Source organism: Nocardia sp. CA-145437 (genome assembly GCF_050956485.1).
In the GTDB taxonomy this organism is placed as follows: domain Bacteria; phylum Actinomycetota; class Actinomycetes; order Mycobacteriales; family Mycobacteriaceae; genus Nocardia.
Window position 1 is genome coordinate 3067878 of sequence record NZ_CP191204.1, and the last position, 56579, is coordinate 3124456.

The following is a 56579-nucleotide window of genomic DNA, read 5'->3' on the forward strand; positions in this document are numbered from 1 at the left end:
TCATCACCCCGGTGCTGCGCGAGGGTCATGTCCTCGTCGACGGCGGCGTCCTCGATCCGCTGCCGGTGGTCGCCACCATGGCGCTGGGATCGGCCGACCTGCTCGTCGGGGTCGACCTGTCCGGTCCGCCCGACCCCGCCTACGACCGGGCGCAACCGCGGACCAACTGGTTCACCCAGTGGTGGCGGGCGTCCGCGCAACGGCTGGGGCGCACCCCGGACGCGACCGTCGAGGAGCAGCCGCCCGCCTTGAGCAGCGTGCGCGCCACCGATGTCGCGCAGCGGGCGATCGATCTGATGCTGGCCTCCATCACCCGCCAGCATCTCGCCGCCCACCCGCCCTACCTGGTGATCTCGGTGCCGCAGAACATCTGCGGCACCATGGATTTCCATCGCGCCGCCCCGATCATCGAGCAGGGCAGGGCGCTGGCCGTCGCGGCCCTGGACGCGCTTGCCGACGCGGGCGCCGGCGCCCTGCCCGACTGAACGATTGCCCGGAGGTCACCGGTACGATCGGCGCGAACCGGACCGCCCGCCAGGGCGGGTCCCCACCCGAGCAAAGGACTCCGTAGCAGCATGAAGTTCGAGAATGTCACCGTCACCAAGCGCGCCAACGTCTACTTCGATGGCAAGTGCGTGAGCCACAACATCGAGCTGGCCGACGGCACCAGCAAGTCGGTCGGTGTCATCCTCCCCGCCACCCTGACCTTCAACACGGGCGCGCCGGAGATCATGGAACTGCTCGAGGGCCAGTGCAACGTCACCCTCGCCGGTGAGACCGAGGCTGTCGCCTACAAGGGCGGCGAGTCCTTCTCCGTCCCGGGCGACTCCAGCTTCGTCATCGAGGTCGTGGAGCCGGTCCACTACGTCTGCCACTTCGGCTGAGCAGCACTTCCCCGCGGCCCGGTCCCTCGAATGGGGCCGGGCCGCAGTCGTTTCCGCCGTCCGCGTGGTAGGCATGGGGGATGACGACGCTGGGAGTGGTGTTCCGGCCGCAGCAACCGCCGGAGCGGCTGCGGGAGGTGGTGCGGGCCGCCGACACGTCGGGGCTCGACGAACTGTGGCTGTGGGAGGACTGCTTCCTCGAAGGCGGGATCGCCACCGCGGCGGCCGCACTGGCCTGGAGTGAGCGCGTGCGCATCGGCGTCGGGGTGTTGCCGGTGCCGCTGCGCAATGTCGCGATCACCGCCATGGAGCTGGCCACACTGGAACGGATGTTCCCCGGGCGCGGGATCTGGGGAGTGGGGCACGGGGTGCAGGACTGGATGGGTCAGGTGGGGGAGCGGGTCGCCTCGCCGATCACGCTGCTGCGCGAATACCTCGAGGCCTTGCGGGCCCTGCTGGCCGGGCAGCGAATCTCGGTGCGGGGCAGGTATGTTCAGCTCGACGGCGTCGCGCTCGACTGGCCCCCGCCCGCCGCGCCGCCGATCCTGGCCGCCGCGACCGGGCCCCGCACCCTCGAACTGGTGGGCGCGGCGGCCGACGGGGTGATCCTCACCAGCTCCACCCCTGCCGCAGGCGTCCGTACGGCTGCCGAGATCGTGCGGGCCGCCCGGCCGGAATCCCCGGCGGCGCAAACGTATCCGATCGTCGTGTACCTACTGGCCGCCACCGGGCCCGGAGCCGCCGACCGGGTGGCGGCGGAACTGCGGGCCGAGAATCGCGACACCATCCCCGGGATCGGGGTCACCGGGGACGCCCGGGCCATCGCCGACGCGGTGATCGCCTGGACCGAGGCCGGGGCCACCGGCGTCGTGCTGCAACCCACCGGCGACGACCCTGACCCGGTCGGCTTCGTCCGCTTCGCCGCCGAGCATGTCAGGCCGCTGGTGCCCTGAATCCGGCCGGACCGCACCGGATTCCGGGCGCCGGCACTCAGCGCAGGTCGCGGAAGAACTCGCGGATGTCGTCGACGAGGATCTCGGGTTCCTCCAGCGCCGCGAAGTGGCCGCCGCGGTCGACGTCGGTCCAGCGGGTGATGGTGTTCGACGGCTCGCAGTAGCGCCGGATGCAGACATCGTGGGCGAAGGCGATGACGCCGGTCGGGACACCGGAATTGGTTGCGGGAGCCCCCCATTCGCCGGTCTGGGCGTAGCCCACATAGGCCGCGGAGCCCGCGGTGCCGGTCAGCCAGTACAGCATCACATTGGTGAGCAGGCGATCCCGGTCGATGATCTTGTCGGGCACGACATTGCGCGGGTGCGTCCACTCGCGGAACTTGTCCATGATCCAGGCCAGCTGCCCGACCGGGGAGTCCACCAGCCCGTAGGCCAGCGCCTGCGGCCGGGTGGACTGGATCGCGATGTAGCCGAACTCCTCGCGCATGAACGCCTGGATGCGCTGGATCCGGTCGCGTTCGAGGTCGGTGAGTTCGTCGAGGTCGTTCACCGCCGACTGCGGAGGCAGATTGGTGCCGCCGTTGACGTGCACGCCGATCACCTTGTCCGGTGCCGACCGCGCCACTTCGGGGCTGACCGAGCCGCCGATGTCGCCGCCCTGTACGCCGTAGCGCTCATAGCCGAGGCGGCGCATGAGCTCGGCCCACAGCCGGCCGATCCGCGCCCGCGTCCACCCGGTGTCGGCGACCGGCCCGGAGAATCCGAACCCGGGCAGCGACGGAATGACCAGGTGGAACGCGTCGGCCGGGTCGCCGCCGTGCGCCGCCGGATCGGTGAGCGGCCCGATGACGTCGAGGAATTCGACCACCGAGCCGGGCCAGCCGTGGGTCAGCAGCAACGGCACCGCGCCCGGTTCGGCCGAGCGGATGTGCAGGAAATGCACCCGCTGCCCCTCGATCTCGGTGTGGAACTGCGGATACCGGTTGAGTTCGGCTTCGGCCGCGCGCCAGTCGTATCCGGTACGCCAGTGCTCCACCAGTTCCCGCAGCCAGTGCACGGGCACGCCGGTGTCCCAGTCGTCGCCCGGCAGCGGGGCGGGCAGCTGGGCGGATTCGAGCCGCCGCCGCAGATCGTCGAGCTGAGTCTGAGGGATGTCGATGCGGAAGGGAGTGACCTGTTCGCTCATGAGAACTACGCTACGAGCCGGTTAGGACAGGTTCTGCCCTAGCTGTCGGGAAGAATCGAAGTCATGCTGGAAACCTCGGCTCGACTGCTGCGACTGCTGTCGTTGTTGCAGACCCCGCGTGAGTGGAGCGGCGCGGATCTGGCCGCCCAGCTCGCGGTGGACGTGCGCACCGTGCGCCGCGATATCGAGAAGTTGCGCGCCCTCGGCTATCCCGTGGACGCCACGCCCGGTTCCGCGGGATACCGCCTGGGCGCGGGCGCGAATGTGCCGCCGCTGCTGCTCGACGACGAGGAGGCCGTCGCGGTCGCCATGGGCCTGCGCACCGCCGCGGGCGGCACCATCGCGGGCATCGAGGAGAGCTCGCTGCGCGCGCTCACCAAACTCGAACAGGTGCTCCCGTCGCGGCTGCGTCACCGGCTCACCGCCCTCCAGGACGCGACCGTGTCGGTCCCCTCCGGCGGCCCCCGCGTCGACCCCGACACCCTCACCACCATCGCCGCCGCCATCCGCGACCAGCACCGTCTGCGTTTCGACTACCGCACCCACGCGGGCGCCGAAACCTCCTACCGCACCACCGAACCCCACCGCCTGGTCCACCACGGCCGCCGCTGGTACCTGACCGGCTGGGATGTCGACCGCGAGGACTGGCGCACCTACCGCGTCGACCGTCTCACCCCGCGCATCCCCACCGGTCCGCGTTTCACCCCGCGCGAGGCCCCCGACCCCGCCGACCAGGTTTCACGCGGGGTCACCTCGGCGCCTTATCGCTACCACGCCCGGATCACCCTGCTGACCTCCGCCGATCGGGCCGCCGACCGCATCTCCCCGACGGTCGGCGTCCTCGAAGCCGTCGACGCGACCACCTGCCTCCTGCACACCGGCGCGAACTCTCTGGACGCGATACTCGTCCATGTCGCGGGCTTCGGCTTCGAATTCCGGGTCATCGAACCACCGGAACTGGTCGACCGCCTGCGCGAACTGTCCACGCTCCTGCACCGCGCGGCCGGGGGCGGCTGAGCGGATCGCGCGCTGATGGATTCAGCCCGCGAGAGCGGTCGTAGTCGCGGAACGGATTGCGGCGGTGACGGTTTCGGGCCGCTCGAGCATGATCAGGTGGCCGCAGTCGGGGAGGGTGATGGCGTGGGCCGGGCGGAGGGTTTCGTTGAGACGGGCGCCCGCGGCGGCGGAGAGGATGCGGTTCTTCTCGCCCCAGACCGTGGTGATGGGCGGGAAAGCGGGGGAGGGGCGGAAGGTGTCGAGGGTGGCCAGCGTGGGGAGGTCGCGCGCGATGGCGGCGGGCGGGTACAGGCGGCGCGGCTCGGACCAGCGGTGACGCAGGGCCGTGAACGATGGGGAGGTCATGGCGCGGCCGCGCGGGCCGAGCTGTTCGCGGACCACCAGGTTGGCGGCGACGCCGGGCAGGCGGATGGCGCTCGCGACGGAGTCGAGGGGGATGCGGGACGCGGCGCGGGCGGTCCAACCGGTGGGCGTCGGCCGCAGCGTGGCGGCGGTGAGCGGGCTGCACAGCACCAGGGCGCGCACGTTCTGCGGGTTGGCGCGGGTGTAGAGCAGCGACAGCGCACTGCCGAAGCAGTTGCCGACCAGCGTCACATTGGTGAGATCGTGGGCGCTGATGAACTCCGACACCAGGCGCACATAGTTGGCGACGGTATAACCGCCGGTGGGGGAGTCGGAGTCGCCGTAGCCGAACAGGTCCAGCGCGTAGACGCTGTGGGTGGCCGCCAGGGCGCGGGTCTGGTTGGCCCAGATGTGGCGGTCGCCGCCGATATTGTGCAGGAACAGGATCGGATCGCCGGATCCGGCGTGGTCGTAGGCGACGGATACGCCGTGATAGTCGAATGCCGGCATCGGGCGCTCTCCTCATTGAGTGCGGTACTGCGCTGTATCCAAGCCATGCTAGCCGGTACCGCGCGTAACACAAGGTTTCGCGGAGAGCGCCCGAACGCTGGTCAGTGGGTGGATCCGGCGATCACCCCCGTGCGATGGATCCAGGATTTCAGTTCGGCCATGCCGGTGTCGCGGTCCATAACGGGCCGGTATCCGAAATCGCGGGCGGCGGCCGAGGTGTCGTAGGTGCCGGTGCGGGTGAGCACCGCGACCGAGTAGCGCGACAGCGGCGGGGTCCAGTGCTCGGCGAGATAGGGGACCCGCCGCAGGTTCTCGATCACCGACACCACCAGCGCCACCAGACGGGGGTCCAGTGTCCGGCCCGGCGGCGGATACCCGAGGTCGGCGGCGACCTCGGCCAGGAACCCCCACACCTCGGTGCGTTCGGCGTCGGCGATGAAATACGCTCTGCCACCGACATTCTCGCTGGCCGCGGCCTTGACCATGGCGTCGACGATATTGTCCACGTGGCACAGCGAGGCGTGGACGCCGCGCCCGCCCGACAGATCCGGCAGCGTCCCCGCCGCCGCCCGTTCCAGGAGCCGCACGATGGGCCCGGACCAATCGCCCGCGCCCCAGATGGCGCGCGGCCGCAGCGCGCAGGTGGTGAAGCCGGGCGCATCGGCCGCCAGCACCAGGCGTTCGGCGGCGGCCTTGGTCTCGCAGTAGTGGTTCAGATAGCGCGACGGATACGGAACCGACTCGTCTATATCGATCTGGTCGCCGCCGTCACGATTCATCAACGCGCTCGGACTCGACACGAACACGAACCGGCGCGCGCCACCGGCGGCGGCCGCGGCCAGCAAACGCGCGGTGGCCGTGGTGTTCTCGGCCCAGAAGCGGGCGCGGGTGCCGCGCTCGTCGACCCGGGCCGCACTGTGGAACACCACGTCCACGCCCGCGACCGCCCGCTCCAGGGACACCGGATCGCTCAGGTCGCCGACGACCCGCTCGACGTGGTCCAGGACCGGGGTCAGGTCGCGCAGATCGCTGGTGGGCCGCACCAGAATCGACACCTCGTGCTCGCCGTCGCCGACCAGGCGGCGGGTCAGCGCGCCGCCGAGGAACCCCGAGGCCCCGGTCACCAGGACCTTCATGACGCCCCCTGCCCGAGCTGCTTGTCCGCCCACACCGTCAGCCGTTCGCGGCCGATCTTGGCGTTGTGGCGGATGTCCACCGGGAAGCGCGGATGGAACAGGAACTCGGTCACCGGCTTGGTGATGTCGAATTCGTCGCGCCGCCCGCGTAATTCGCGCTCGACGGCGTCGCGGTCGGCGCCGGGCGCGAGCTCCACGCACAGCACCGGCACTTGCTCACCGCGCGTGCCCACGCCCACCAGCGCGGTGCGGGCGACGCCCGCGACGGTGTTGAACACCTGCTCGACCTGGACGGTGAACATCGGACCGCGCGCGGTCTCCAGTCGTTGACTCTTGCGGCCGCAGAACCGGATTCGTCCCGCGTCGTCGAGCCAGGCCAGATCGCCGGTGCGATGCCATATCACCTCGTCGTCGGCGATCTTGCCGACCCGGTCCGCGGTCGGCGGCCAGAAGTAGCGGGTGCTGACATTCGGCCCGGAGACCACCAGTTCCCCGATCCCGAGCGGGCCCGCGAGGCCGCCCCGACCCTCGACATCCGACCAGTCGGGCAGCGGATCATCGGTGATGGGGATGATGCGGGCCCGCACGTGCAGCGCGGGCGCGCCCACACAGACCCCGTGCCCGGTGTGAGCCTGTGCCACGAGTTCGCCCAGCAGTTCCCGGGATTCGATGGTGGCCATGGGCAGCGCCTCGGTCGCGCCGTATCCCGAGTACACCCGGGCGTCGGTGGGCAGCACCTCGCGCAGTCCGGCGATGCAGCTGTCCGGCACCGGCGCGCCGCCGGAGTAGACGCTGCGGATGCTCGGCAGCGCGGCCCCGGTGCGGCGGATGTGGTCCAGCAGCGGGATCAGTACGGCGGGGGAGGCGAACATGGTCCGCACCTGGAACCGTTCGACCGCGTCCACCACATGCGCGGGATCGGTTGCCCCGACCTTGGACGGGATCAACGGCGGTAGCACGCACCGGGATCCGAGCAGCAGTTCCAGGATGCCCGCCACCGGCGCGGTGATCAGCGAGGTCTCCGGCGCGACGTGCTCGCGCGCGGCGTCCACCTGATCGATCATGGCGGCGAGATTGCCGTGGGTGAGCACCACCGCCTTCGCGGGTCCGGTGCTGCCGGTGGTGTAGGCGATGAGCAGCGGCTCGTCATCGGGCGCGGGCTCGCGCTCGGGCAGGGCGGAAGCCGGTGTGCGGCCCCAGCTCTCGAGGGTGGGTCCCTGCCACCAGGAGCGGCCCACGGTGACCGCCACCCGCACCTTGCGGAAGTAGGCGCGGAACACGATGCGCAGCGCCTGCGCCTCGGTGACCCCGACGAACGCCTCGGCGTCGGCGGCACGCAGGCAGCGCAGCATCTTGAACAACCCCATGCCGGGGTCGATCACCACCGGCACCGCACCGATCTTGAACAGTCCGTACAGCACCGCGTACAGCTCCGGTCCCGGCCGCACCAGCACGATGGTGCGCACGCCGGGGCCCACCCCGGCCGTGAGGAACCGCTCGGCAATGGTGTCCGACCACGCGTCGAGTTCGGCGTAGGTGAGTTGCCGGTAGTCGGGCAGGCCGGCCCGGGTCCGGCCCTCGGCATGGATCACCGCCGCCCGGCCGGGATGCTCGGAAACGATATCGGTGAATCGATCGAGGGCGCGCCAATAAACAGTGGGCAAGGAATGCGACACACTTCCCCCAGGGAATTGTCGAGGAATGCGAGAAATATGTCGGTGAGGCTACACGGGGCTCACCGTGGCCGCCAGCCGTGCGATTCGAATTCGTTTGATATACAACAGTTTTAGTGTGTCTCGCGGTACCGACACCGGTTACTCCGCACCCCCTATCCCACCCCTACGGGGATTCGAAATACTGTGTACAACAGGCTGATCCGTGATCATCGCCCGACTCTCGTCCACCCCTCCGTACGGTAGCTTTCGACTCGGCATCGGGGCCTACGAAAATCACCCGAGAGAGCAGGGGGCCACATGCGTACACGCTTCGAATCCATTGGCGCGTATACACCCAGCACCATCCGTTCCACCGAAGACGTCATCAATGCCCTGTCGGTACCGCGGGCCTTGGATCTGGAACGAATTACCGGAATCAAGAATCGCCGCGTGCACAATAGCGACCCCGGCGACTACGAATCCTCCTTCGTGCTCGCGCAGCGAGCCATCGAGGATTGCCTGGAACGCTCCGGCTATACGGCCGAGGACCTGGACGTGATCATCTCGGTCTCGATCACCCGCTTCACCGCGCCCGGGCAATACTGCTTCGCCCCGTCGTTCGCCGCCCAGCTGGGCGCCGCCATCGGCGCGGGCAAGGCCCTGCACTTCGACCTGTCCAACGCCTGCGCGGGGATGATCACCGGCGTGCTGGTGCTGGACCGCATGATCAAGGCCGGCGTGGTGCGCCGCGGCCTGGTGGTCAGCGGCGAGCAGATCACCCCCATCGCCGAGACCGCCACCCGCGAGATCTCCAAGCCCTACGACCCGCAGTTCGCGGCGCTCACCGTCGGCGACGCCGCGGTGGCGGTGGTGGTCGACGACCGCGGCGACGATGACGACGAGATCCACTACATCGAACTCATGACCACCTCGGCCGGCGCGGAACACTGCATCGGCATGCCGAGCGACAAGACGACCGGCATCGCCATGTACACCGACAACCGGGCACTGGCCAGCGAATCGCGATTCCTGCAGGGCATTTCCCGCATGGCCGATTTCCTCTTCGAGACCGGCCGCGCCTGGGAGAGCGAGAAATACGACTACTGGATCCACCACCAGTTCAGCGGCCCGGCCATCGAGTACATCAGCTCGCTCACCGAACGCCATTTCGACACCCCCATGCCGCAGGCGCTCAATATCTACGCCGAGTACGGCAATACCGCGTCCACCTCCCACTTCCTGGTGCTGCGCGAACATCTGGCGCAGGGGCGAATTCCGCGCGGTTCCAAGGTGCTGCTGATCCCCGAGGCGTCCGGGGTGGTCTCCGGTCACCTCGCCGCGACGATCTCCCGGCTGGAGGCCTGAATCCATGACCACCGCAATCGTTTCCGCGGCCGTGTGCACCGACGCCGACACCGGCAGCTATTTCGAACTCGCCGCCCGCGCGGGACGGCAGGCGCTGGCGGCCGCCGAGATCTCCGCCGACCGGGTCGGCCTGGTGATCAATGCCGGGGTGTTCCGCGACAGCAATATCGCCGAACCCGCCGTCGCCGCACTGATCCAGAAGCGCCTCGAGGTCGGCCTGGAGTACGAGACCGGCCGCCTGCCCGCCTTCTCCTTCGATCTGCTCAACGGCGGCACCGGGGTGCTGCACGCCCTCATGACCGCGCACTGCTTCACCGGGCTCGGTGATGTCGAGTACGCGCTCATCGTCGCCGGGGACACCCACCCCACCACCGAGCGCGGCCGGGAGGACTTCCCGTACACCGCCAGCGGTGCGGCGATCCTGCTGCACGCCAGCGGCGGCGCGGGCGGTTTCGGCCGCCTCTACACGGCGGGGAACAGCGGCCCGCTCACCCCGACCGCGTGGGCCGACCTCGAAGCCGCCGGAACCGCGGGCCGCGGCGCGCTGACCGTGCGCGCCGCCACCTCCGATCCGCTGGACCTCGTCGAAACCGTGCTGCGGGAGTGCCTTTCCGGCGAGGGCCTGGAGCCCGGCGACTTCGCGACCGGCGCGGCGGTGCTGCTCGCGCCGGCCCCGGTCGCCGGATTCCGCGAGCGCGTGGCCTACCGGGTCGGGGTGCCGTCGGCGGCGGTGGCCGGAATCGATCCCTTCGCGGGCGACCCGTATTCGGCGGGCCCGGTGCACGCCTACCTGAGCGCGGCCGGCCAGGGCATGCTCGACGAGGCCCGGTCCGTGGTGTTCCTCGGCGTGGACGGCGACGCGGCCGCCGCCCTGGTCTACCGTCCGCGAGTGCTCGCCCCCACCTCCTAGGGGAAAGTGAAATACACTGTTTGGCAGTAGATTTCGAAACCCGCTGTGCCCCGGCTGATCCTGGGCGTCCACACGCCCTCGCTGCAATGATGCCGCTCGCGCACACCGAAGCTCGCCGTGCCATGTCCGACAGCCGGGCGCCCGCGATTCGGTGAAGGGACCTCAGATGGCACGGTCGGTCGCACGGGACCGAGGGGGATTACCGGTGGGGGCCGGTGGCGGAACGAGCGGCGCGCCCGCCACCCGCACGACCGCGGGCCGGGTCGGCCCGGCGGCGACGCGAGCGCGGCCGGATGCGTCCGGCGCACACACGGATTCGGGCGAGCCACGGTCCGCCCCCGCGGTTCCGGCCATCGCGCGAGCCGGGCGGGTGAACGCCTCCGTGCCTCGGTCGAACGCGGCCGAGGCCGAGCGGTTGCGGGTGGCGCGGGTTTCGGCGGTGCTGGGCGATCACGCCTCCCTGGGCCGCGTGGCGGCGCTACTCGACCGCGGCGTGGGCGAGATCCGCGCGGTGACGGCGGAATTGGTGCGGGCCGGACTGATCGTGGGGGATTGTCGGCCGCATCCGGACATGGCGACGCTGGTGCTGCGGGAACTGCCGGAGGAGGAGCGGCGCGCGTTGCACGCGGCGGCGGCGGAACTGCTGTGCCGGGAGGGGCTTCCGGCGGCGGTGGTGGCGGCGCACCTGGTCGCGGCGGGGGATACGCGCGGGTCCTGGGCGGCGCAGGTGCTGCTGGAAGTCGCCGACCACGCCTTCGACGCGGACGAATGGGATAGTGCCGGAACCTACTTGGAGCTCGCCTATCGGGCCAGTCGCCGAGCCGACGAGCGGGCGGGGATCGCGACGAAGCTGGTCGCGGTCGAATGGCGGATCAATCCGTCCGGTCGCACCCGCAACTTCGGGCGGCTCAAGGCGGCGCTGCGCACGGGGCGGGTGCCGCGCCCGGAGCTACCCATGACCGTGCTGCAGATGCTGTGGCACGGCCACATACTGCACGCCGACCACGCCCTGCTGCGGCTGCGGCGGGAGGCGGACGCCGCGCTCGGCGATCGGCTCGAGTTCCTCGGCGCGTGGCTGCGCTACACCCACCCGGTCCAAGCCCAGCGGCACTCCTGGCTGCTCGCCGCACCGAGCGTCGGAGCGACGTCGGGCTCCCGGGCACCCGCCATCGCACACCATGACCCGCACTCGGGTGGACGCGCCGATCCCGCGGGCTCGCCGGCCGCGAAACGGTCTCCCGTTCCCCGGAGCACACCCCGCCCCGCGACGTCCGGTCCGCGTGCGCCGCAGCGTGATTCGGCACACCGGCAGGCCGCCGACCTGCTCGACGGCCTGTGGAAACAGCGTCCGCCGGAGGAGACCGCCGCGGCGGCGCAACGCATGCTGGCCCAGCACCGCCTCGCGCCCGACACCGTCGAAGTGCTGGTGGCCGCCGTGGACTGCCTGCTGTACACCGACCGCCTCGACGCCGCCGACGCCTGGTGCGCGTCGCTGCTCGCGGAGGCGACCGCGCGGCGAGCCCCGACCTGGCAGGCGCTGTTCGCCACGGCCCGCGCGGAAACACTGCTGCGCAAAGGCAATCCGGTCGAGGCCGCCGGGCACGCCGCCGCCGCGCTGAACCTGCTGCCCGCCGAACAGCTCGGGGTGTGGCTGGGCCGGGCGGTCGCGGTAATGGTGCGCGCCCTCACCGCGCAGGGGCGTCACGTCGAGGCCGCCGCCCAACTGGACCGCCCGCTGCCGCGCGCGGTGTTCGAAACCCGTTTCGCGCTGGGCTATCTGCGCGCCCGCGGCGAGCACTGCCTGGCCATCGGGCTGCTCGACGAGGCCGAACGCCACTTCCGCCGCTGCGGTCGCCTCATGACCGAGTGGGGCCTGGACTTCGCGTGGCTCGCGCCGTGGCGCAACGACCTGGCCGCGGTCAGCCTGGCGGCGGGGGAGCCGCGGCAGGCCCGCGCCCTCGCCACCCGGCACCTGGACGCGATCGGCGGGGCCGAACGGCATCACAGCGGCGGGGTGTCACTGCGACTGCTGGCCGCCACCGGCGACCCGCTGCGCCGGGTCACCCTGCTGCGCCGCGCAGCCGCCCTGGCCCGCTCCGGCGGCGACGAACTCGAATTGGCCACCGTGCTGGCCGATCTCGGGGCCGCCTACCGCGCGCTGGGGGAGGCGGATCGAGCGCGCCCGCCGCTGCGCGAGGCGGCGCGGCTCGCCGAAACCTCCGGCGCGGAACCGCTCCTGGCCCGGCTGCAGGTCGACTCCGGACCAGGAACGCGAGACACGCTGGGCGGCAGCGGCTTCGAGACCCTGAGTCCGGCGGAGCGGCGCGTCGCCGAACTGGCCGCGAGCGGGAATCGCAATCGCGATATCGCCGAAACCCTCGACATCACCACCAGCACGGTCGAGCAGCACCTCACCCGGGTGTACCGCAAACTGTCCGTCGCCCGCCGCAGCGAACTGCGATTCGCTCTGGCGGCGCGGACCGCGGCGAGCGGAAGAACCGCCACCGGCTGACCCGGATCAAGGTCGGGCATCGATTCGGGTGAACCCCGGCGGCCCCGGACGGGCACTTCTATCGTGAAGCCATCCGGAAGGGGTCGTCATGACGACAACGGACAAGATCCTCATCATCGGCGGACTGTTGACCCTCACCTACGGGACGCTGCTGGGATATCCCCTGGTCGCGCTGCGCCGGCGGGAGGGCAATCCACCGGCTCCCCGCTATCTCAACGTCGCTCACGTCGGGGCCATCCTGCAGGGCGCGCTGGTGCTCGGCCTGGTCTGGGCGGCCCGGCTGTCGGACCTGCCCGACGGCTGGAACATCACGGCCGCGTCGCTGGTGGTGGCCGCGGGCGCATTCATCGCCGCCAAGGACACCATCAACTGGCTGACCGGGGTCGACGACGAATTCGCGGACAAGGCCCGGACCATGCCACTCGGTCTGGCGGGCGCGCTGACCATGACGGTCGGTCTGATCATCTTCATCGTGGGCGACCTGGCTGCCCTCTGAACCCGCGGCTAGTGCAGCGAATCGGCCTTGCTGATCCAGCCGACGATCGCGCGCGTCATGAACGGCGGGGACAACCGCATCGACAGACCGGTCAGTTTGGTTTGTAGTCCGACCAGCACGTGCGGGCCGCGCAGCGGTCCGCGACCGGACGCGGTCCGCCACACCGCGTCCGCCACATCCTGCGGGGTCAGCCGCACCCCGAGGGCGGTCGCCGATTTCGAGCCGCGGCGCACCTCGGTCATCATGTCGGTCGCCACGAACAGGGGCAGCAGGTCGCTGACCGTGATCCCGTACTGCCGCCACTCCAGGTCGAGGGCCTCGGTGAGACTGCGAACGGCCGCCTTGGTCGCGCCGTACACGGCCAGCCCGGGCTGTCCGTAGAGCGCCGACGCCGACGCCAGGTTGATCACCCGGCTGCCCGGCGTCCGGCGCAGATAGGGGAGCGCGGCGTGGCAACCGTTGAGGACGCCCTTCACATTGACGTCCACCACGCGGTGCTGGCGATCCACGTCGATCTCGCCGAACGCCCCCGACACCAGGATGCCCGCGTTGTTGACCAGCAGATCGAGACGGCCGGTCGCCCCGGCGAAGTCCTGCAGCGCCCGATCCCAGCCCGCCGCATCGGTGACGTCGAACGCGCCGGTGATCGTGTGCACGCCGATCTCCGCGGCGGTACGGGCCACGGCGTCGGCGTCGATGTCATAGAGGCCGACCGTCCAGCCCTCCCGCGCGAAGCGGGCGGCGATGGCGCGGCCGATCCCGGCGGCCGCGCCGGTGACCAGGACCGCGGGGCGGGAAGCGCTGTCGGGCTGGGACATCGGAGCCTCTCGGATCGCGGGATCGGGCCGCCGGCGGTGCTCGCGGTCAGGCCGCGCTGCGGCCGAGGCGACCCGGATCGATCATCGCACGATGGAACTCGGCCGCGTCGCGGGCGGCGTCACGGCCGTCGGCGAGCAGATCCGCGCCCAGGTGGATGAGGGTGTGCGGCGCGCTGGGCCGGATCTGCAGGCGCAGCGACACCCCGGCCGCCTCGGCCCGGCGCGCCACCGCGAGCGCGTCGGTCAGCAGCATCTCCCGGGACCCGACCTGCAGGAGAATGGGTGGCAGACCGGTGAAGTCGTGATTCACCACCGACCACGCCGGATCCAGCTCCCCGTCCACCGCGATACCGCGGCGCACCACCATGTCCGGTCCGAGCGCGGGCAACACCGCGTCGTCGCGGCTGTTGGGGTGCGCGAGACGAGCGGTGGAGTCGAAATCGGCCCACGGCGAGGTGACCGACAGCGCCACCGGCAAGGGCAGCTCCCGCTCGCGCAGGGTGAGCGCCAGCCGCAATGCCAGCCCGCCGCCCGCGGAATCGCCGGCCACGATGATCTTCTCCGGCGGGAAGCCCTCGTCGAGCAGATGCCGGTACGCGGTGAGCGCGTCGGCGAGGCTCTCGTTGGGGTGCGCGTCGGGCAGCTGGCGGTAGTCGACGGTCAGCACCGGCAGCTCGCTCAGCGCGGCCAGGCGCGCGGTGTGGCGGCGGTAGCTGTGCAGTCCGCCCGCGATGAACGCGCCGCCGTGCAGGTAGAGGATGGCGGCGTCGCGGTCCACGCGCGGATCGGGAACCGGTGCGCTCCACAGCCATTCGGCCTCGAAGTGCTCGAAGCGCAGGGATTCGCGGCGGGTGCCGCGCGGGGTGCCCATGACCCGGGCGGGCTGCTCGGACAGCCGGGTCACCCGGAAGATCAGGTTGGCCGGACGCGGTCCCAGGTCGGCGACCCAGGCTCCGGCACGCAGGAACTGCTGGAGCGTGGTGCGCAGGACGGGGTGCACGAGCCGGGTCCCGATGCGGGCCGGGGGGATCGTCTCCACGACCACCGAGGATGCGGGGTGCACCGGGGACGCGGGATCCTCGCCCGCGGGCACGGGGTGTGAGGGCTGCGGCGTGGTCGCCACGGGCACTCCTGTCCGCGCCACGGCAGGAGGCGCTGAAGAGACAACGATGTCGGTTCGGCTGAAGGCCGTTGACCATCTTGACCGCTCGGACGCGGATTGTCATGCCCGAGAACGAAATTCCCACGAAATCAGGGGTGCGCTCCGGCGTGCGCGGCGCCCCCGTTGACATATGCAGGTAAATGCCTGCATAATTTGAGCCGTGCAACCCGAACCCGACATGGACACCGTTTTCAAGGCTCTGGCCGACGCAACTCGGCGGCAGCTGCTCGACCGGCTGCGTGAACACAACGGTCAGACGCTGCGGGAACTGTGCGAACGGGTCGCGATGGCCCGGCAATCGGTGACCCAGCACCTCGACATTCTCAAGCGGGCGGGGCTGGTCACCGTGCTACGCCGCGGCCGCGAACGGGTGCACTACATCAATCCGACCCCGATTCACGACATCGAACAGCGTTGGATCTCCGTGTTCGACCGACCCCGGCTGGACGTCCTGCGCGCCATCAAAGACCAGGCAGAGGAGTACGCCATGACCACCACCGTGCCGAACTACGTCTACGTCACCTACATCCGGGCCAGCGCCGAGCAGGTGTGGAAGGCCCTGACCGACGCCGATCTGACCGCCCAATACTGGGGACACGCGAATGTGTCCGACTGGCAGGAGGGTTCGCGCTGGGAGCACCGCCGCGTCGACGGCTCGGACAAGCTCGATGTCGTCGGCAAGGTACTCGAGGCCGACCAGCCCAACCGTCTGGTCGTCACCTTCGAGGACTCCCCGCAGGAGGAGCGCTCGCCCTCGGTGGTGACCTTCTCGATCGAGCCGCATCAGGACATCGTGCGGCTCACCGTCACTCACGAGAACCTGCCGAACCAGGAAATGCTGCAAGGCATTTCGAGCGGCTGGCCCGCGGTGCTGGCCAACCTCAAGTCGCTGCTGGAGACCGGCGCGGTGCTGCCGCAGGCGCCGTGGGAGATGGAGCCGGCGGCCTGCTCCTGATCCGGAACGCGAACGGCACCGGGCGAGCCATAGCTCGCGCCGGTGCCGTTGGCGTGTTCGCGGCGTGCCGGACGCCGCTGCCCGCTGCTTAGCGCGGGGCCATGCGGATCGCGCCGTCGAGGCGGATGACCTCGCCGTTGAGCATCGGGTTCTCCACGATGTGGCGGACCAGCGCGGCGTACTCGGCCGGGTCGCCCAGGCGCGAGGGGTGCGGCACCTGCGCGCCGAGCGCGTCGATGGCCTGCTGCGGCAGGGTCGCGAACAGCGGGGTGTGGAACAGGCCCGGCGCGATGGTCATGACGCGGATCTTGTACGAGGCCAGGTCGCGGGCGACCGGCAGGGTCAGGCCGACGATGCCGCCCTTGGACGCGGAGTAGGCGGCCTGGCCGATCTGGCCGTCGTACGCCGCGACCGAGGCGGTGTTGACGATGACGCCGCGCTCGCCGTCGGCCTCCTCGACCGCGGACATGCGCTCGGCGGCCAGGCGGATCACGTTGAACGTGCCGATCAGGTTAACGTTGATGATCTTGGAGAAGGCCTCCAGCGGGAACGCGCCCTGCTTGCCGACCGTCTTGACGGCATTGCCGATTCCCGCGCAGTTCACCGCGATTCGCAGGGTGCCGAGCGCCTGAGCGGCATCCAGCGCGGCGCTCACGTCCGCCTCGCTGGTGACGTCGCCGGGGGAGAACACCGCGCGCTCACCGAGTTCCTCGGCGAAAGCCTTGCCGTCGGACGAGGGAAGGTCGAGGATAACGACCTTCGCGCCGGCCGAGTGCAGTTCCCGCACGGTGGCCATGCCCAGTCCCGACGCGCCGCCGGTCACAACCGCGACGATATCTGCTGTCTTCACAAAACCTCCAAAATTCTTGGTCTTGTTAATGTAGATTCCGCACGGATCGCAGGGAAGACCGCCCCGTCGGCGTGGCGTTCACGAGACCGTACGAACCCTGCTACTCGCGCGCACGCGCGGATTGAACGGTGTGTCGTCCGGCGCGTCGAGTCGTTGGAATCCTGTTCATGCGAGAGAATTTCCGATCGGGACCGTTCGGACGCGGAGCCGGTGGCGACGTGGTACCGGCGGACTCACCCGGTACCACCGATCACCGACGACAACACACCGTCAGCCACGACCGACCGCCGAGAGGGTCAGACGATGCCGAGCGACGTGCCCGCAGCGGGAATGTTGAAGTCGTACAAAAAACAGTCGCGCTGGTACCCGGCCCTCGACCCGGCCGCCCCCGAACCGCCCGGTCGCGACGCGGCCGCCGAGACGCCCGCCTTCGACGAGAGCGCCGGCCCGGCCCGCTTCCCGCACTACATTCAGGACGCCGAGCCCGAGGTCGAACTGCCGCCGGTCCCCGAATCGGTGCTGCGGCACAATCGCTTCGACGGCGCCTGGTCGGACTGGATGACCGGCACCGGCGAGACCGACTCCTACACGCCGCCGCGCTATCGCGGCAACACCGTGATCGAATTCCCCACGGACAGTGGTGAACCCGCCATCCCGGCCGTCGACACCACCGCGCAGTGGCGCGAGACCTTCGAAATCCCCGAACCCGCACTCGCTCAACGCCTCCCGGATCGGCGGCTGCTCACGCTCGCCTTGCTGATCGTTGCCGTTGTTTTGCTGGCCCTCGTCGGCGCGGTTGCCCTGTATGTGCTGAATTCCCATGGCGGCTCGGCGCAATCCCTCGGCGAACCCGGCGCCGGAGCCGGTTCTCACCCGATCGCGGTCGCGGCGGCGTACAACGAAATGACGGCCCCCGCGATCATCGGCGACCATGGACCCACCGCGGGCGTTCCGGCCGGATAAGAAGAGAGCGGAGACAATGGATCAGGACTGGAGCCGCTGGCTCGACGAGGTGCCCGAAGTGGGCGAATCGTCGGGTCGTGCCGCGCGTTCCAAGACTCCGGTGGTGCGCTTGCGCAAGCGCCGTGGCGATTCCGGCGAAGCCGGACCCGCCCCGCGCCCGATTCTGGTGGTGGGCGGCTGCGGTGGTGCCGGGACGACGACCACCGCGCTCGGCATCGCGGGGGAGCTGGGCGCCGCCGGTGACCGAACCGTGGCCGTGGACGGCACTTTCGCGGGCAGCGACCTAGCGCTGCGGGGCGCTGACGAGCACTTGAGCCCGATCAGCCTGCAGGCCTGGCTCTACGGCCGCGGTGACGACGAGCCCGCGCCGCTCAAGGAGTGCCTCTCGCGGGCGACATCCGGAATCGGGCTGCTGTGGCGCGATCCCGCGCCGCTGCGCCGCCGCGCCACCTACCTGACCGTCGCCCGCGCCCTGGGGGAGTCCGGGTACACCCCGGTTTACGACGGCGGCAATCCGATCGCCAGCCGGCACCTGCGCCCGCTGCTCGAGGACGCCGATATCGCACTGGTGCTGGCGATTCCGGCGCGCGTGGACGCCGCCAACCGGCTGCGCGTCACCCTGGAGTGGCTCGACGATCAGTTCGGCGGGCAGGGCGAGGGCCCCGGCGACGGAATTGTCGGCGACACCACGATCGTCGTCTCACATCAGTTGCCGGGCAGCGATTCTCGAATCGCTGAACATTTGCGCGAGCATCTGGACGGTTGGGTGAACGAGGTCGTCGAGATACCCTATGACGCACACCTCGCGCGGGGGGAGCTGGTGCGGCACAGCGAGCTGGCCGCCGAGACACGCCGCGCGTATCGCCGCCTGCTTGCTGGAGTGGCATCATGACCGCAGCCATGAAGGAACGCCGATCCGCCGACCGGAACATCGATTCAGGGGCCGCTTCCGCGGCCGGTGTGGTGCCACCGCCGGAAGCCCGCCGCGCACCCCTGTGGGACCGACCCGTACCCGGTGGCGGCCGGGCGCCGCTGGTGTGGCTGCTCGGCGTGCACGGCGGCGCGGGCGCGACCACGCTCGCGCATGTGCTTGCGCCGGCGGCGGATTCGTACCGGCGCTGGCCCGGCGTCTTCGAGCGGGAGTCCCCGTTCGTGGTGCTGGTGGCCCGCGAGACCATCGCCGGGCTCACCCGCGCCCACGACCTGCTGCGCCAGCATCACGCCGGACTGGCCGGTCCGTGTGAGGTGCTGGGGCTGATCACCGTGGCCGCGCGCCCGGGCCGGATGCCCGCCGAGATCCGCCGCTACCGCGACGTCGTCGGTTCGCTGGCCGGTCAGGTGTGGCAGCTGCCCTGGCACGAGGAGTGGACGCTGGTCGAAGCCGACCAGTTGCCCATCTGGTCGCCCGGCGACCCGCCGCCGGTGCAGCGCAAGCGCAAACCCGATCCGTTGGAAGAGGTTACGCAGGCTGTGCGGGATCTGGGCGCGGGCATCGTGGCCGCCGCCCAGGACGCGCTCGACTCCCCCCGCGACGTGTTCACGGACCGGTGGGAGTGATCATGAACACCCTTGGATTGCATTGTGCTGGAAAGATTTCCGAAGTAGGCGCCGCCTCCGGTTGGACGGCGGGGCCGGTGATCGGCGAGATTGTTACTAGCAGTTCGCTTTTGGAGAAGGACAGACAATGAGCATGCTCCTCGCCGTACATGACGCGTACGGTCAGATCCTCGCCCAGGTCGGTAACCCGACCCCCGAGGCGCCGCCCGCGTCGGACAAGTTGCTGAAACTGGTTCGGTACTTCACCTGGTTCGTACTTTTGTCGGGAATCCTGGGCATCACCTACGCCGGTGGCCGGTTCGCCTGGGAGAAGTGGACGGGAGGCGGTTTGGAGTCCCCGAAGATGGTGGCCGGCGCGATGATCGGAGGCATCGTCGCGACCAGCGCGGGCACGATCATGAACGCAGTGATCACCTAATGCCCGCCGCGCTGGTGCCGCAGGCCCTGCACGCCGCGCTCTCCACCCGCGCGGACGCGGTGGCCGTACTGGCCTACAAACAGATGCCGGCCGATGTGCTCCGGCCGATGATGCAGCTCATCGACTGGCTGCTGTGGTGCGTCCTGCTGTTCTGCCTGGCCTGGATGATCCTGGCCGCGGGCCGGCTGTGGTACGCGTTCCGCGGCGACCTGGCGGCCAACGAGGCGACGCACGGGGTGGTGATGAGCCTGCTGGGCGCGATCATGGCGACCTCGGCCAGCGGCATCGCGCTGGCCCTGCTGCCGACCTGAGGGGCCGGTCGGCTGAATTGTCCACCCGCACACACGCTCTTGAAAACGACACCGTGGAGGCACTGCGATGAGCGAGAAGGAGTCGCCCGAGCGCGACGGCGTCTCGTTCGGCGTGATCGCCTCGGCCGCCCTGGTGGCGGTCATCCTGATCGCCGGTCTGGTGGTCTACTTCGGGCACGGCGACGCCAAGCCCAGCGCCAAGCCCGAACCCGGCGCGACGCCGGCGACCTCGGACACCGGCGCCACCGGATTCGCCTCCCCCGAGGTGGATCTGTTCGGCCGCCGCATCGACATCCCCAACAACGTGGCGGGCCAGCCCCTGCCGCAGCAATCCGGCAAGCAGCGCAAGGCCACCGACACCGACTGGCTGACCGCGGCCCCGCTGGGCATCACCGATCCGCACGGCTGGCAGCGGGTGTACGGGGCGTCGGTCCCCTTCTCCACGTCCGACGGCCCGGCTCGCCTGGAAAATGGCCTGGCCGTGGGCTATTCGCACACCCCGCAGGGCGCGGCCCTGGCGGCCGCGCAGATCACCTACCGGCTCAACGCCCGGCCCGCGGACCGGGAGCTGTACGTGCGGCAGGTCCGTGTGCCCGCCGAACAGCTCACCGCCTACGACCAGGCGCTGGCCGATCAGCGACTGCCGAAACAGCAGCCCGAGAAGGTGACCCGCTACCTGGTCGCCCCCGACGGCTTCCAGGTCGAGAACTACGCCGACGACATGGCCATCGTGCGGCTGGCCGCGCGCGGGCCCGTCGTCGACAGCCGGCAGTTGTGGGCGGCGGTGCGCCTGATCATGGTCTGGGACGCCGGCGACTGGCGGCTCAAGCCCTCCACGTCCCGGACTTCGCAGACCGAGTACGTGGATTCGCTGGCGGGGTGGACCCGTTGGTGACGACAACAGCTCCACAGGTGACAGAAGAAGATATGGCATCGCGACCCATCGAGAGGTGGACCACATGCTGAGGCGGCTAGTCACGATTCTCGCGGTCGTATTCACCGTCATGATCGCGACCCCGACGGTGGCCTACGGCCAGACCTACGGTTTCGACCAGGCCTGCAACGAATTACACGACTCCCTCGACGGACTGGGCGTGCCCGGCATCTCGCTCGGCGACGCGGCCTCGGCCGCGTGCAAGGCCGGCAATGTCGCCACCCACCCGAACGAGGTGGCCAACACCGTGCGCGACAAGGCGTGGGACTCCACCTTCGGCAAGGTCGTGGACTCGCTGATGAGTGGTCTCGGTGAGGCACTGATCCTGGCGCTCACGTTCTGGATGAAGATCCCGAACGAGAGAGTCAGCGACGCCGGAACACTATTCACCAAGATCAACGACTACACCTATCAAGTCCAGATCCTGTTCCTGATGACCTCGGTGATACTCACCGGCCTGAAACTGGCGCGAGCCAGACGCGGGGCCGCGGTCGACCAGGCCACGGACTCGTTCTGGATGTTCGCCCGCGTGGTGTTCAGCTCCTGGATGCTGGGCGCGGTGATCGTGGCCGCCACCCAGGCCTCGGACAAGTTCTCCGAGTGGGTGATCAACGACTCCACCAACGGCAATGCCAAGAACATGGCCGAGCTGATGGTGAAAACCTCCAAGCTGCAGGCGTTCTCGCCGGGTCTGGTGCTCATCATCGCCATCGTCGGCCTGCTCGGGGCGCTCGCGCAGATCGTGCTGGCCATCGTGCGCCAGGGCATGCTGGTGGTCGCGGCGGGCGTGCTGCCGCTGGCCGCCGCGGGTTCGGGCACCGGCATCGGAATGTCGTCCTACAACAAGCTGATTCGCTGGATCATCGCGTTCATGCTGTACAAGCCGGTCGCCGCGATCGTCTACATGATCGCCTTCACCACCGCGGGCGTCACCGACGACCGCACCGGCACCGCGAACCTGCCCGACGCCGACGAGGCCCAGCGCATGCTGGTCGCCATCGTGTTGCTGGGCACCGTGGCGTTCGTGCTGCCCGCGCTCATGCGCCTGGCGACCGCGGGTGAGGTGGCCATCGTCGGTTCCGGCGGTTCGGGTCTGGCCGCCACCACCGGCACCCTGGTCGGTATCGCGGCGCTCGGCGCGGTCGGCTCGCGCGCGGTGGCCCCGCGCGGGGTCGCCGGTCCGGGCGCGGCCGGATACGTCGGCGGCGGCCGGGGCGGACGGCCCCGGCCCGGTCCCGGCGGCGGCCCGGGTGGCGGCGCGCCGCGCCCGACCCCGCCGCCGCGTCCCGCCGGTGGTGGCGCGGCCGCGAGTCCTGCGGCCCAAGGGGGCGGCGGCGCAGTACCGTCAGGCGCGTCCGCGGTGGCGAGCCGGGTCGCGCAGGCCCGGGCGGCGACCGCCTCGCTGGGCAAGGCCGAATCGGCCGCGGGCGACGTCGCCGGTGACCGCTGGGCCAACCGTGCACCCGACCTCGGCAGGAGCACCATCCCGCGATGACGATGACCGACACCTACGAGCGGCGCTCGTACGGACTGTGGCAGAAGCCCCGCAGCGCCGGCCTTTTCGGCCTGCGCTGGGGCGAGACCGTGGTCGGATTCGCCGTCGTCATCACGGCGCTGCTGACGGCGCTGGTGGCCGGTCCGCAACCGGCCGCCGTGGTGGCGGGCATCGGCACGGTCGTGATGGTTCCACTGGTGTGGCGGACAGGGGGCCGCTCCGGCTACGAGAACGGATTGATGATGTTCCATTGGTTGCGCGGCCGGTCCAAGGGCGAGCACGTGTACCGGGGCGGGCGCTTCTCGCGGATCCCGGGCGGCGTCACCCGGCTGCCCGGGCTGATGGCCCCGTCGCGCCTGTACGAAGGCATCGACGCGGGCGGCTACAGCTTCGGCATGATCCACCTACCGCAGTTCGCCCAGTACACGGTCGTGCTGCGGGCCTGGCCGCAGGGCCACGAGGCCGTCGACCAGCCGGTCATCGACCGCTGGGTCGGCGCGTGGGGCACCTTCCTGGCCTCGCTGGGCCAGACCTCCGACATCGTGGCGGTGGTGCCGGTCATCGACACCGTGCCCGAGACCGGAAACCGTTTGCTCACCGAGGTTTCCGCCATCACCCGGCCCGAGGCCCCCGATCTGGCCCAGCAGGTCATGTACGAGCTGGCCACCGAGCTGCCGCAGGAACGGGTGCAGTTGCTGCCGCGGGTCGCCATCACCTTCAAGGCGACCACCGCGGAGCGGCGCAAGAATCCGGCGGAGGAGGCGGTCGAGATCGGCCGCCGTCTGCCCGGCATCTGCGCGGCGCTGGCCGAGGCGGGCGTGCGCTGCCAGCCCATGGCCGCCGACGACATCATCTCCTTCATCCGCCGCAGCTACGACCCGGCCGCGCAGGCCGACCTCGAGGTGGCCGCGGGCGAACCCGGTGGGCACGGCCTGGATTGGGCCGACGCCGGACCGGTCTCGCACGAGGAGCGCTGGGACCATTTCATCCACGACGGCGGCCGCTCGGTCACCTGGGAGATGGACACCGCTCCCGAGGGCGCGGTCGACGAACGCGTGCTGCAGCGGCTGCTCGCGCCGAATCCGGAGGTGCCGCGCAAGCGCATCACCATCGTCTACCGCCCGCACTCGGCCGGTGACGCCGCCCAGATCGTCGACGACGACTACAAGAACGCCCTCGTCGCACAGCAATCCGAGCGCGGCGTCGTGTCCGCCGCCGCCACCCTGCGGGTCGGAGCCACCCAGCAGGCCCGCGAGGAGCAGGCCCGCGGCCACGGCGTGACCCGCTTCGGCGCGTTGGTCACCATCACCGAACCGCTGCGCGGCGACCTGCCCCGCATCGAGTCCATCACCCGGGACCTGTCCACCCAGGCCCGCTTGAAGATCCGCCGCTGCTACCGCTATCAGGCCGCGGCCTTCGCGGCCTCTCTCGGCTGCGGGGTGATCCTCCCCGAACACGCCACCATCCCGAAAGCACTCGCGGGGTAACCCACCATGTCACGTGACCTCGACCCGCCCGTCCGCGAACGCGACGCCGCGCCGCCTCCTGCGCGCCGCGGCTCGCGACGGGAGCAGGCCCCCGTCGACCCTTACGACGACGCGGAGCCCTACCCGCCCACCGGCTCCCGTGTCATGCGCGACGAGCACCGCCCCCGCCGCGGCACCCTCCCGGACCGTCGCATGCTCCGCCGCGACACCCCGATCGACTACTCGGCGGAGTTCGCGGACACCGCGGCGCAGTCCGGCGCCGACGGAGGCGCCGGCGAGGCGCGTCGCGCCGACACCGGGGCCTGGGACAACGCGGCTCTCGGTGCGAGCCAGGACGATCCGGCCCGGGGCTCGGCGCCGGGAGTGACCGGCCAGGGGCACGGGGATTCGGAGTCCCACTCGACCAGCGGCCGGGCCTCGGCCGATCGTGCCGAATCGGTCATTCCCGCACCCGGTCTCGGCGATCACGCCGGGGAAACGGGCGTGTCGGCCGGCCGCGGTGAGTTCGAGCCGGGCGGCGTGCGCGCGGAAGCGGGTGGGCCGGACCCGGTGGCATCCCGGACGGCAACGGTGACCCGTGGCACGCAGGAGGTTTCCGGAGCGGTCGAACCGACCGGTCGCGATGACATCGCCCTGGAGCGGAGCGGTACGGCGCCGAAGCGGCGGCTGCCGGCTCTGCCCGCCCTCGAACCCGGTGGCGGGAACACCGATTCGAGTGCGGCCCTCGGTGACCGCCGCGCGTCCGAGACGTCCTCGCGTGACACCGCTTCCCGGGGGCGCGAGCTCGCGGTGCGCGACGCGCCGGACCCCGGTGCCGCGGTGCACGGCGGCGCGGGCGCCGGTGACGTGGCCGCGGAGCGCGGTCGGGCGCGCGGGCCGGAACGAACCGAGGGGGATCGCATGGAGCGCAAGCGGACTCGTGAGGTCGAGCCCGGCAGCGACACGGCGCGCCGCGCGGAGACCGGCGAGCGTCCACGTCGCGAACGCCCCGGCGACGACGATCCCCGGCGCACCCGGCGTGCTGCCGAGAGCGGCGACGGGCGTGACCGCCGGAGCGCCGCGGGTGACTCCGCGCGTGGACGGCGGGACGGCGACGGGCACAGCGGCCGTGAACGACGTGAGGGCGAGGGACACTCCGGCCGTGAACGTCGCGGCGTGGAAGGCGAACTCGGGCGTGAACGTCGGCGTGCCGACGGAGATCCCGCACGTGACCGCCGCACGGCAGACGGACACCGCACAGCTGAGGGACACCGCACAGCCGACCCTCACCGCGGCGCCGACGGCCACCGCCGCGGCGAAGGCGACCTCCCACGCGAGCGGCGCGGCACCGGCGACGGGGACGCGCGGCGCGGTGAGGGCGAGCGTGATGCGCGGCGCGGCACCGGCGAGCGTGATGCGCGGCGTGGTGAGGGCGAGCGTGATGCGCGGCGAGGTGACGGCGAGCGGGACGCGCGGCGAGGTGACGGTGAGCGGGATGCGCGGCGCGGCAGCGGCTCCGAAGGACGCGGCCGGGCGACCGACGCGGATCGGGTGCATCTGGGCGGCCGGACCGGAACGCCCGGGCGAACGCGATCGGCGCGGCCCGAGAGCGACGCGGGGGAGCGGCCGGCGCGCAACCGGCCCACGCGCAATGGACGCCCCGAGCGGTCCACCGCGGAGGAGCGCGGGCGCGGCGGACTCCGGAAGGACAAGCGGGACAAGGACCTCGATCAGGCCGAACGGGAGGCGGCGGCCAAGCGGGCCGCGGCGCGCAAGGCGGCGGCCAAGAAGAAGCAGTCCGGACCCAAGCTGCTCGACGACACCCAGCGGGCCAAGCTGGAGGTGACCGCGCGGGAGGGCAACGGCATCAAGGCGGCCTGGGCCACCTTCCGGCTGCACACCGACGACCTGCGGCGGCGCAACTTCGCGGCGCGGGCCGAGCGCATCGAGTACGGCAGCTTCGACGAATTCGACCGGACCACCGCGCAACTCACCGATCGCGGGTACATCGGCGCGGGCGGCGGGCGGATGAACGTGGTCGGCCGTCCCGTCGAGTATCGCGCCACCACCGCGCAGGTCGCGGGCCTGTGGCCGTGGTCGGTCGGCGCGGGCGCGCCGCTCATCGGCACCCCGCTGGGCTCGCACCTGCACACCGGCGCGCCGGTCTGCTTCGACCCGATGAACTGGTTCATGCGCGGCAGCTTCATCACCGCGCCCAGCCTGTTCGTCCTGGGCCTCAACGGTTTCGGCAAGTCCTCGCTGGTGCGCCGGATCGTGCTCGGCGGTGTCGCGCAGGGCATCACGCCGCTGGTGCTGGCCGACGTCAAGCCCGACTACCGCAAGCTGGTGGAGCTGGTCGGCGGCCAGGTCATCGACCTGGGCTACGGGCACGGCAAGCTGAACCCGCTCGCCGCGGGCGTGCTGGGCTCGATCGTGCCGCTGCTCGACGACTTTCCCGAACTCCAGACGCAGGTCATGCAGGAGATGCGGGCCCGCCAGGTCACCCTGGTCGCCGGCTTGGTGGAGCTGGTGCGCGGCGAGCGTGTGCGCGACTTCGAGGAGACCCTCATCTCGACCGGTCTGCGCATCCTCTACCGCGACGGCAGTGCCTTCACCCCCGAGAATCCGCCGATCATGGAGGATCTCCTGGATGTGGTGGTCGCCGGCGGCGACGAACTGCGCCTGGACGCGGGCGCGGACGATATCGAGGAGTACGCGGAGGCCATCAAGGAACTGCGTCGCTCCCTGCGCGCGCTGACCCAGGGCCCGTTCGGCGCGATCTTCAACGGCCAGACCACGACTCCCATCGACACCGCCGCGACCGCGGTCTGCATCGACGTCTCCCACATCCCCACCGGCGACAAGAAGCTCAAGGCCGCGGTCATGCTGGCCTGCTGGGCCGACGGTTTCGCCTCGGTGGAGGCGGCGCACGTGCTGGCCGACGCCGACCTGGGCCCGCAGCGCTACTTCCAGGTCGTGATGGACGAGCTGTGGCAGGTGCTGGGCCTGGGTGACTTCATGGTCGACCGCGTCGACGAGCTCACCCGGCTGCAGCGCGGCATCGCCACCTCCCTGATCATGATCAGTCACACCATCAAGGACCTGCAGGCGCTGGGTTCCGAGGCCGCCATCGCCAAGGCGCTCGGCTTCCTGGAACGCGCCCGCGCCAAGATCTTCGGCGCGCTGCCGGCCGAGGAGATCGCACGGCTGGACTCCACCGTGCCGTTCACCTCCGCCGAGGAGGACATGGTGACCAGCTGGTCCGCGCCGCAGGCGCTCACCGGTGAGGCGCTCAAACCGGGCCAGCAGCGCCCGCCCGCGCCCGGCACCGGCAAGTTCCTGCTCAAGATCGGCGAGGACCGCCGCCCCGGCATCCCGTTCCACATGGAGTTCACCATCTCGGAGCGGGAGAGCGGAATCCACGACACCAACCAGCGTTTCAGCGAATTCACCGAGACCACCGCCACGCGCGGCGCGGGCGCGGAGTCCGGCTCGGACGAGGGGAGCGCCGCATGATGCCGCACCGGTCGTATCGAAGAGTGTCGCCGGAGGTCCGGCAGGCCGCGGTCGAACAGGTCATCGCGCTGACCGGCAAGCTGCGCTCGGAATCCGAGGCGTGCCGGGTGGTGGCCGAACAGATCGGCGTGCACACCAATTCGGTGCGCAACTGGGTGCGTGCCGCCGAGACCCCCGGCCTCGAGCGTATGGACGCGGTCGCGTTGCGCCGCAAGGTGGCTTTGCTGCAACAACAGCTGGCCGCGGCCGCGGAGATGAACCGTTCGCTGGTGGAAACGCTCCACGACGCCAAGCGCGGCACATGAGCCGCTCCCGCGACGAAGACCCGAACGGCCGCAACGGGGCTGGACACGCCGAGCATCGAAACCGGCTGGTATGGCGCGCGCGCCGCACCCGGAGACTAGCCTGGAAGGGTGGTCCGATTGGGGTGGTGATGCTGGTGGTGAGCGTCACGATGCTGGCCACCGCCTGTTCCGGCGGCGGCTCGAACGGCGGCGGCTCGAATCCGCCTGCCGGGCAAGCGCCCACGACCACCACCCGGTTGCTGGAGGTCGCGCCCGCGCCCGACCCCACCACCCCCGACGGGGTCGCGGTGGCGGCGCTGCAGCAGATCTACACCTGGAACCCGGCCACCGAATCCGAGGGCGACGCCCTGCGGCGCGCTCGGAAATGGCTGGGCCCCACCCTGATCCGCACCTTGGACAATCCGTCCACCGCCGTGGACACACCGCGCCCGACGCTGCGGTGGGCCGAATGGGCCAAGGAGAACGCGCACGTCGAGGCGTTCGCGTTCGCCTCCGGCGAGAAGGCGCCCGCGGGCGCCGACCCGAACCGGCAGCAGTACAAGATCGGTATCGAGCAGACGGTCGTCCACCCGGACGGCAAGCGGGAAAAGCTACCCCCGGCCACGGTCGTCGCCACCGTCGTGCGTGGCCCCGGCGGTAGCTGGTTGCTGGACGAATTCCGTTGAGCGGCAACGACTCACAGGTCATCCCAGGAGGATAGAGATGGCGAAGACACCGGTGCAGGACCCGGCCGATCCGGGTCCAGACCGCACCCTGCACCTCGTGTACGCGGGTTTCTATATCTTCGGAACCCTGTGGCTGGCAGTACAACTGGGCAATCTGCTCAGCTCCCCGCGCCAGAACCTGCCGATCAACCCGATCGCCATCGTGGTCAACCTGATCAAAGGCCAGGTGCGCTGGCCGACCGCCGCCACGGTCATCGTGGTGCTGGTGGTCGCCGGGACGGCGGGCTGGGTGTTCTACAAGCGCCACCGCACCGAGACCTCCAAGAAGGGGCGCCTGGCCATCGACGACAAGGCCGACCACATGGGGTCCGGCGGCGCGATCAAGGCGCTCACCCTCGCCGGGGTGCGGGAGAAGGCCGGGAAGATGGGCGTCCCGCTGCACACCCACCTCACCGGCGACAAGGTCATCCCCGGATCGCTCATGCGGCCGGGAGACGCCCTGGTGCCGGGCATTCCGATCGGCATGTCGGTCGCCGACGGCGAGATGATGTACGGCTCCTACGAGGACCTGCAGGTCGACATCTGGGGACCGCGCCAGGGCAAGACCACCTCCCGGGTCATCCCGGCGGTGCTGGCCGCGATCGGCCCGGTGGTCGTCACCTCCAACAAGCGTGACGTGGTCGACGCCACCCGGGATGTGCGCGCGGGCAAGGGTTCCCCGATCTTCGTCTTCGATCCGCAAGGCGTGGCCCCGGATTCGCACGACTGGCAGGCCCAGCAGGAACCCCAGTGGTACTGGGATCCGCTGGCCTGGGTCGACGTGCACCGCGCCGGCGCCGAGGTGCGCGCGGTCAGCCTGGCCGGGCACTTCTCCGACGCCGAGGGCAGCCCCTCGGCGGGCGGCGGCGCCGACTCCTACTTCGACCCCGAAGCCGAGGACCTGCTCGCGGCGCTGTTCCTGGCCGCGGGCCTGGAGGGCAGCAACATCCTGCGCGCGTGGGAATGGGTGAACAACCCACTCGACACCACGCCCGTGGAAATCCTGCGCCGCAGCGCCAAGCACTACATGGCCGAGGGCCTGGCCGGGCAGTACAACCTCGACGTGCGCACCCGCGACGGCATCTTCGGTGGCGCGAAGGCCATGATCCGGTGCCTGAAACTGCCGCACATCCAGCCGTGGATCATCCCCAACGGCGGTCGCGAACCCTTCGACGAGCTCGCCTTCCTGGAGGGCAACGGCACCCTGTACTGCCTGTCCCTGGAAGGCCGGGGCTCGGCCGCGCCGCTGGTGAGCGCGCTGACCGCGGCGGTCATCGAGGTCGCCACCCACAAGGCGTCCCGCTCGCCCGGCGGCCGCCTGCCGGTCCCGCTGCTGGCCGCGCTCGACGAGGCCGCGAACGTGGTGCGCTGGAAGGATCTGCCGAAGCAGTACAGCCACTTCGGATCTCGCGGCATCGTGGTGATGACGGTGCTGCAGTCCTGGGCCCAGGGCGCGCGCTGCTGGGGACCCGACGGCATGGAAGCGCTCTGGGGTGCGGCCAATATCAAGGTGATCGGCAGCGGCATCGACGATATGGCCTTCCTGCAACAGCGCTCCGAGGCCATCGGCGACTACGACTCGATCGCGCAGTCGGTGTCGGAATCCAAGGGCGGCAAGAGCTATTCGCGTTCGTTGAGCTCCTCGCGCACCTTCAACGCGCACGCCCTGGCCACCCTGCCGCGCGGGCGCGCCATCCTGTTCTCCTCCGGCACACCGGCGGTGCTGGTGCGCACCGTCCCGTGGTGGGAGGGCGCTGACGCGGCCGCGGTGGAGCGTTCCATCGAGGCACACGACCCGTCACCGACGAAGAAGACCACCATCGATGATCTGACCAGTCCCGCGCTGATCAAAGAGACAATCCCGGATGTCGCGGCTCCCAAGGAGGTCCGACCGCTGTGAGCGACGAGCAGCACCCCGACAATTTCCCCTTCGACGACTCTCGTGGCCGTCGTCCCGACGAGCCGCAGCGCATGGTCTACCAGAGCGTGGTCGAGTTCGTCGAGAACTACCTGAGTCTGGTGTACCGCCGGCAGGTGACCGACATCAGCGACACCGTGTGGTGTCCGGAATGGTGGAAGCACGCCGAGGCGGTCGCACGACTGGATGCCATGTGGCGGGCGTGGGAACACTTCCGCCACGACGGCAAGACCGGACTGAGCGTGTGGTTCCTCGACCACGCCGACCCGCACATGGCGAAGCTGTTCGACCCCAAGGGCCCGTTCAAGTACTGCAGTGTGCGCAACGGGCACAAGGACATGCTGACGCCGCTGCCGTTGAAGTCGCCGCAGCAGGGCCTGTTCAGCAACCCCACCATGGGCGAGTTCCCGCTCTAGGCCCCGGAAACGGACCGTGGCGGATCGCAAGGCGATCCGCCACGGTACACATCACAACGGCCGAAACGACTGGTACTCAGACTCGTTCGCGGGAGCGGGCGCGTTCGCGCTCCCGCTCGTGGGCTTCCTGCTCGCGGACGCGACGCTGAGCCGCCTCCTGCTCGCGGATCCGCACGGCGTCCTGAGCGGACTGCGCCTGGCCGACTTCCATCAGCATGCGCACCGATTGCAGTTCCGGCGAGATGCCCATGCGCGAAAGATGCTGGGCCAGAGCGGTTCGCCGCTCCACCGAGTCGTACCGGGCGCCACCGCGACCGGCCTGCTGCGCGGCCATGCGGGAGGCCTCGGTCGCCGCCGAGAAGCGATCCTTCTCGAGGGAGACGCCACCGCGTTCGAGCGTGGGGCGCTCCAGGATTCGCGAGAGCTCACGGTTACGCGGATCGCGGGCCTTGGCATCGGCGGCCTCACGCAACCGGCGCTCACGGCCTTCCTTCTGGCGGGCCTCGGTGACCCTGACACGCGCTTCCGCTTCCTTCTGGCCACGTTCCCGGGTGCGCAGCGCGACAAGTGTCGCGAGCTGCAACATTTGCCTCATCATCGCCGCCGTCTCGCGGCCGATGTCGTCGAGTTCCTCGGCCATTGCCTGCTCCCCGATGCTGCAGTTGGATCACTGTGGATGATGGTGCTTCGTCACGGACATCGCTATACGAACGGTGGTTGCGCATAGGTTGTCCCGCCTGCAAACGCGGACACCCGGAGAACATGGGGCGAAGCGGCGGCCCGAGTGGGGATTGCCCGGTGGGCTTTACTTCGCCTTGGTACTCCGTTCTACGAGATTACCAGCGAAAACTCCGAAACCGCCGTACGCGCGCGTCGCGATCCAGCATATATCGCACAATTCCGGCAGGTGAGGGAAAACTCAGGATTTTCTTTGGTTAGGGAAGCCTTACGCGAGAGGTTCAACGGGACCTTCCCGAGACTTTCGCCGGAAAAGCAACGGCCCCGGCGCGATTCGCGCCGGGGCCGAAAGACCATGCTGGTCAGTTGATTTGGACCGATTGGATGTTCACATCCATGGCCGGCTTGCCATCCTGACCGCCGCCCGCGACGCCGCCCTTGGCGATCTTGTCGAGGGTGGCCAGCCCGGCCTCGTCGACCGTGCCGAAGATCGTGTACTGCGGCGGCAGTTGGGAATCGCCGTAGACCAGGAAGAACTGGCTGCCGTTGGTGCCCGGACCGGCATTGGCCATGGCCAGCACGCCGCGCTTGTACTCGACCGGGAACTGCGCGGCCTGATCGGTCTGCGCGTACTGGTCGGTCGGGTACTCGTTGTCGAATTCATAACCGGGACCGCCCATTCCGGTGCCGGACGGGTCGCCGCACTGCAGCACCTGCAGACCCTTCCCGGTGGTCATGCGGTGGCAGCTGGTCGCGTCGAAGTACTTCTGCTTGGCCAGCGACTCGAAACTGTTGACCGTGCAGGGGGATTCGCCCGGATTCAGGGTCATGGAGATCGGGCCCTGATTGGTGTCCATGGTGGCCTTCACCTGACCGGCGGTCGTGATGTTGGCCGTCCCCGGCGCGCTCACCGCCTTGTCGGCGGGCTTCTGCGACGGACGGTACTCACAGCTCACCGAGGCCGGCTTGGCCTTCGCGGCCGGCGGGGGAGCGGCGGTCAGCGAGGCGTCGGGCGTCTCGGACGCCTTCGCGCTCGTGCTGTTGTCATCGCCCTTGGTCAGGAAGTAGATGCCGACACCGGCCGCCACGGCGACCACGACGCCCAGCGCCGACGCCGCGATGGTGAGCTGCTTGCGCTTGCGCGCCCGCTGGGCCCGGTTCTCGAGTTGACGCTCCAGCTTCCGCTTCGCCGCAGCGCGTCGCTGTTCATTGCTCGGCACTAACTGTCCCTCCGTGAACGGTCGGTATCTGATGTCTGTACAGACGGGGGCCGTCAGCACAAACGAGCCCGTCAGCCCAGCGGCCGCGGCAGACATTACCTGCATTCGCTGAGAAAAACCTACATATGAGGGCCGGGCCGGGAACCGGTTGGACTTGTCGCGCGGCCGTGGTGGAAACTTGACAATCGTGACCAAGACCAGCAGCTTCAGTGCCCCGAGGGGGGTCCCCGACTATCTGCCCCCCACCTCCGCGGAGTTCGCCGCCGTCCGTGACGGACTGGTGGAGACCGCGCGACTGGCCGGATACGGGCATGTCGAGCTGCCGGTTTTCGAGGAGACCGCCCTGTTCGCGCGCGGCGTGGGGGAGTCGACCGACGTCGTCTCCAAGGAGATGTGGACCTTCGCCGACCGCAATGGAGAGAGCTTCACCCTGCGCCCGGAGGGCACCGCGGGCGTCATGCGCGCGGTCATCCAGCACGGCCTCGACCGCGGCCCGCTGCCGGTCAAACTCTGCTACGCCGGACCGTTCTTCCGCTACGAGCGCCCGCAGAAGGGCCGCTACCGGCAGCTGCAGCAGGTCGGCGTGGAAGCCATCGGCATCGACGACCCGGCCCTGGACGCCGAGGTGATCGCCATCGCCGACGCCGGGTTCCGCACCCTCGGCCTCGACGGCTTCCGGCTCGAGATCACCTCCCTCGGCGACGAGACCTGCCGCCCGCAGTACCGCGAACTGCTGCAGGAATTCCTCATGAAGCTCCCGCTCGACGAGGAGACCCGCCGCCGCGCGCTGATCAACCCGCTGCGGGTGCTCGACGACAAGCGTCCCGAGGTCAAGGAGATGACCGCGAACGCGCCGCTCATGATCGACCACCTGTCGGAGTCCGCCAAGAACCACTTCGAGCAGGTGCTCGGCCACCTCGACGCGCTCGGCGTGCCGTACGTGGTCAACCCGCGCATGGTGCGCGGGCTCGACTACTACACCAAGACCACCTTCGAATTCGTGCACGACGGACTCGGCGCGCAATCCGGCATCGGCGGCGGCGGCCGCTACGACGGACTGATGGCCGAACTCGGCGGGCAGGCGCTGTCGGGCATCGGCTACGGCATCGGCGTCGACCGCACCGTCCTCGCGCTCGAGGCCGAGGGCAAGACCGCCGTCGACGGGCCGCGCGTGCAGGTCTTCGGCATCCCGCTCGGCGACGTCGCCAAGCAGCGCCTGGTGGTGCTGGCCGCCGACCTGCGCAAGGCCGGAATCCGCACCGACCTCGCCTACGGCGGGCGCGGCATGAAGGGCGCGATGAAGGCCGCCGACAAGTCCGGCGCCCGGCTCGCGCTGGTCCTGGGCGACCGCGAGGTCGCCGACGGCGAGATCGGGCTCAAGGACCTGAGCACGGGCGAACAGCGGCAGATCCCGCTGGACGAGGCCGTCGCCCAGGTCGCGGCCGCCCTTGCGAGCGAACAGGATTGATCGCGTAGGCGGGACCCGGCAGTACCGAGAGGCGCTGGGTCCCGCCACCCGCTCCCGCCACACGACGGCACCTGCTCCACCGCTGCCGCCACGCGACGTGACAACTGCCGCCACGCGACGTGACAACTGCCGCCACGCGACGTGGCAACTGCCGCCACGCGACGTGACAATTGCCGTCACGCGACGGTGACAACTGCCGTCACGCGACGTGACAATTGCCGTCACGCGACGGTGACAACTGCCGTCACGCGACGTGGCAACTGCCGCCACGCGACGGTGACAGCTGCCGCCGCGCCCGCCGTGGCGGGCGTGGCCTGGGCCGCGGCCTCGTCCCACCGCGGCTCCGGCATGCGCGGCGGCGTCAACGGCGGCCGCATCCGCCTGATCGGGTCCATCCGCATGGACAGGTCGGTGGTCAGCATGGTGGGCAGCCACCGCTTGGCCCATGGCCGGTCCGGGACGCGATCAGCGGCTGCGACCCACCACGGATGTCCTCGACCGGCTGGGCTGGCTGCGACGCGACCGCTCCCGGCGGCGCGGCAGTGCCACCGGGCGGCGCGGCATGGTGTTACCTGGCGGTGCGGCATTGTTACGGCCCGGCGAACCTCCGCCGAATCCGCGTACGCGTGCGCGAATCGGGGTATGAGGTAGAGGCCAGCTGACATACCCGCGCACGCCGCACGGGCCGGTGCCCGCCGGCGGACCGCGTGAACCCTACGGACCTGGACGAATGCACCGCTGTGACTCATGAATCGACGCCGGGATCCGGCGAGGTCGGGCTCGACCTGATCGCCCCCGAACTGCTGGCCCCCGCGCTGCGCAAACTCACCCTCGCCGCGCTCGGCATCGGCATCGGGGTCGGCCTGCTGATGGCGCTGTTCGTGCACTGGCCGACCGCGCTGGCGGTGGGTCTGGTCCTGGGCGCACCGACCGCCCTGTACGCCATGGCCGTGCAACGCCGCCGGATCACCGTGTCCGGCAGCGTCATCCACGCCCGCACCTGGCGCGGCGAACGCCACCTGGACCTGGCCGCGGCCACGGCCGTGGAGATCGTCGTCCACCCCGGCAAGATCAGCCGCATCGTGCTGCGCGCCACCGCGGGCCCCGACATCCAGGTCGTGCCGCTGGCGATCTACAGCGACTCCGGCAGCGGCCGCGAACTCCACATCCTGGGCCTGCGCAAACTCGCCGACGCCCTGGCCGGATGCCCGCTCGCCGCCGCCCTGGCCATCTCCGGGATGCTGGTCCAGCAACTGCGCGCCGAGGCCCGCGACGCCAACGCCGAGGAACGCCCGCTCTACCGCGCGGTCCAGCTGGTGCGGGCCCGCGACGAGGCCGGGCCGATCGTCCTCGCCGACGCCGACATCGCCGACCTCGCCCGCTGAGGCGACGCGGACCGGACATCGACCACCGATCTACACCCGCTGCATGACGGCGCACGCTGCCGCGGCCCCCGGGTCTGCGTGGGCGCTGTCGAGGATGGCCGCCGCGGTACACCCGGGCCGTGATGGCGGTCGTCGCGCACTCCGACGTGTCGATCACCGACGACACCCGCGGCACGACGGCGCACGCTGCCGCGGCCCTCGGGTCGGTGTGGGCGCTGTCGCCGATGAACGCCGCGGTACACCCGGCCGTGATTGCCAATCGTCGCGCACTCCGACGCGCGGCCGGGGCCTGGTAGCGGCCGGTGTTCCGTTGCTCACGGCCGGGCGTGATGCGGGGTGAGCGTCGATAGGGTCGAAGAGAGATCAGCCGCTATCGCGAGGAGATCGCCGTGAGCAACGTTGCGCCAGTGACCGTCACCGTGACCGGAGCCGCCGGGCAGATCGCCTACGGCATGCTCTTCCGCATCGCGTCGGGAGCCCTGCTCGGGGAGTCCACGCCGGTGCGCCTGCGGCTGCTCGAGATTCCCGCCGCCGTCGGGTCCCTCGAAGGCGTCGCGATGGAACTCGAGGACGGCGCGTTCCCGCTACTGGCCGGAATCGATATCGCCGACGACCCGTGGCTCGGCTTCGAGGGCGCGAACATCGCCGTTCTGGTGGGGTCGCGGCCGCGCAGCGCGGGAATGGAACGCGCGGACCTGCTCGCTGCCAATGGCCCGATCTTCACCGATCAGGGCGCGGCCATCAATGCCAACGCCGCCGATGACGTCCGGGTGCTGGTGGTCGGGAACCCGGCCAACACCAACGCCTACATCGCCATGAACAATGCCCCCGACGTTCCCGCCGAACGGTTCACCGCCCTCACCCGCCTCGACCACAATCGCGCGATCGCGCAGGTGGCCGGGAAGACCGGGGCCGCGGCCGCCGACATCGCGCGGATCACCGTGTGGGGCAACCACTCCGCGACCCAGTACCCCGACCTGGCGCACGCCACCGTCGGCGGCCGCGACGCGCTCACCGTCATCGACGATCCCGCCTGGGTGACCGGCGACTTCGTGCCCACCGTCCAGCAGCGTGGCACCGCCATCATCGCCGCCCGCGGCGCGTCCTCGGCGGCGAGCGCGGCCAGCGCCGCCATCGACCACATCCACGACTGGGTGCTGGGCACCGCTCCCGGCGACTGGACCTCGATGGCGGTGCCCTCGGACGGCTCCTACGGCGTGCCCGAGGGACTGATCAGCTCGTTCCCGGTGACCTGCGCCGACGGCGAGTACACCATCGTGCCGGACCTGGAGATCGGCGAATTCGCCCGCACCCGAATCGATCACAGCGTCGCGGAACTGGTCGGCGAACGCGACGCCGTGATCGACCTGGGCTTCGCGAAGAAGGCGTGATCAGCCCCGCCGGGCAGGCGTGATCAGCTCAGCTTGGCGATCACGTTGTCGCCGTACCACTTGATCTTGGTGATCTTCTCTTCCAGGGTCTCGGTGTCCTGCTCCTTGGCGTAGGAGTTGCGGAAACCGACGATCAGGTCGGTGATGCCCTTCTCCTCGCAGCGCTTCACCCCGTCGGGGGTGTAGCCGTCGTAAGAGACCGCGTGGATCTCGAAGTCGCCCTTGTGGTCCCGCTCGGCGCGCAGCTCGTTGATCCGGGCCAGGTACTTGTCCAGCTCCTCGGCATTGCCGCCGGCGTGCATCCAGCCGTCGCACAGGCGGACCGCGCGGCGCAGCGCGGCGTCGCTGTGGCCGCCGAGCAGGATCGGCAGCGGCTCGGTGGGGGCGGGGGTGAGCTTGATCTTCGGGATGTCGTAGAACTCGCCGTGGTACTCGAAGTACTCACCGGTCGACAGACCGCGCACGATCTCGATGCACTCGTCGATGCGCTTGCCGCGCTTCTCGAACGGGACGCCCATGATCTGGAAGTCCTCCGGCCACGGGCTGATGCCCACGCCCAGCGCGAAGCGGTTGTTGCTCAGCCGGGCCAGCGAGCTGGCCTGCTTGGCCACCAGCACCGGCGGTCGGATCGGCAGCTTGAGCACGAACGGGGTCTGGCGCAGCGTGGTGGTGGCCGCCGCGATGGCCGCCGACAGCACGAAGGTCTCGATGAACGGCTTCCCGTCGAGGAACTCGCGATTGCCGTCCGCGGTGTAGGGATACTTCGAATCCGACTCGGCCGGGTAGGCGATGCTGTCGGCCACGGTGATGCTGTGGAACCCGGCGGCTTCGGCAGCCTGAGCGAGGGGGATGTAGTAATCCGGGTTGGTCATCGCCTCCGCGTAGGTGAAGCGCATCGATCGTCCTCTCGACAGTGAGCAAGGGCCAAAAACTAGAACCGATTCTAGTTTTGCGATTGATGCTAGCGCCACCCTCGCCAAAAGGCATCAGTTCCGAGGCGATCCGGACAGTCGATCCACCCGCCGGACGCCCCGCCGGCACCGTCCCGGTAGCCGAGATGATCCGCGACCGGGGCTTGCTGGATTGTTCTGCCTCTTGTTCTAATCGCCCCATGACCATCGCCATCACCGGCTCCGGTTCCGGCATCGGCGCGGCCACCGCCGCCGCCCTGCGTGCCGCCGGGCACGACATCATCGGCATCGACCTGCGCAACGCGGACATCACCGTGGACCTCACCGACGCCGACGCCCGCAACGCCGCGGTCGAAGCGGTGCTCGAGCGCTCGGGCGGCAGCCTCGACGGCCTGATCCTCTGCGCCGGCGTCGGCCCCCAGGTGCCCGACCCCAACCTGGTGGTGGAGATCAACTACCGGGCCACCGTCGCCCTGCTCGACGCCCTGCTGCCCGCCCTCACCAAGGGCGAAAACCCTGCGGCCGTGGTGGTTTCGTCGGTCGCCTCCACCCACATCAAGTGGGAGGACAACCCGATCGCCACGGGCGCCGAGGCCGAGGCCTTCGCCCAGGCCGGGGACTACGCGGGTAGCTACGCCTACGCCGCCTCCAAGAACGCCGTCACCGTGGCCGTGCGCGAGCGCGCTGTCGAGTGGGGCGCCGCCGGCGTCCGCCTCAACACCGTCGCCCCCGGCAGCGTCGACACCCCGCTGCTGCAGGCCGGGCTCGACGACCCGCGCTACGGCGACGCCATCCGCAACTTCGTCTCCCCGATCGGCCGCAACGGCCGCGCCGAGGAGATCGCCTCGCTCATCGCCTACCTCATGGGTCCGCAGGCCGGATTCATCCACGGTTCCCAGTTCGTCATCGACGGCGGAGTCGACGCGCAGGCGCGCCCGACCGCGGTGTAACCCACCGCGGCGTGCGCGAGCGCGCCCTGAAACGGTGGCCGAGCCCGCGGGGTGTACATCCGCTTTCGGTCTCCACCGATGCCGCGGTGGTCTGGGTACCCGTCCAGATCACCGTGGCATCACCCTTTTCCGGAGTGATCGGGCTGTCTCAGAGCTGAACTGGCTCGGCAGCATCGGCCGAATCCTCGCCATCGCCGATGACTCCCGGGGTGAAGGCGCCCAGATTGCCGGTGAGTTCGCTGTCGGCCGTGGGACTTCGGTGCGGATGCACCGTCCGGCCGTGCGGTGCGTCGCCCGCAGCCCCTTTGCCCGCCCCCGCGGCGGCGGGAGAACCCAGGAATCCCGAACCGGCCGGTCCGCCCAAACCGGGGACCGCGGCCGCGCCCGCGCCGAACGGATTCGCGGGATTGGTGACCTTGCCGCCCGGAATCGACGAACCCGGTCCGCCGGGAGCCGGCGACAGGCTGCCGTCGAGATCGCCCGCGCCGCCGCCACTTCCGGGGCCGCCACCGGCACCGGCCGCCGACGTGTCCGGCAGCCCGCTGGGGAGATCGAATGTCGACGGATCACTGGGCGCGGAAGTCGCTGCCTGCCAGCCGCTTTCGAGCAATCCCTCGGCTTGCTCCAGAATCGGCCGGCCCACATTCCGCGCGAGGGCCTGGGCGACCTCCGCCGGACTCGGGCCGCCGCCCGGTCCGGCCAGCTGCCCGATCAGCCCCTGCACCCGCGCTGTGCAGACCGACAGCTCGCCGCGTGCGGTGTTCACGACCGTCACGGCCTCCCCGAGATGCCGGGTGGCCGAGGCGAGCAGCGTGGTCTGGCCGAGCGGGGTCAGGATCAGCGGGGCCAGCGCGGTGGCCTCCGTGGCGAAAGCCTGCGCGATGGCGCTGAGCTGCACGTTGCCGCGCCGCACCACCGCCACGGCCTGATTCGTGATCACCGACAGGTCGACACCGCGCTGGGCGGTCTCCTGACCGTGATCCCCGGCCCGCCTGCCCGACTCCTGCGCGCTCCGGGCAGCCTCGCCCTGCCACAGGGATTCGACCGCCGTCAGCGCGCCGCCGCCGACCCGCACCGCGGACTCGATGACCGTGGACCCGGCGCTCAGCAGCGTCGTCGGATTCAGCTGGCCCAGCACGCCGGTGCCGAACGCCTGCAGCAGCTGCAGGAAGGGCGCGAACAGCGCGTCCAGCCCCGGAATCGCGGGCAGTGCCAGGCCCTTCATCAGATCGCCGACCGGATCGGCGGGCAGCGGCGGCAGGGCGGTGGCCGGACTCGCGGCGGCCCGTGCGAACGCGGCCTGCGCGGCATTCAGTGCGGCGGGTACCCCGCCCAGCGCGGCCTGGCCGCCACCGAGCGCGGCCCGGGCCGGGCCGAGGACGTCCTGCGCCGAGCTCAGGGCGGCCAGCGCACCCGTCACCACGCCGTGCGCGCCATCGAGGGCAGGCGCGACCGTGCCGCCGAGAGTTCCCGCCCCGGGCTCGTAGTCTGGGATCGGGCCGGGTGGACCGGCGACCGGCGTGCCGCCCTGGTCGGACTGCTTGCGCGCGAGCACGAACGCGGGCGGTTCGAGCGGCGGCGCATCGGCGGGCAGCACGCCCACCGGCAACTCCGGAATCGGGCCGGACGCGACGCCGTCAGCGCGCTGCGCTCCCATCGCGCCGAGGTCCGAGCTGGTCGCGGCGACTCCGATGACGCCGGATTCGAGCGGGCTCATGCCTTGTCGCCGATCTGCCGGGCGACCGCGCCGAGCCTGCCCGCGAAGTCGGCGTCGGCGCTCTCGTAGGTGGCTGCCGAGCCGCGGGCCGCCTGCCCGAGCTCGGCGAAGCGGCCGGAGAGGGCGTTGATGTCGCGGTCGTGCAGGAGTTCGGCGACGGCGTAGCCGGCCAGGAAGTCCGCGCCGATGAGTCCGAAGACCGGGGTCAGGGCGGCGACGTGGGCGACGGTGTCCAGACCGCCCTGGGCGGCGATGTCAGCGGCCACGCCGTCCTGTGTCGCCGCGAAGGCGCGGACCGCGCCGGTGTCGACCGAGAGATCGGCCATATCAGCTCCCCCCAAGCGTCATGGACATGCGAAGGGTGAATATATCCCGTCGAGAGTCCAGCCCGGCGTGGCGTTCGCGCCCACGCCGAGGGGTGGGGGCTGCCGCGTGGCTCCGGCGGGCGTGTCGGCACTGTGACGCCGTCCGCATCCGACCGTGACGCCGTCCGCATCCGACCGTGACGCCGTCCGCATCCGACCGTGACGCCGTCCGCATCCCGCTCGTGATGTGACCGTTCTTGCAAATTAGAACAAGTTCTATATTCTTCTGACCATGAAGGTCGCAGTCACCGGCGCTGCCGGGTTCCTTGGCACCAATTTGCTTCGCCTGCTTACCGATCGCGGTCACGAGGTCACCGCCATCGACCGGGTCGCCGGTGCCACCCAGCCCGGGGTGACCTGGGTGAACGGTGACGTGCTGGATCCGGTCTCGATGCGGTCCGCGCTCGACGGCGCCGAGGTGGTCTACCACCTGGTCGCGCTGATCACCCTGGCCCACAAGAACGATGTCGCCTGGCGGGTCAACACCGAGGGTGTGCGCGTCGTCGCCGAGGCCGCGCTCGAGGTCGGCGCGCGCCGCATGGTGCACACCAGCTCCATCCACGCGTTCAACCAGTACTCCTGCGGCGGCGTCATCAACGAGCGCTCGCCGCGATCGATCGACCCGGATCTGCCGGTGTACGACCGGTCCAAGTGGCAGGGCGAGATCGAGCTGCGCTCGGTCATCGACAAGGGCCTGGACGCGGTCATCTGCAACCCGACCGGTGTGTACGGTCCGATCGACAACACCGCCTCGCGCATCAACACCACGCTGTGGGACGCCGCGCGCGGCCGGGTGCCGGTCATGATCAGCGGCGGCTTCGACCTGGTCGACGTGCGTGACGTCGCCACCGGCCTGGTCCTGGCCGGCGAGCGCGGCCGCACCGGCGAGAACTACCTGCTCGGTGGCCACTTCACCGACATGTTCCAGGCCACCCGCACCGCCGCCGAGGTCAACGGGAAGATGAAGCCCGCCTTCGCGATCCCGGCCAAGGTGATCAACGCCTGCATGCCGGTCATGGAGCCGGTGGCCAAGGCGTTCGGCAGCGACCGCATCTCCAAGGCGGCCATGGGCGCGCTGCTGGCCGCCCCGATCGTCGAGCACACCAAGGCCACCGAGGAGCTCGGCTACCGTCCGCGGCCCGCCGAGCAGACCATCCGGGACCTGGTCGCCTTCTACAACGGCCGGCCGATCGAGGCCGACACGCAGAAGATTGCTTGACACTCGATAGAACACATGTTCGACTGGGGTGGTGCGTTGGCAAAGGCAAACCCTCGGCGCCGATGACGGCGCGCTCCCCGGGCTCGAACGTGCGGGTTTCGTACGCAGCGTACAGACACCCGAGTTCGAGGGCATCACGTTCCACGAGGTGCTCTGCAAGAGTGCGCTGAACCGGGTGCCCGACAGTGGCACCCTCCCGTTCAGCTGGACCATCAACCCCATGCGCGGATGCTCGCACGCGTGCCGCTACTGCTTCGCCCGCGGCACGCACGAGTACCTCGATCTCGACGCGGGCGCCGATTTCGACTCCCAGATCGTGGTCAAGACCAATGTCGTCCCGATCCTGCGGCGTGAACTGCACAAGCGGTCCTGGCGGCGCGAACACGTCGCGCTGGGCACCAATACCGATCCGTATCAGCGCGCCGAGGGCCGCTACCGGCTGATGCCGGGCATCATCACCGCGCTCGCCGAATCCGGGACCGGATTCTCCATCCTCACCAAGGGCACCCTGCTGCGGCGGGATCTGCCGCTGCTGGTCGAGGCCGCCGGTCAGGTGCCGGTGGAGCTCGCGGTGTCGATCGCCATCCTGGACGAGGAACTGCATCGCGGGCTCGAGCCCGGCACGCCGTCGCCGCGGGCGCGGCTGGAACTGGTGCGCGCCCTGTCGGATGCCGGATTCGCCGTGAATGTCATGGTAGCCCCGGTTATTCCGTATCTGACCGACTCCCAGGCGCATCTGGACGCGCTCTTCGCCGCCATCGCCGAGGCCGGGGCGGCCCGGGTCACGGCGTTCCCCATGCATCTACGCGGTTCCACCCGCGGCTGGTTCCTGGCCTGGCTGGCCGAGGCTCACCCGGCGCTGCTGCGCCGCTACCGGCAACTGTATGGTCGTGGAACTTCGGTGACACCGGAGTATTCTGCGTGGCTACGCGGCCGCATCGAGCCGCTGCTGGAGAAACACCGTTTGAACCGTGATCGACCGGCCGAGCCCGAGGTTCGCGCCGTCGAATCGCACACGCCCGACCCGCAGTTGGCGTTGTTCGCCTGACAGCGGTTCTTTTGATCGAAACCATTGCGCTTCACGGGTGTGTCGCGAATATTGCGGAGTAGTTTGGCGTTGGTACCTCACATCTGACGAGGGAAGTGATGCACGCGCATGGTTTCGCAGCATGACGACGACTCTGTGGTGACCGGAAATGGGGCCGGCACAGGGAAATTGGCGGTCGAGAAACTGGAACGGGTCGTCATCCGCTTCGCGGGCGACTCCGGTGACGGCATGCAGCTCACCGGTGACCGGTTCACGCACGAGGCCGCCGCATTCGGCAATGATCTTGCCACCCAACCGAATTTCCCCGCCGAGATCCGCGCACCCCAGGGCACGCTGCCCGGCGTGTCGTCGTTTCAGATCCAGATCGCGGACTACGACATCCTGACCGCCGGTGACCAGCCCGATGTGCTGGTCGCGATGAATCCCGCTGCGCTGAAGGCGAATCTGGAGGATTTGGCGCGCGGGGCGACGGTGATCGTCAATACGGACGAATTCACCAAACGCGCCCTGGCCAAGGTCGGGTACGCCGGGGATCCGCTCACCGATGACACCTTGACCGATTTCGTGGTGCACCGGGTGCCGATGACATCCTTGACGCTCGGCGCAACCGAACCGACCGGTGTGGGTAAAAAGGATGGGCAGCGCGCGAAGAATATGTTCGCGCTCGGCTTGCTGTCCTGGATGTACGGGCGGCCGATCGGCGGCACCGAACAGTTCATGCGGGAGAAATTCGCCGCCACCCCCGATGTCGCCGAAGCAAATATCCTCGCATTCCGGGCAGGATGGAATTACGGCGAAACCACCGAGGCGTTCGCCACCACCTACGAGGTGGCCCCCGCGACGCTCCCGGCCGGCACCTACCGGCAGATCACCGGCAATACCGCGCTCGCGTACGGCATCGTCACCGCCGGGCAGCTGTCCGGGCTGCCGGTCTTCCTCGGCACCTACCCGATCACCCCGGCCTCGGACATCCTGCACGAACTGAGCAAGCACAAGAACTTCGCCGTGACCACCTTCCAGGCCGAGGACGAGATCGCCGGAATCGGCGCGGCCCTGGGGGCCTCGCTGGGCGGGGCGCTCGGGGTGACCAGTACCTCCGGTCCCGGGCTGGCGCTCAAGAGCGAGACCATCGGCCTGGCCGTCATGACCGAACTGCCGCTGGTGATCATCGACGTGCAGCGCGGCGGCCCGTCCACCGGTCTGCCCACCAAGACCGAACAAGCCGATCTGCTGCAGGCGCTCTACGGGCGCAATGGCGAATCCCCGGTGCCCGTGGTCGCGCCGCGCTCGCCCGCGGACTGCTTCGACGCCGCCGTGGAGGCCGCCCGTATCGCCCTCACCTACCGGACACCGGTGCTGCTGCTGTCGGACGGATCGATCGCCAATGGCTCCGAGCCGTGGGCGATTCCGCGGGTCGAGCAGCTCGCCCCGATCGACCCGGCCTTCGAACCCGCGGGCGCGCAGGACGATTCGTTCCAGCCCTACGCGCGCGATCCCGAGACCCTGGCCCGGCCGCTGGCGGTGCCCGGCACCGCGGGCCGCGCGCACCGCATCGGCGGGCTCGAGAAGGCCGACGGCAGCGGCAATATCTCCTACGAACCGGCCAATCACGAACTCATGGTGCGATTGCGGCAGGCCAAGATCGACGGCATCGCCGTGCCCGACCTGGTGGTCGACGATCCGGGCGGCCGCGCCGAACTGCTGCTCATCGGGTGGGGCAGCTCCTACGGCCCGATCGGCGAGGCCTGCCGGCGGGCGCGGCGGCGCGGGGTGCCGGTGGCGCAGGCGCACCTGCGGCATCTGAATCCCTTCCCGCCCAACCTCGGTGCGGTGCTGCGCCGCTACCGCACCGTGGTCTGCCCGGAGATGAACGGCGGCCAGCTGGCCATGCTGCTGCGCGCCCGCTACCTGGTCGACGTGCAGCCGTGGACCAAGGTGGCCGGCACCGCCTTCCAAGCACAGGAACTGGTCGGCGTCATCGACGCGGCCCTGGACGGCTCCATCGCGGAGATGGAGCAGGACAAGGCCTTCGCCGCACGGGCGCGCGCGACCTACCGCACCCCAGGGAGCAAGTGATGACCATTGTCGAAAACCTGCTCGTGGGAACCGATCTGGGCCTCACCGGACTGTCCGGGGTGCCGCGGGCGGCGGGACCGCAGAAGGTCAAAGACTACACCTCCGATCAGGAGGTGCGCTGGTGCCCGGGCTGCGGCGACTACGTCATCCTCGCCACCGTGCGCGGCTTCCTGGCCGAGCTGGGTCTCGAGCGCGAGAACCTGATGTTCGTCTCCGGGATCGGCTGCTCGAGCCGGTTCCCGTACTACCTGGAGGCGTACGGGATCCACTCCATCCACGGCCGCGCCCCGGCCATCGCCACCGGGATGGCGGTCACCCGGCCCGACCTGTCGGTCTGGGTGGTGACCGGCGACGGTGACGCGCTCTCCATCGGCGGCAATCACCTCATCCACGCGCTGCGGCGCAATGTGAACATGACGATCCTGTTGTTCAACAACCGGATCTACGGCCTCACCAAGGGCCAGTACTCGCCGACCTCGGAGACCGGCAAGGTCACCAAGTCCACCCCGATGGGCTCCATCGACCATCCGTTCAACACGCTGTCGGTGGCGCTGGGCGCGGAAGCCACCTTCGCGGCCCGGGCCCTGGACTCCGACCGGGCCGGGCTCACCGAGGTGCTGCGGGCCGCCGCCGAACACCGCGGCACCGCGTTCGTGGAGATCCTGCAGGACTGCCCGATCTTCAACGACGGCTCCTTCGACGCGCTGCGCCGCGAGAACGCCGAATCACATCTGGTCCGGCTGCGGCACGGGCAGCCCATCCGCTTCGGCGCGGACAATGAATTCGCCGTGGTCCGTGACGGTTTCGGCCTGAAGGTGGCGCGCGCCGACAGCGTCGCCGAATCCGACATCGTGGTGCACGACGCCTACACCGACCAGCCCGAATACGCCTACGCCCTGTCGCGGCTGTCCGACCAGGACCTCACCCACGTGGTGACCGGCGTCTTCCGCAGCGTCACCCGCCCCACCTACGACGACGGCGTCCGCGCCCAGCTCGGCACCGCCGTCGAACGCAAACCGGTGAGCCCGAACTCCTTGCAGGAGTTGCTCACCGGCAACGAAACCTGGACGGTCGGCTGAGTTTCGCCTCCTAGCTCAACCAGTCTGTGGGTGAACACTATCGATCTGTTCGCCCACAGATTGCCGGCCGTTGAGGTCCAGGAGGCGAATGCTTGGCAGGTGACGTTGCTGCCCAATGGTTCGTCTTGACGTCGAGTGCGCCATGGCGTATCCGTACCTGAAGCTTTGAGTTGCAGAAATCAGATCCCAGCCGCGTAAGGCGGGGTCGGTCGGAAGTGCGGCCATGGGAGGGGACCGGTGAACACCGACGAATTGCGCAGTATCGAAGAGAAGCTCCGGGCAGCGATCATCAGGACACCACTTGAGTGGGTGCTGGATGAGGTCGACGCGGCAGTCGTAGCTGGTGTCCAGGAGGAGAAGGTCCTTCGGAGACGGCGGACCCGCAACCGTGACCGGTCGACGCCAGATCTTGAGGCCAACAGCTACGAGGTTGTGGATCGGTCGTCGGTTACCGGCGCTGAATACGCGGCTTCCAGACAACGTGGAACGCTTGTGATCACGACACGCCCGATGACCGACAGCGAACGGGTCGAGCATCTTCTTGAGGCGCTGCGGCGAGTTTTCGTTGAGTTGCCTGCGATTGAGTCCGAAGCACTGACGGTGCTGCAGACCGTGCCGAGTACTGAACCTGGAGTCCGCGGCGAGGTTGACGGAGTTGCCTTTGAGCCGGAAGAGGCGCCGAGGCAGCGACACCGGCGTCGCGACCTTTCGTCGCAGCCGCTCGCTGCATCCCGTCGAGAACGCCTTGATGGGCTCTTCGCGACTGTCACTGGGGAGGTCCGATCTTGACCGCCGTAGATCAGCTGATTGCCGAGATCAAGGCGCTGCTATCCACAGGTGCGATCTCGTACAACTCTGCTTCGGAAGGGTCTGATACATACGAGGGCTATATCTTCGCCTTGATCGTAAGTACTGCCAGCCGGCATGGAGCAACTGTTCGATACGAGGACGTCCATGGTGCAAAAGCCAACAAGTTGGTCTTTCGGACGAGTCCAGGTCAGCTCTACAGCACGACTCAGTCCTACACGCACGCGGTTGTTGAGTTCGATGGTGCGCCTCCACTCGAGGTACACCTCGGTGTCCGCGTGCAGGGTACTTCCGGTGTCCTGCATGAATGTGACGTTCTCGTGCTTTCCGCTGACGAAGCTGCGTTAAGTCGTGTCCAGCGGATGGCCCCACGTGGGACACACTGCATCCTTGTTGTTGAATGCAAGTACTACGCGGCGAGCAGCCTAGAAATTGGGCTTGCGCGCAACTTCGAGGGCCTTCGAGCTGATGTGCGGACGCAGCGGGAGATTTTTGTTTCAAATACGCGTTCCGCCAGCATCGTTCGCTACCTCGACGCACGCAACCGCGAGTTCGAAGGCAATGTTCTGCCGAAATCTCCGCAAGTCGGCTACCTGGAAGCAGAGATTCGGCGCACCTTCAAGAGTTACCTGAGCAAGCACACTCCGTCCGCGATCATCTAGTTCAGGCGTGTGACGGGATTGAGGGGTGCTCACGGCTACGCCGGAGCGAAGGCGTTCAGCAGGCGCTGGAACAGATCGTCGAAGCGCTTGCGGGACGCCTTCTGCTCGTCACTGAGGCCGTCGGCGATCTCCGGCGCGTACACGATCAGATGCAGATCCTGGTCACGGTGCTCGGGCATGTAATCGATGATCGAAGTGCCTTTGTCGGTGGCCTCCGGGGTCCCCATATCGGCGGTGACCAGCGCCTTCATCTCGGTCGCCGCCGCGGTCAGAACATCGGCGGGCACCGTCCCGTTCACCGGCTCCGCGGTGGGATCGGACCGCTTCACCGCGTGCCCGTCCGGCTGTACCTCGAGTGCGGGCCGCAGATCGGTCCGGGTCTGCCAGCCCGCGGGCAGGGCGGTCAGCGTGAACAGCGCCGGGGGAGCAGCCGCCGCCGGCCGCACTCCCGCGAATCCGCCCGCGCCCGTGAGCAACACCGCACACGCCGCCGCGGTCAGCGCGGCCCGCCACCCCCGCCGCCCACCCGCGATTCCCGCCCCGCCGAGTTGTCCCGCCACCCCTGCCGTTCCCATCGCATCCCTCCGAAGTTCCCAGGCGAGCGTGCACCCGCCGCCCGCAGATTGTTGCCCCGCGCCCATCCCGGCGCGGAGCGCCACGCCGACGCCGCACCGGAAGGAGTCACGGCTCGCGGGATTAGCCCGAATTCGCCCGTGGCGAGGTGCCCCCCGGTCGCGTCGGGCCGGTCCATCGAGTGGCCCACCGGCACACCGGCATCGGACGACCGCCATCGAGGGACCGCGACCTGCGGCGACACACCCCGTTCGCTCAGGTCAACGCCAGGGCATACATCCATGATCGACATCGGGAAGGGGGTGTGATCCGGGAGCGGGCATTGACCAGCACGGCCACCCGTCCGAGGTGGAGAACGGCACCCCGGCGCCGGTCGCCCGCCGTGGGTGCCGTCGGTCGAATACCCGGTGGGTGCTCGGCGGGATCGGAGGGATACCAGTTGGGTTCGGCCACCCCGCCGTGGGGTAGCGCCACGGAGGTGGGATCGGACAGGTGTGGAAATGACGAGGTCCCCGGCCGATTCGGACGGGGACCTCGGGTCGGGATGGGTCAGCGCAGGGCGGGCGGGTTGCCGAGATCCTGGGCGGAGTAGGTGTCGCAGGCCTTGACCTGGCCGGTCTTGTAGCCGGTGAGGAACCACTTCTGGCGTTCCACCGAGGAACCGTGGGTCCAGGCTTCGGGGTTGACGCGGCCGGTGGAGGCCTTCTGGATGCGGTCGTCGCCGACGGCGGAGGCGGCGGAGAGCGCGTCGCGAATGTCGTTGTCGGTCAGCGGCTTCAGGAAGGGCTGGCCGCCGCCGGGGGCGGGCAGCTTGTCGGCGTACGCGGCCCAGACGCCGGCGTAGCAGTCGGCCTGCAGCTCGGTGCGGACCGCGCCGGAGGTCGGGCCCTTGGGGTCGCGCTGGGCCTTGTTGATGTCGCCGAGCTGGTTCTGGATGTGGTGGCCGAACTCGTGGGCGACCACGTACTCCTGGGCCAGGGGGCCGCCGCTGGAGCCGAAGCGGTCGACCAGTTCCTGGAAGAAGCTGGTGTCGAAGTAGGCGGTCTGATCGGCGGGGCAGTAGAACGGGCCCACCGCCGAGGACGCGCGCCCGCAGGCGGTGTTCACCGCGCCGGAGAACAGCGTCACCTTCGGGGCGACGTATTTGCGGCCGGTCTGCTTGGGTAGCTCGGTGCCCCACACATTGTCCAGGCTCTGGACGGTGGCGATGACACGGCAGTCCACGTACTTGTTCGCGTCCGCGCCGGTCTTGCAGTGATCAGGGGTTGTGGCCGCGCCCGACTTGGCGTTCGAGTCCGCGCCGGTGAATTGGCCCAGAATGCTGCCCGGATCGCCGCCGAGCAGCAGGGACGCGATCAGGGCGATGATGCCCAGCGCGCCACCGCCGAGAGCCAGGCCGCCGCCCAGATCGGGTCCTCCGCCGCCGCTCACCCGGTTCGGGTCGATTTGCAGGCCCTCGTTGAAGGTCATGCGTATCACTCTGACACGGGCGAGCGGATATCGGTTTCCACTCGCCCCACGTGTCTCTCTACGATGGGTCTGCACCTGGTCACCCGCACCGGTGCTTCGAGTCCCGTCGAAAGGAATCCCGTGCTGCGCACCCACTTGGCTGGTTCGCTGCGAAGCGAGCACGCCGGTCAGACCGTCACCCTCACCGGCTGGGTGGCCCGGCGGCGAGACCACGGTGGCGTGATCTTCATCGATCTGCGTGATGCTTCGGGTGTGGCCCAGGCCGTCTTCCGTGAAGGCGAGCCCGCGGAGGCCGCCCACAAGCTGCGCAACGAGTTCGTCGTGAAGATCACCGGCGTGGTCGAGAACCGTCCCGAAGGCAGCGAGAACCCGAACCTGCCGACGGGCGCGATCGAGGTCAACGTGACCGCGCTCGAGGTGCTCAACGAGGCCGCGCCGCTGCCGTTCCAGCTCGACGACGAGCCGGGTGAGGAAGCCCGCCTCAAGTACCGCTACCTGGACCTGCGTCGCGAGGGTCCGGCGCACGCGATCCGCCTGCGCTCCAAGGTGAACTCCGCCGCCCGCGAGGTGCTGGCCAAGCACGCCTTCATCGAGGTCGAGACCCCGACCATGACCCGCTCCACCCCGGAGGGCGCGCGCGACTTCCTGGTTCCGGCCCGCCTGGCGCCCGGCAAGTTCTACGCCCTGCCGCAGTCGCCGCAGCTGTTCAAGCAGCTGCTCATGGTCGGCGGCATCGAGCGCTACTTCCAGATCGCGCGCTGCTACCGCGACGAGGACTTCCGCGCCGACCGTCAGCCGGAGTTCACCCAGCTCGACATCGAGATGAGCTTCGTCGAGCAGGAGGACGTCATCCTCCTCGCCGAGGACATCCTGACCGCGCTGTGGAAGCTGGTCGGCTACGAGATCCCGACCCCGATCCCGCACATGACCTACGCCGAGGCCATGCGCCGCTACGGCTCGGACAAGCCCGACCTGCGCTTCGAGGTCGAGATCACCGAGATGATGGAGTACTTCGAGGACACGTCCTTCCGCGTGTTCCAGGCTCCCTACGTCGGCGCGGTGGTCATGCCGGGCGGCGCCTCGCAGCCGCGTCGCCAGTTCGACGCCTGGCAGGAATGGGCCAAGCAGCGTGGCGCCAAGGGCCTGGCCTACATCACCTTCAACGAGGACGGCACCCTCGGCGGCCCGGTCGCCAAGAACCTGACCGACGCCGAGCGCGAGGGCCTGGCCAAGCAGGTCGGCGCCGAGCCGGGCGACTGTGTCTTCTTCGCCGCCGGTGAGCAGAAGTCGAGCCGGGCGCTGCTGGGCGCGGCGCGCGGCGAGATCGCCCGCAAGTGCGGTCTCATCGACGAGAACGCCTGGGCCTTCGTCTGGATCGTGGACGCCCCGATGTTCGAGCCGACCGCCGACGCCACCGCGAGCGGCGATGTGGCCCTGGGCTATTCGGCCTGGACCGCGGTGCACCACGCGTTCACCTCGCCCAAGCCCGAACACATGGCCACCTTCGACACCGATCCGGCGTCGGCGCTGGCCTACGCCTACGACATCGTCTGCAACGGCAACGAGATCGGCGGCGGCTCGGTCCGTATCCACCGCCGCGACGTGCAGGAGCGGGTGTTCCAGGTGATGGGCATCGGGGAGGAGGAGGCGCAGGAGAAGTTCGGCTTCCTGCTCGACGCCTTCTCCTACGGCGCCCCGCCCATGGGCGGCATCGCCTTCGGCTGGGACCGCATCACCGCGCTGCTGGCCGGGGTGGACTCGATCCGTGAGGTCATCGCGTTCCCGAAGTCGGGCGGCGGCGTCGACCCGCTGACCGACGCGCCGACCCCGATCACGCCGCAGCAGCGTCAGGAAGCGGGCCTCAACGCCAAGCTGGACGCGAACGGCAACCCGGTCAAGGACGAGGGCAAGTAGCCTCGACACGGAAATACGACGACGCCGCGCTGCCCGGGCAGCGCGGCGTCGTCGTTTGCCGACTCGGTCGGGCGGCGGTCAGTACACGACCAGCCGCCCGGTGAGGGTCCGGTAGGCGTAGGTGGTGGCGATCGCGGTCACCGGCCCGGCGATCAGCAGGCCCAGCCCGCAGAACAGCGTGCCGACCACCGTCATCAGCAGCACCGCCAGCGCCAGCAGCGACACGTGCAGGGCATTCGCGATCACCAGCCGCGCACTCGACTGGATCGCGGCGATCGGATTCTGGTCCTGATCGATCACGAAATGCAGCGCGAACATGCACAGCACCCCTACGATCACCGCCGGGAACAGGCACAGGATCGAGGCCAGGAAGCACGCCGCGAACACGATGAGGGCGGTGATGAGCACATTGCCGGCGTTCACGAATCCGAAGAAGGCCGGGAAATCGGGTGGGGTGCCGTCGGTCTCGTAGAGCGCGCCGCGGATCATGGCCGCCTGCAACAGCCACACCACCAGCGACGCCACCGCGAACAGCAGCACCACCGCCGACAGCGACTGGACGTCAATGATTCTCACCAGCAGGGTGACCAGCAGCCAGGCGATCAGGCCGATCAGCACCATGCCCACCCACGGAACGGGATTGAGCCGGAACCGATCCCACCCGTAGGTGAGGGCGCCGCCCACATCGAGGCGCTCGCGCGGCGGACTGTAGGACTGCTGCGGCACGGGCTCGGTGTCGGGGCCCGCGGCGGGCGGCGGTGTCGAGCCCGGCGGGAAGCCGCCCGGGGGAGGCGGATTGCCCGGCGCCATCGCGCCCGGCGGCAACTGCTGCGGCACGCCGCCGCCGACGCCGGGAGGCCCTTGGGGCGCGCCCGGCTGCGGGGCCAGGGCCGGCGGGGGCTCCACGGGCTCGCTGCCGTAGTGCGCCGCGCCGGGTCCGTCGAACTGCGGGTACCCGGCGAGACCGGGCAGCTGGTGGCGGGCGGGCCCGGGGCCAGGTTCGGCGGCGCCGGAAACCGGTGCGGGATCGGGGTTTTGGTGGTGTCCGGAGTGCGGTGGGTACTGTTCGCCGCCCCGGGCGACGGGACGGTCGCCGGAGGGGTCGTACGGTGCTGAGGGCGGCGTGCCAGTCATGGTCGCAAGCCTTTCACATTTCCCGGTTTACGGTGTGGCGCACAGCAGTTGATCCAAGAGACAACTAGACCCCGCTGGTTGTGTCAAGCAACCAGCGCCGCGTGGGCAAACCCTTCACAAAGACACGCCGTCCGACGCGCGAAAGGTTGTGCAACCGCTCGCTGAAAGTGACCTGGCGGGAGTACCTTGGGTTCCGATGACCGCACTATTGGCCGAACGCGCCGCCGAAGTCGTGTCCGCGGCACAACAGTTGCTCACAAAGCGAATGGGTGCTGCGGTAAAGCTGAGTGACCCCATGGAGCTCAGCGGCAGTGGTAGGACGACGGTCCTACGTGTCCGCGTAGCGGAGAACGCCTTCTCGCTCCCTCGCACACTCATTGTGAAGCAGGTAGCGGGTCCGGCGTCGGAGCGACGTACCGGCGGCATGGCGCCGGGTGTCGCCAGCATCGATTCCGCGTTCCTCCGCGAGGCGGTGTCGTACCAATTCACCACCGCCCTCGGTCGCGACCATCGCCCCGGCGCCTACCTATTGGGCTACAGCCTGCCCGGCCGCCTGCTCATTCTCAGCGACCTCGGCGAGAACCTGTCGCTCACCGCGGTCCTGCGGTCCGGCGTCGAACCCAACAAGCGCAACGCGCTCATGGCGTTCGCGCAGGCGCTGGGCCGCATGCACGCCGCGACCGTCGGCCGCGAAGCCGACTTCGTCGCCCTGCTCCGCCGCGTCGATGTGGTGCATCGGGTGGACGGCATCGCCCAGCAGGCCGAGTCCGCGGTCGCCGAGGTGCCGGTCATGCTGCAGCGCGAACTCGGCATCGAGGTGCCCGGCGAGATCGCCGAACGCATCGTGCGCGGCAACCGCCTGTTCTCGGCCGGACGCTACCGCGCGTTCAGCCCCTCGGACCTGTGCCCGGACAATGTCATCCTCAATGACGAGGGCGCCCGCTTCCTCGACTACGAGTGGGGCGGGTTCCGCGACGCCACCCTCGACATCGCCTACGCGCTGGTCTCGTTCCCGGGCTGCCTGTGCGATGTCGAGCTCTCCCGCGAACGCGCCCGCCAGATGGTGGAGGCGTGGCGGTCGGAAGTGGTGGCGGTCTGGCCGGCACTGGCCGACGACGCAGTGCTCGCCGAACGCATCCTCGAGGCCCGGCTCATCTGGGTGTGGCTGTCCACCTACTGGTTCCTGCCCGCCGACCACGCCCGCATCGCCGCCGCCCGCGAGCACGGCCTGTCGATTCCGCGGTCTGCCGCGCTGATCAACCGCTGGGCCGCCCTCGCCGAGGACGCACGCTGCACCGGCGACGACACCCTCGGCGACTTCGCCGAGCACGTCTCGGCCACCCTCGAGGAGCGCTGGGAGGAGTAGTCCTCCGCCTCGCACGACGAGGACCGATCCTCCCGTTCTTCCGGACCCCGTCCGCGCGGGTGCCGTGGGCGGGGGATTGTGTCGGAGCCGGTCGGTAGGGTCGTGCGGGTGAGTGATGGGCTCTTCGATGCGCCGGGCGCGCAGGCCGTGGCCGACGACTTCGACGCGAGCGCGGCGCGCATTCCCAGTGGCGACGACCGGTTCGCGCCGCTGGCCGTGCGCATGCGTCCGCGCACCCTCGACGAGGTGGTGGGTCAGCAGCATCTGCTCGGTCCCGGCTCGCCGCTGCGCCGGTTGATCGAGGGGTCGGGTGCGGCGTCGGTGCTGCTGTACGGTCCGCCCGGCACCGGCAAGACCACCCTCGCCTCGCTGCTCTCGCAGGCCACCGGCCGCCGGTTCGAGGCGTTGTCGGCGCTGTCGGCGGGCGTGAAGGAAGTGCGCGCGGTCATCGATCTGGCGCGGCGGCGGCTCACCGTCGGCGAGCAGACCGTGCTGTTCATCGACGAGGTGCACCGGTTCTCCAAGACCCAGCAGGACGCGCTGCTGGCGGCGGTGGAGAACCGGATCGTGCTGTTGGTCGCGGCGACCACCGAGAATCCGTCGTTCTCCGTGGTGTCGCCGCTGTTGTCGCGGTCGCTGGTGCTGCAACTGCAGTCGTTGACCGAGGCCGAGATCCGTCAGGTGCTGACCCGCGCCATCGCCGATCCGCGCGGGCTGGCGGGGGAGTACACGGTCACCGACGAGGCCCTCGACCACATCGTGCGAATCGCCGGCGGTGACGCGCGGCGCTCGCTGACCGCCCTCGAAGCCTCCGCCGAATCCTCCCTCGACGGCACTGTCGGCGTGGAACTGGTGGAGGCCAGCGTCGACAAGGCCGCGGTGCGCTACGACCGCTCCGGCGATCAGCACTACGACGTGATCAGCGCGTTCATCAAATCGCTGCGCGGTTCGGACGTGGACGCCGCGCTGCACTACCTGGCCCGCATGATCAGCGCCGGTGAGGATCCGCGATTCATCGCCCGCCGCTTGATGATCCAGGCCAGCGAGGAGGTCGGCATGGCCGACCCCACCGCGTTGCAGACCGCGGTCGCCGCCGCCCAGGTGGTCCAGCTGGTCGGTATGCCCGAGGCGCAATTGGCCTTGACCCAGGCCACGATTCACATCGCCACCGCCCCGAAATCGGGGTCGGTGGTCAAGGGCATCGGGGCGGCCATGGCCGACGTGCGCGCGGGCAAGGCGGGCGCGGTGCCCCCGCACCTGCGTGACGGCCACTACGCGGGCGCGGCCGCGCTCGGCAATGCCCAGGGGTACAAGTACCCGCACGATCACCCGGATGGTGTTCTCGGCCAGCAGTATCCGCCGGACGAACTGGTCGGCACCGACTACTACCACCCGACCGACCACGGCTACGAACGCGAAGTCGGCCCGCGCGTGACCAAGCTCCGCCGCATCGTCCGGGGCAGATAGCGCCCCGGGTGAGTATGCGTCGCGCGCCGAATTGCAGTGGATGCCACAAACGGTCGTGCGACGCGTCCCGAATACGTCTGCGCCGCAGGTCAGTCCATGAGCGGGTCGTCTCAGTCCATGAGCAGATCGTGGTGGCGGGCGATCCGTTCGATCTCGGCGGGGGCGCCGCCCATGATGTCGCGCACGTGCTCGGTGATCAGTTCGATCGGCCAGTTCCACCAGGACGCCCGCAGCAGCATGGCCACCTCCTCGTCGCTGAAGCGCTGCTTCACCACCTGCGCCGGATTGCCGCCGACGATCGAGTACGGCGGCACGTCGGCGGTGACGACCGCGCCGGTGGCGATGATCGCGCCGTCGCCGATCCGCACCCCCGGCATGATCAGGCTGTTGTAGCCGAACCACACGTCGTTGCCGACCACGGTGTCGCCCCGGGACGGGATCGAGGTGATGATGTCCATGGTCTCCTCGGCCCAGGTGCCGCCGAAGATCGTGAACGGGAAGGTCGAGACGCCCGCGGTGGGATGGTTGGCCCCGGCCATGATGAACCGGGTGTTGCTCGCGATGGCGCAGTATTTGCCGATGATCAACTTCTCGGGCCCGAACGCGTACAGCACGTTGTCGGTCTCGAAGGCCGTCGCCGCCACCGGATCGTCGAAGTAGCTGTAGTCGCCGACCTCGATGTTCGGCGAGGTGACGTGGGGTTTCAGGAAGACGGTCCGGTGCGCGTGGGGGAGCGGGAAGCGCTGGGATGGGTCGGGGATCACAGTCACCCAGGCGATGGTAGCTATCGCCCGGTGGTGGGTGGAAACTCCCTGGACTGGGAACGGTAGGCTGGATACCTGTGCAGACCCACGAGATTCGACGGCGCTTCCTGGAGCATTTCGTAAAGGCCGGACACGCCGAGGTACCCAGTGCCTCGCTGATC

54 protein-coding genes (2 of these 54 cut by a window edge) are annotated in these 56579 nt (G+C 69.8%); 37 read left to right on the forward strand and 17 right to left on the reverse strand.

The genetic code is table 11. The annotated features are described in order from the left end of the window. From ACQPYY_RS14205 to ACQPYY_RS14215, 3 genes are all read left to right on the forward strand, one after another. A protein-coding gene (locus ACQPYY_RS14205; protein ID WP_433594648.1) for a patatin-like phospholipase family protein crosses the window boundary here: on the forward strand, window positions 1-485 show its 3' portion. 445 nt of this gene lie to the left of the window's left edge; 485 of the gene's 930 nt are visible here — the last part of the coding sequence; the start codon falls outside the window, past its left edge; the stop codon is at window positions 483-485. Between the two features lie 90 nt (window positions 486-575). Continuing rightward, window positions 576-884, forward strand: a complete 309-nt coding sequence (locus tag ACQPYY_RS14210) for a pyrimidine/purine nucleoside phosphorylase (RefSeq protein WP_379097631.1) — start codon at window positions 576-578, stop codon at window positions 882-884. Between the two features lie 80 nt (window positions 885-964). After that, window positions 965-1837 carry an LLM class flavin-dependent oxidoreductase gene (locus tag ACQPYY_RS14215; RefSeq protein ID WP_433594089.1) on the forward strand — a complete coding sequence of 291 codons (873 nt, stop codon included), beginning with the start codon at window positions 965-967 and terminating at the stop codon, window positions 1835-1837. Between the two features lie 37 nt (window positions 1838-1874). Here ACQPYY_RS14215 and ACQPYY_RS14220 read toward each other — a convergent pair whose 3' ends face one another. Continuing rightward, a complete protein-coding gene (locus ACQPYY_RS14220; RefSeq protein ID WP_433594090.1) occupies window positions 1875-3023 on the reverse strand; it encodes an epoxide hydrolase family protein in 1149 nt (382 codons plus the stop codon). 63 nt (window positions 3024-3086) lie between these two features. Between ACQPYY_RS14220 and ACQPYY_RS14225 the strand changes: the two genes are divergently transcribed. Then, a complete protein-coding gene (locus tag ACQPYY_RS14225; RefSeq protein ID WP_433594091.1) occupies window positions 3087-4040 on the forward strand; it encodes a helix-turn-helix transcriptional regulator in 954 nt (317 codons plus the stop codon). Between the two features lie 21 nt (window positions 4041-4061). Here ACQPYY_RS14225 and ACQPYY_RS14230 read toward each other — a convergent pair whose 3' ends face one another. The 3 genes from ACQPYY_RS14230 to ACQPYY_RS14240 all read right to left on the reverse strand — a co-directional run bounded on the left by ACQPYY_RS14230 (window position 4062) and on the right by ACQPYY_RS14240 (window position 7692). After that, window positions 4062-4892: an alpha/beta fold hydrolase gene (locus ACQPYY_RS14230; protein WP_433594092.1), complete on the reverse strand. Its 831-nt coding sequence runs from the start codon at window positions 4890-4892 to the stop codon at window positions 4062-4064. A gap of 101 nt (window positions 4893-4993) precedes the next feature. Then, complete coding sequence (locus tag ACQPYY_RS14235) at window positions 4994-6028, reverse strand: NAD-dependent epimerase/dehydratase family protein (RefSeq protein WP_433594093.1); 1035 nt, start codon at window positions 6026-6028, stop codon at window positions 4994-4996. Continuing rightward, a complete protein-coding gene (locus ACQPYY_RS14240) occupies window positions 6025-7692 on the reverse strand; it encodes a fatty acid CoA ligase family protein (protein ID WP_433594094.1) in 1668 nt (555 codons plus the stop codon). Before ACQPYY_RS14240 ends, ACQPYY_RS14235 begins: the two co-directional genes overlap by 4 nt. 309 nt (window positions 7693-8001) lie before the next feature. On the opposite strand from ACQPYY_RS14240, the gene ACQPYY_RS14245 reads away from it, so the two are divergent. The 4 genes from ACQPYY_RS14245 (at window position 8002) to ACQPYY_RS14260 (ending at window position 12966) form a co-directional block, all read left to right on the forward strand. Further along, complete coding sequence (locus ACQPYY_RS14245) at window positions 8002-9048, forward strand: 3-oxoacyl-ACP synthase III family protein (RefSeq protein WP_387309169.1); 1047 nt, start codon at window positions 8002-8004, stop codon at window positions 9046-9048. A gap of 4 nt (window positions 9049-9052) precedes the next feature. Next, window positions 9053-9958 (forward strand): hypothetical protein, encoded by a 906-nt coding sequence (locus ACQPYY_RS14250; RefSeq protein ID WP_433594095.1) that lies wholly within the window; start codon window positions 9053-9055, stop codon window positions 9956-9958. A 382-nt stretch (window positions 9959-10340) separates the two neighbouring features. Next, on the forward strand, window positions 10341-12470 hold the full coding sequence (locus ACQPYY_RS14255; protein WP_433594096.1) for a LuxR C-terminal-related transcriptional regulator: 2130 nt from the start codon (window positions 10341-10343) through the stop codon (window positions 12468-12470). A gap of 88 nt (window positions 12471-12558) precedes the next feature. Next, window positions 12559-12966, forward strand: coding sequence for a hypothetical protein (locus ACQPYY_RS14260; RefSeq protein WP_433594097.1), 408 nt, complete (start codon window positions 12559-12561; stop codon window positions 12964-12966). 8 nt (window positions 12967-12974) lie between these two features. Here the strand turns inward: ACQPYY_RS14260 and ACQPYY_RS14265 are convergent, their stop codons facing one another. Further along, a complete protein-coding gene (locus tag ACQPYY_RS14265; protein WP_433594098.1) occupies window positions 12975-13784 on the reverse strand; it encodes an SDR family oxidoreductase in 810 nt (269 codons plus the stop codon). Between the two features lie 46 nt (window positions 13785-13830). After that, window positions 13831-14907 carry an alpha/beta hydrolase gene (locus ACQPYY_RS14270; RefSeq protein ID WP_433594099.1) on the reverse strand — a complete coding sequence of 359 codons (1077 nt, stop codon included), beginning with the start codon at window positions 14905-14907 and terminating at the stop codon, window positions 13831-13833. Between the two features lie 217 nt (window positions 14908-15124). Between ACQPYY_RS14270 and ACQPYY_RS14275 the strand changes: the two genes are divergently transcribed. Then, a complete protein-coding gene (locus tag ACQPYY_RS14275) occupies window positions 15125-15901 on the forward strand; it encodes an ArsR/SmtB family transcription factor (protein WP_433594649.1) in 777 nt (258 codons plus the stop codon). An 88-nt stretch (window positions 15902-15989) separates the two neighbouring features. On the opposite strand, the gene ACQPYY_RS14280 is transcribed toward ACQPYY_RS14275, so the two are convergent. Continuing rightward, window positions 15990-16751, reverse strand: a complete 762-nt coding sequence (locus tag ACQPYY_RS14280) for a 3-hydroxyacyl-CoA dehydrogenase (protein WP_357083524.1) — start codon at window positions 16749-16751, stop codon at window positions 15990-15992. Between the two features lie 303 nt (window positions 16752-17054). Between ACQPYY_RS14280 and ACQPYY_RS14285 the strand changes: the two genes are divergently transcribed. The 13 genes from ACQPYY_RS14285 to ACQPYY_RS14345 all read left to right on the forward strand — a co-directional run bounded on the left by ACQPYY_RS14285 (window position 17055) and on the right by ACQPYY_RS14345 (window position 30754). Then, window positions 17055-17714 carry a hypothetical protein gene (locus ACQPYY_RS14285; protein WP_433594100.1) on the forward strand — a complete coding sequence of 220 codons (660 nt, stop codon included), beginning with the start codon at window positions 17055-17057 and terminating at the stop codon, window positions 17712-17714. Window positions 17715-17730: 16 nt separating this feature from the next. Next, a complete protein-coding gene (locus tag ACQPYY_RS14290; RefSeq protein ID WP_379097667.1) occupies window positions 17731-18606 on the forward strand; it encodes a MinD/ParA family ATP-binding protein in 876 nt (291 codons plus the stop codon). Beyond that, window positions 18603-19271: a hypothetical protein gene (locus ACQPYY_RS14295; protein ID WP_379097670.1), complete on the forward strand. Its 669-nt coding sequence runs from the start codon at window positions 18603-18605 to the stop codon at window positions 19269-19271. The genes ACQPYY_RS14290 and ACQPYY_RS14295 overlap by 4 nt, the downstream gene beginning before the upstream one ends. Window positions 19272-19398: 127 nt before the next feature. Continuing rightward, window positions 19399-19689 (forward strand): hypothetical protein, encoded by a 291-nt coding sequence (locus tag ACQPYY_RS14300; protein WP_213556317.1) that lies wholly within the window; start codon window positions 19399-19401, stop codon window positions 19687-19689. Continuing rightward, window positions 19689-20000: a hypothetical protein gene (locus tag ACQPYY_RS14305; protein ID WP_357083512.1), complete on the forward strand. Its 312-nt coding sequence runs from the start codon at window positions 19689-19691 to the stop codon at window positions 19998-20000. Before ACQPYY_RS14300 ends, ACQPYY_RS14305 begins: the two co-directional genes overlap by 1 nt. A gap of 67 nt (window positions 20001-20067) precedes the next feature. Then, window positions 20068-20895, forward strand: coding sequence for a hypothetical protein (locus tag ACQPYY_RS14310; RefSeq protein WP_379097677.1), 828 nt, complete (start codon window positions 20068-20070; stop codon window positions 20893-20895). Between the two features lie 64 nt (window positions 20896-20959). Further along, window positions 20960-22429: a hypothetical protein gene (locus ACQPYY_RS14315; protein WP_379097680.1), complete on the forward strand. Its 1470-nt coding sequence runs from the start codon at window positions 20960-20962 to the stop codon at window positions 22427-22429. Next, on the forward strand, window positions 22426-23916 hold the full coding sequence (locus ACQPYY_RS14320; RefSeq protein ID WP_357083503.1) for an SCO6880 family protein: 1491 nt from the start codon (window positions 22426-22428) through the stop codon (window positions 23914-23916). The genes ACQPYY_RS14315 and ACQPYY_RS14320 overlap by 4 nt, the downstream gene beginning before the upstream one ends. 6 nt (window positions 23917-23922) lie before the next feature. After that, the gene (locus ACQPYY_RS14325) at window positions 23923-27411 is read left to right on the forward strand and encodes a hypothetical protein (RefSeq protein WP_433594101.1); all 3489 of its coding nucleotides are present in this window, start codon (window positions 23923-23925) and stop codon (window positions 27409-27411) included. Continuing rightward, the gene (locus ACQPYY_RS14330) at window positions 27408-27716 is read left to right on the forward strand and encodes a transposase (protein ID WP_357100470.1); all 309 of its coding nucleotides are present in this window, start codon (window positions 27408-27410) and stop codon (window positions 27714-27716) included. Before ACQPYY_RS14325 ends, ACQPYY_RS14330 begins: the two co-directional genes overlap by 4 nt. Before the next feature lie 128 nt (window positions 27717-27844). Continuing rightward, the gene (locus tag ACQPYY_RS14335) at window positions 27845-28381 is read left to right on the forward strand and encodes a hypothetical protein (RefSeq protein ID WP_433594650.1); all 537 of its coding nucleotides are present in this window, start codon (window positions 27845-27847) and stop codon (window positions 28379-28381) included. Between the two features lie 37 nt (window positions 28382-28418). Next, window positions 28419-30320: a type IV secretory system conjugative DNA transfer family protein gene (locus ACQPYY_RS14340; protein WP_433594102.1), complete on the forward strand. Its 1902-nt coding sequence runs from the start codon at window positions 28419-28421 to the stop codon at window positions 30318-30320. Then, window positions 30317-30754, forward strand: a complete 438-nt coding sequence (locus ACQPYY_RS14345; RefSeq protein WP_357288131.1) for a DUF4913 domain-containing protein — start codon at window positions 30317-30319, stop codon at window positions 30752-30754. Before ACQPYY_RS14340 ends, ACQPYY_RS14345 begins: the two co-directional genes overlap by 4 nt. 76 nt (window positions 30755-30830) lie before the next feature. Here the strand turns inward: ACQPYY_RS14345 and ACQPYY_RS14350 are convergent, their stop codons facing one another. Both ACQPYY_RS14350 and ACQPYY_RS14355 read right to left on the reverse strand, forming a co-directional pair. Further along, window positions 30831-31394, reverse strand: a complete 564-nt coding sequence (locus ACQPYY_RS14350) for a hypothetical protein (RefSeq protein ID WP_357288128.1) — start codon at window positions 31392-31394, stop codon at window positions 30831-30833. A gap of 400 nt (window positions 31395-31794) precedes the next feature. After that, a complete protein-coding gene (locus tag ACQPYY_RS14355) occupies window positions 31795-32652 on the reverse strand; it encodes a peptidylprolyl isomerase (RefSeq protein ID WP_433594103.1) in 858 nt (285 codons plus the stop codon). A 187-nt stretch (window positions 32653-32839) separates the two neighbouring features. On the opposite strand from ACQPYY_RS14355, the gene hisS reads away from it, so the two are divergent. Continuing rightward, complete coding sequence (hisS, locus tag ACQPYY_RS14360; RefSeq protein WP_433594104.1) at window positions 32840-34120, forward strand: histidine--tRNA ligase; 1281 nt, start codon at window positions 32840-32842, stop codon at window positions 34118-34120. A 221-nt stretch (window positions 34121-34341) separates the two neighbouring features. Here the strand turns inward: hisS and ACQPYY_RS14365 are convergent, their stop codons facing one another. Beyond that, a complete protein-coding gene (locus tag ACQPYY_RS14365) occupies window positions 34342-34542 on the reverse strand; it encodes a hypothetical protein (RefSeq protein WP_433594105.1) in 201 nt (66 codons plus the stop codon). 318 nt (window positions 34543-34860) lie between these two features. Here ACQPYY_RS14365 and ACQPYY_RS14370 point away from each other — a divergent pair, with 318 nt between their 5' ends. The 3 genes from ACQPYY_RS14370 (at window position 34861) to ACQPYY_RS14380 (ending at window position 36896) form a co-directional block, all read left to right on the forward strand. Then, entirely contained in the window at window positions 34861-35505 is a 645-nt protein-coding gene (locus ACQPYY_RS14370; RefSeq protein ID WP_433594106.1) for a hypothetical protein, read from the forward strand. 119 nt (window positions 35506-35624) lie between these two features. Beyond that, entirely contained in the window at window positions 35625-35801 is a 177-nt protein-coding gene (locus ACQPYY_RS14375) for a hypothetical protein (RefSeq protein WP_433594107.1), read from the forward strand. Between the two features lie 93 nt (window positions 35802-35894). Further along, a complete protein-coding gene (locus tag ACQPYY_RS14380) occupies window positions 35895-36896 on the forward strand; it encodes a malate dehydrogenase (RefSeq protein WP_433594108.1) in 1002 nt (333 codons plus the stop codon). 23 nt (window positions 36897-36919) lie between these two features. Here ACQPYY_RS14380 and ACQPYY_RS14385 read toward each other — a convergent pair whose 3' ends face one another. After that, window positions 36920-37792, reverse strand: coding sequence for a TIGR03619 family F420-dependent LLM class oxidoreductase (locus ACQPYY_RS14385; RefSeq protein ID WP_357083471.1), 873 nt, complete (start codon window positions 37790-37792; stop codon window positions 36920-36922). Between the two features lie 215 nt (window positions 37793-38007). Between ACQPYY_RS14385 and ACQPYY_RS14390 the strand changes: the two genes are divergently transcribed. Then, complete coding sequence (locus ACQPYY_RS14390) at window positions 38008-38757, forward strand: SDR family oxidoreductase (RefSeq protein WP_357083468.1); 750 nt, start codon at window positions 38008-38010, stop codon at window positions 38755-38757. Window positions 38758-38905: 148 nt separating this feature from the next. On the opposite strand, the gene ACQPYY_RS14395 is transcribed toward ACQPYY_RS14390, so the two are convergent. Next, window positions 38906-40474: a hypothetical protein gene (locus ACQPYY_RS14395; protein ID WP_433594109.1), complete on the reverse strand. Its 1569-nt coding sequence runs from the start codon at window positions 40472-40474 to the stop codon at window positions 38906-38908. Then, window positions 40471-40800, reverse strand: a complete 330-nt coding sequence (locus ACQPYY_RS14400; RefSeq protein ID WP_433594110.1) for a type VII secretion target — start codon at window positions 40798-40800, stop codon at window positions 40471-40473. Before ACQPYY_RS14400 ends, ACQPYY_RS14395 begins: the two co-directional genes overlap by 4 nt. A 271-nt stretch (window positions 40801-41071) precedes the next feature. On the opposite strand from ACQPYY_RS14400, the gene ACQPYY_RS14405 reads away from it, so the two are divergent. From ACQPYY_RS14405 to ACQPYY_RS14430, 6 genes are all read left to right on the forward strand, one after another. Continuing rightward, window positions 41072-42058 carry an NAD-dependent epimerase/dehydratase family protein gene (locus tag ACQPYY_RS14405; RefSeq protein ID WP_357288105.1) on the forward strand — a complete coding sequence of 329 codons (987 nt, stop codon included), beginning with the start codon at window positions 41072-41074 and terminating at the stop codon, window positions 42056-42058. 31 nt (window positions 42059-42089) lie between these two features. Continuing rightward, window positions 42090-43106, forward strand: coding sequence for an Rv2578c family radical SAM protein (locus tag ACQPYY_RS14410; protein ID WP_387309153.1), 1017 nt, complete (start codon window positions 42090-42092; stop codon window positions 43104-43106). 108 nt (window positions 43107-43214) lie between these two features. Next, window positions 43215-45182 carry a 2-oxoacid:acceptor oxidoreductase subunit alpha gene (locus tag ACQPYY_RS14415; RefSeq protein WP_433594111.1) on the forward strand — a complete coding sequence of 656 codons (1968 nt, stop codon included), beginning with the start codon at window positions 43215-43217 and terminating at the stop codon, window positions 45180-45182. Beyond that, a complete protein-coding gene (locus ACQPYY_RS14420) occupies window positions 45182-46261 on the forward strand; it encodes a 2-oxoacid:ferredoxin oxidoreductase subunit beta (RefSeq protein ID WP_433594112.1) in 1080 nt (359 codons plus the stop codon). The genes ACQPYY_RS14415 and ACQPYY_RS14420 overlap by 1 nt, the downstream gene beginning before the upstream one ends. Window positions 46262-46498: 237 nt before the next feature. After that, a complete protein-coding gene (locus tag ACQPYY_RS14425) occupies window positions 46499-47050 on the forward strand; it encodes a hypothetical protein (protein ID WP_433594113.1) in 552 nt (183 codons plus the stop codon). Continuing rightward, a complete protein-coding gene (locus tag ACQPYY_RS14430; RefSeq protein ID WP_433594114.1) occupies window positions 47047-47730 on the forward strand; it encodes a hypothetical protein in 684 nt (227 codons plus the stop codon). The genes ACQPYY_RS14425 and ACQPYY_RS14430 overlap by 4 nt, the downstream gene beginning before the upstream one ends. A gap of 35 nt (window positions 47731-47765) precedes the next feature. Here ACQPYY_RS14430 and ACQPYY_RS14435 read toward each other — a convergent pair whose 3' ends face one another. Together ACQPYY_RS14435 and ypfJ are read right to left on the reverse strand one after the other, a co-directional pair. Beyond that, window positions 47766-48305 carry a hypothetical protein gene (locus ACQPYY_RS14435; protein ID WP_433594115.1) on the reverse strand — a complete coding sequence of 180 codons (540 nt, stop codon included), beginning with the start codon at window positions 48303-48305 and terminating at the stop codon, window positions 47766-47768. Between the two features lie 547 nt (window positions 48306-48852). Next, window positions 48853-49773: a KPN_02809 family neutral zinc metallopeptidase gene (gene ypfJ, locus ACQPYY_RS14440; protein WP_433594116.1), complete on the reverse strand. Its 921-nt coding sequence runs from the start codon at window positions 49771-49773 to the stop codon at window positions 48853-48855. Window positions 49774-49893: 120 nt separating this feature from the next. On the opposite strand from ypfJ, the gene aspS reads away from it, so the two are divergent. After that, window positions 49894-51687: an aspartate--tRNA ligase gene (gene aspS / locus ACQPYY_RS14445; protein ID WP_433594651.1), complete on the forward strand. Its 1794-nt coding sequence runs from the start codon at window positions 49894-49896 to the stop codon at window positions 51685-51687. Between the two features lie 78 nt (window positions 51688-51765). Here aspS and ACQPYY_RS14450 read toward each other — a convergent pair whose 3' ends face one another. Continuing rightward, window positions 51766-52821, reverse strand: coding sequence for a hypothetical protein (locus ACQPYY_RS14450; protein WP_433594117.1), 1056 nt, complete (start codon window positions 52819-52821; stop codon window positions 51766-51768). Window positions 52822-53017: 196 nt separating this feature from the next. Between ACQPYY_RS14450 and ACQPYY_RS14455 the strand changes: the two genes are divergently transcribed. Both ACQPYY_RS14455 and ACQPYY_RS14460 read left to right on the forward strand, forming a co-directional pair. Further along, on the forward strand, window positions 53018-54187 hold the full coding sequence (locus ACQPYY_RS14455; protein WP_433594118.1) for a phosphotransferase family protein: 1170 nt from the start codon (window positions 53018-53020) through the stop codon (window positions 54185-54187). A 108-nt stretch (window positions 54188-54295) separates the two neighbouring features. Then, a complete protein-coding gene (locus ACQPYY_RS14460) occupies window positions 54296-55654 on the forward strand; it encodes a replication-associated recombination protein A (protein ID WP_379097736.1) in 1359 nt (452 codons plus the stop codon). 110 nt (window positions 55655-55764) lie between these two features. On the opposite strand, the gene ACQPYY_RS14465 is transcribed toward ACQPYY_RS14460, so the two are convergent. After that, complete coding sequence (locus ACQPYY_RS14465; protein WP_433594119.1) at window positions 55765-56424, reverse strand: CatB-related O-acetyltransferase; 660 nt, start codon at window positions 56422-56424, stop codon at window positions 55765-55767. A 71-nt stretch (window positions 56425-56495) separates the two neighbouring features. Here ACQPYY_RS14465 and alaS point away from each other — a divergent pair, with 71 nt between their 5' ends. Beyond that, window positions 56496-56579: the beginning of an alanine--tRNA ligase gene (alaS, locus tag ACQPYY_RS14470; protein ID WP_433594120.1), read on the forward strand. The gene runs 2583 nt beyond the window's last position; 84 of the gene's 2667 nt are visible here — the first part of the coding sequence; it begins with the start codon at window positions 56496-56498; the stop codon falls past the right edge of the window.

Excerpts from the sequence above, each read along its gene's own strand:
- ACQPYY_RS14210 (WP_379097631.1), top strand. The coding sequence starts at position 576 with ATGAAGTTCGAGAATGTCACCGTCACCAAGCGCGCCAACGTCTACTTC.
- ACQPYY_RS14215 (WP_433594089.1), top strand. The coding sequence starts at position 965 with ATGACGACGCTGGGAGTGGTGTTCCGGCCGCAGCAACCGCCGGAGCGG.
- ACQPYY_RS14220 (WP_433594090.1), bottom strand. The coding sequence starts at position 3,023 with ATGAGCGAACAGGTCACTCCCTTCCGCATCGACATCCCTCAGACTCAG.
- ACQPYY_RS14225 (WP_433594091.1), top strand. The coding sequence starts at position 3,087 with ATGCTGGAAACCTCGGCTCGACTGCTGCGACTGCTGTCGTTGTTGCAG.
- ACQPYY_RS14230 (WP_433594092.1), bottom strand. The coding sequence starts at position 4,892 with ATGCCGGCATTCGACTATCACGGCGTATCCGTCGCCTACGACCACGCC.
- ACQPYY_RS14235 (WP_433594093.1), bottom strand. The coding sequence starts at position 6,028 with ATGAAGGTCCTGGTGACCGGGGCCTCGGGGTTCCTCGGCGGCGCGCTG.
- ACQPYY_RS14245 (WP_387309169.1), top strand. The coding sequence starts at position 8,002 with ATGCGTACACGCTTCGAATCCATTGGCGCGTATACACCCAGCACCATC.
- ACQPYY_RS14250 (WP_433594095.1), top strand. The coding sequence starts at position 9,053 with ATGACCACCGCAATCGTTTCCGCGGCCGTGTGCACCGACGCCGACACC.
- ACQPYY_RS14260 (WP_433594097.1), top strand. The coding sequence starts at position 12,559 with ATGACGACAACGGACAAGATCCTCATCATCGGCGGACTGTTGACCCTC.
- ACQPYY_RS14265 (WP_433594098.1), bottom strand. The coding sequence starts at position 13,784 with ATGTCCCAGCCCGACAGCGCTTCCCGCCCCGCGGTCCTGGTCACCGGC.
- ACQPYY_RS14275 (WP_433594649.1), top strand. The coding sequence starts at position 15,125 with ATGGACACCGTTTTCAAGGCTCTGGCCGACGCAACTCGGCGGCAGCTG.
- ACQPYY_RS14285 (WP_433594100.1), top strand. The coding sequence starts at position 17,055 with ATGCCGAGCGACGTGCCCGCAGCGGGAATGTTGAAGTCGTACAAAAAA.
- ACQPYY_RS14290 (WP_379097667.1), top strand. The coding sequence starts at position 17,731 with ATGGATCAGGACTGGAGCCGCTGGCTCGACGAGGTGCCCGAAGTGGGC.
- ACQPYY_RS14295 (WP_379097670.1), top strand. The coding sequence starts at position 18,603 with ATGACCGCAGCCATGAAGGAACGCCGATCCGCCGACCGGAACATCGAT.
- ACQPYY_RS14300 (WP_213556317.1), top strand. The coding sequence starts at position 19,399 with ATGAGCATGCTCCTCGCCGTACATGACGCGTACGGTCAGATCCTCGCC.
- ACQPYY_RS14305 (WP_357083512.1), top strand. The coding sequence starts at position 19,689 with ATGCCCGCCGCGCTGGTGCCGCAGGCCCTGCACGCCGCGCTCTCCACC.
- ACQPYY_RS14310 (WP_379097677.1), top strand. The coding sequence starts at position 20,068 with ATGAGCGAGAAGGAGTCGCCCGAGCGCGACGGCGTCTCGTTCGGCGTG.
- ACQPYY_RS14315 (WP_379097680.1), top strand. The coding sequence starts at position 20,960 with ATGCTGAGGCGGCTAGTCACGATTCTCGCGGTCGTATTCACCGTCATG.
- ACQPYY_RS14320 (WP_357083503.1), top strand. The coding sequence starts at position 22,426 with ATGACGATGACCGACACCTACGAGCGGCGCTCGTACGGACTGTGGCAG.
- ACQPYY_RS14325 (WP_433594101.1), top strand. The coding sequence starts at position 23,923 with ATGTCACGTGACCTCGACCCGCCCGTCCGCGAACGCGACGCCGCGCCG.
- ACQPYY_RS14330 (WP_357100470.1), top strand. The coding sequence starts at position 27,408 with ATGATGCCGCACCGGTCGTATCGAAGAGTGTCGCCGGAGGTCCGGCAG.
- ACQPYY_RS14335 (WP_433594650.1), top strand. The coding sequence starts at position 27,845 with ATGCTGGTGGTGAGCGTCACGATGCTGGCCACCGCCTGTTCCGGCGGC.
- ACQPYY_RS14340 (WP_433594102.1), top strand. The coding sequence starts at position 28,419 with ATGGCGAAGACACCGGTGCAGGACCCGGCCGATCCGGGTCCAGACCGC.
- ACQPYY_RS14350 (WP_357288128.1), bottom strand. The coding sequence starts at position 31,394 with ATGGCCGAGGAACTCGACGACATCGGCCGCGAGACGGCGGCGATGATG.
- ACQPYY_RS14365 (WP_433594105.1), bottom strand. The coding sequence starts at position 34,542 with ATGCTGACCACCGACCTGTCCATGCGGATGGACCCGATCAGGCGGATG.
- ACQPYY_RS14385 (WP_357083471.1), bottom strand. The coding sequence starts at position 37,792 with ATGCGCTTCACCTACGCGGAGGCGATGACCAACCCGGATTACTACATC.
- ACQPYY_RS14390 (WP_357083468.1), top strand. The coding sequence starts at position 38,008 with ATGACCATCGCCATCACCGGCTCCGGTTCCGGCATCGGCGCGGCCACC.
- ACQPYY_RS14395 (WP_433594109.1), bottom strand. The coding sequence starts at position 40,474 with ATGAGCCCGCTCGAATCCGGCGTCATCGGAGTCGCCGCGACCAGCTCG.
- ACQPYY_RS14400 (WP_433594110.1), bottom strand. The coding sequence starts at position 40,800 with ATGGCCGATCTCTCGGTCGACACCGGCGCGGTCCGCGCCTTCGCGGCG.
- ACQPYY_RS14405 (WP_357288105.1), top strand. The coding sequence starts at position 41,072 with ATGAAGGTCGCAGTCACCGGCGCTGCCGGGTTCCTTGGCACCAATTTG.
- ACQPYY_RS14415 (WP_433594111.1), top strand. The coding sequence starts at position 43,215 with ATGGTTTCGCAGCATGACGACGACTCTGTGGTGACCGGAAATGGGGCC.
- ACQPYY_RS14420 (WP_433594112.1), top strand. The coding sequence starts at position 45,182 with ATGACCATTGTCGAAAACCTGCTCGTGGGAACCGATCTGGGCCTCACC.
- ACQPYY_RS14435 (WP_433594115.1), bottom strand. The coding sequence starts at position 48,305 with ATGGGAACGGCAGGGGTGGCGGGACAACTCGGCGGGGCGGGAATCGCG.
- ypfJ (WP_433594116.1), bottom strand. The coding sequence starts at position 49,773 with ATGACCTTCAACGAGGGCCTGCAAATCGACCCGAACCGGGTGAGCGGC.
- ACQPYY_RS14450 (WP_433594117.1), bottom strand. The coding sequence starts at position 52,821 with ATGACTGGCACGCCGCCCTCAGCACCGTACGACCCCTCCGGCGACCGT.
- ACQPYY_RS14455 (WP_433594118.1), top strand. The coding sequence starts at position 53,018 with ATGACCGCACTATTGGCCGAACGCGCCGCCGAAGTCGTGTCCGCGGCA.